Below are 55,044 nucleotides of genomic sequence, written 5' to 3' on the forward strand. Positions count from 1 at the left end.
TTTTTATTTCCCCCGTAAAGTCCCCCGCAAAGACGAACACCCCCCGCGAAGGCCGTAAACGGCGCCGCCGGCCTCATCCAGAAGCCACTTCACCGTTGTAGCCGCACTGAGCTCGGCGTGGAGTCGTCGTGGTGCGCAGGACAGGCTGGGTGCCTGTCCTCATGACGGGGGAGGCCGCGGATCCGACATTCGGTTCCATGGAACATGAGCAGATCTTCGGGGCACCGTCCTCAGACGGACGCGACGGCACCCGAGCCGATCACCGAATCTCGCCGTCCAAGATGGATGGCTTCGCCGTCGCCTCTCTCGTGCTGGGGCTGTGCGGTCTCCTGTGGTTTCCGGGATTACTGATCGCCAGGTACGTCGACGAGCGCGTCGTCGATCTCATCAGGCCGGTCGTGAGGCTCATGTCGCAGCTCCTGTTCTGCGCGGTGCCTTTGGGACTGAGCCTGCTGGGAATCAGCACAGGACACGTCGCCCGGCACAGGCTCAGGTGGGCGGAGGGACGAGGCAATGCGATAGCCGTCGCCGGCCTGTGGGCGGGCTACCTGGCCCTTGTCTGCCTTGTGCTGTTGGTCGCGGGGAGCCTCTGGCTGGCCAGCCAGTTCAGCTGACCAGTAGGGCCGGCACAACAAGCCACACGAACGGCCCTCGACCATGTCCGGCAGCCGCGGCCTAATCGCACGCCTGTCATCTGCGCGTCGACGCATCCGCGAGGCGCTCGTCAAGCAGCAGTGCGGCGACGGTCTCCGGGGCTTCGTGCATTGCGTCGTGGCCGGTTGGGACGTCGTGGACCTGCCAACCGGGATCGGCTTGGAGTCGGGTGCGGAGCTCAGCGAACGGCGTCCGATCTTCCCATCCCGAGCAGTAGATGAACTCCCGACGGGGGACCTGGGCGAGCGCGCCGGTGAGCCGGATCGTTTGCAGGAACGAGGCGAGAGGATGGGGACGGCGGCGGGGATCGCCGCCGTCCGGCGGGCGGACGGCGTATCCGGTGGCCGCAGCGCCGGCAGCGAACACTTCCCGGAAATGCTCGTTCGTTGACGACCAGCACGACTCGCCATCGCGCGGGACGTAGGCGTCGAGATGAACCAGTCGTGAGATCCGGCCGTCAGCGCGGTCGGCGGCGGCGGCGATCACCATCCCGGCGTAGCTGTGGCCGACCAGGGTCGCGCTGGTGATGTGGTTGCGATCGAGGTGCCGCAATACGTCGCCGGCGTGTGTGTCGAGGTTGGCGGTCGCGACCGCCGCGTTGTCGTCGTCTGGCCCCAGACCGGTCAGAGTCAGGGCGTGAACGGTGTGACCGGCACGCTCCAGCAGCGGAACCACCGCCTCAAACGACCAGGAGCCCTTCCAAGCGCCGGGCACGAGGACGAACGTCGCCATGTGTTTCTCCTTCTCTCAAGCCGCGGCATCGAGGCACGCTGCCTCGATGACATGTGGTTCGGTCGGGCGCTGTGCGCGACCGAAACCACCGCATGGAGGTAGTGTCGCCAAATCAAGGTGTGGCTTACTACCGATAAGATGCCAACTGATGCCTGTTCGCCGCCAACCTCCCGAGATCGCCGGTGTGACGTCACACATGTGGCCGTCTGGCGGGCGCCACCTCTGGCCATCCGGCGAAGCAAGCGCGGTGCAGTCCCACGAACGGGGACATCTGGTATACGCAGCCAGCGGTGTCCTGGCAGTTCACACCGAGCGCGGCACGTCGATCGTTCCCGCCAACCGGGTCGCCTGGACCCCGGCCGGGTTCACGCACTCCCACCGCTCCCACGGCGACACCGATATGCGGATCGTCTTTCTCGCGCCATCCCTCGCTCGGCTGATACCGGACCATCCCGCCGTGTTCCTGGCCTCCGACCTCGCCCGCGAGGTACTGCTCGCCCTGACCGGCCCCCGCAACTACGACGACGCAGCGCCCGGCTACAGCCGCTCCGCGCGCGCTCGCCTCCTTCGAGTGCTCGTCGATGAACTCCGCGAAGCACCCGAACAGCCACTGCATCTGCCGGAGCCACGGGACGACCGGCTGCAAGCCATCGCCCGGATGCTGTACGAGACGCCTGCGGACAACTCCTCGCTGGCCGAACTCGGGAAGACGATCGGCGCCAGCACCCGCACCCTCAGCCGACTGTTCCGCAACGAACTCGGCATGACCTTCTATGAGTGGCGCACCCAGCTGCGCGTCCACCACGCGCTCGTGCTCCTCGCCGACGGCCACGACACCACCCAGACCGCCTACGCCTGCGGATGGGCCAACCCCAGCGGCTTCATCGCGGCGTTCACCAACATCATCGGAACGACCCCGGGCCGCTACCGAACCAGTCGCCAGACCACCGCCCTCGCGTCTCAACTCTCGACGGTGGCCAAGTCCTCGGGGTGATTCGCACTCGGACTACGAGCCGATGGGACAGGAGACGACCCCCGTGTGCCTCGCGATTCGCTCAAGGCCTCACAAAAGCATTACGCCGAACCCGATGGCCGGGTTCGGCGTAATGCGTGTGCCTGGAAGGAACGGCGTCAGCTGGACACCAAGCGGTAGCCCACCCCACGGACCGTCTGAATCATCTTGTCGTCGTCGTCACCGAGCCTGGCGCGCAGCCGCTTGACGTGGACGGCGATCGTGTTGGTGGACATCGCGTCCGCGGAATGCCACACGTGTCGCATTATCTGCTCGCGCGTGACGGTCCGGTCGGCGTTGCGCATCAGGTAGTGAAGCAGTTCGAACTCTCGCAAAGGCAGGTGGACGATGTGCCCCGCCACCTTCACCTGGTAAGCCGTGACGTCCAGTTCGACGTCGCCGATCGTGAGCACGATCCGGTGGTCGCCCTGGCGCCGGAACGCCGCCTGGACGAGCGGAAGCAGTTCGTGGACTCGGTAGGGACGCGCCACGCAAGCCGTCGCCCCGGCCGCGAGAGCCTGCAGGGCCTGCTCGGTATCGCTCCCGAAATCGATACCGAGCAGGACCGGCACGGCCCGTGCGAGCCGTACGGCCCGGACGAAGTCGACCGGGCCCACGACGGGCAGGGAAGAGCTGATCAACACGGCGTCAGGCTGGAGCGCGCCCGCCTGAAGCAGAGCCTGCGCGCCGTCCATGACGCCGGTGACGTCGATCCCCTCGGGTTCCAGGGCCGCCGCCAGTTGCTGGATGAGGCCCGCATCCGGATCGGCCACCAAAAGCATGGGTGCCGACCGAGTGTCCCCCTCCACTACGGGTGCCGCCACCCGAGTCCTCCAATGCGGTTCAGCCGAAGCGTCCGGTGATGTAGTCCTCGGTCGCCTTCTGCGTCGGATTCGTGAAGATCTTGGAGGTTTCGTCCATTTCGACGAGCTTGCCTGGCTGCCCCTGGGCCGCAAGGTTGAAGAATGCGGTCCGGTCGCTGACGCGAGCCGCCTGCTGCATGTTGTGCGTCACGATGACGATCGTGAACTCCTGCTTGAGCTCGGAGATCAGATCCTCGATCGCGAGGGTCGAGATGGGGTCCAGCGCCGAGCAGGGCTCGTCCATGAGCAGGACCTGCGGCTGTACGGCGATCGCCCGCGCGATGCACAGACGCTGCTGCTGTCCGCCGGACAGGCCCGCACCGGGCTTGTTCAGCCGGCTCTTGACCTCGTTCCACAGGTTGGCACCCTTGAGAGAGGTCTCGACGATGCCGTCCAACTGGGACTTGGAGAAACGGCCGTTCAGCTTCAGGCCCGCGGCCACGTTGTCGAAGATGGACATCGTGGGGAACGGGTTGGGCCGCTGGAACACCATGCCGATGGTCCGCCGCACCGACACGGGGTCGACGCTCGCACCGTAGAGATCCTGGTCCTCAAGCCGGACCTTTCCCTCGACGCGGGCGCCGGGGATGACCTCGTGCATGCGGTTCAGGGTCCGCAGGAACGTCGACTTGCCGCAACCGGAGGGGCCGATGAACGCCGTGACGGAACGCGGCTCGATGGTCATCGAGATGCCTTCGATCGCCTTGTGCGACCCGTAGTAGGCATCGAGATCGGAGACCTCGATCTGCTTTGCCATCTCTTATCCCCTCTTAGCAGGCGAACGCCACCACGAGATGAGGCGCGCGACCAGGTTGAGCAGCATGACAATCAGGATCAGGGTGAGCGCCCCGGTCCAGGCGCGGTCGATGGCGATGTCCTGGGGGAGGCTCGACTGACCGAAGACGTACAGCGGAAGGCCCATCTGGGGCCCGTTGAACGGGTCTTCGTTGATGGAGTCGGTGAAGAACACCGTGAGCAGCAGCGGCGCGGTCTCGCCCGCGACACGGGCGACGGCCAGCATCACGCCGGTGACGATTCCGGTGAAAGCCGTCGGCAGCACGACCTTGACGATCGTGCGCCATTTGGGCACACCGAGCGCGTAGGACGCCTCGCGCAGCTCGTTCGGAACGAGCCGCAGCATCTCCTCCGTCGATCTGACCACCACAGGCATCATCAGGATCGACAACGACAGCGCGCCGGCGAAGCCCGAGAACGGCATGCCCAGAACGAGGATCCAGAACGCCAGGACGAACAGGCCGGCGACGATGGACGGGACACCGGTCATGATGTCCACGAAGAAGCTGATGAATCGCGACAGCCTGCGGCCGTTGCCGTACTCCACCAGGTAGACCGCGGTGAGCAGGCCGATCGGCACCGCGATCAGCGAGGCGAGCAGGACCTGCTCGAGCGTTCCGATGATCGCGTGGTAGGCGCCGCCGCCGGCGTCCCGAGCACCGATGTTGCGCATCGAGTGCGTGAGGAACTCCACGTCGAAGCGCTTGAGGCCGTTCTTGACGACGAGCCACAAGACCGAGACGAGCGGAACGATGGCGACGGCGAACGCCAGGTAGACCAGGACCCGGACGGCCTGGTCCTTGGCCCGCCTCCCGACGGAAAGGGGCTGGATTCCGGTTTGCACGGTCACGCGGCGGCCCTCGCGTATTCCTTACGGCGGGCGATGATGAGACGGGCGGCGGTGTTCACCACAAGGGTGATGACGAACAGCACCAGGCCGGAGGCGATGAGCGCGCCGCGGCCGATCGGAGTGGCCTCGCCGAAGCCGTTGGCGATGTTGGCGGCGATGCTGTTGCCGTTCGGGCTGAGGATGCGGAACGAGATGGTGAAGGTCGCCGGGAAGATCAGGGCGACGGCGATCGTCTCGCCCATGGCCCGCCCGAGCCCGAGCAGCGCGGCGGTGATGACGCCGGGGCGTCCGAACGGCAGGACCGCCATCCGGATCATCTCCCAGCGAGTGGCGCCGAGAGCGAGGGCGGCCTCTTCCTGGAGCTTCGGCGCCTGCAGGAACACTTCACGCGAGATCGCGGCGATGATCGGAAGGATCATGATCGCGAGCACGAGCGACGCGGTCAGCATGCTCTTGCCCACCACCGAGTCTCCGCCGAACAGCGGGATCCACGCGAGGTAGTCGTTCAGGAACTTGGAGGGGCCGAGCATGAAGGGGACGAGGAAGGTGACGCCCCACAGGCCGTAGACGACGCTGGGGACGGCGGCCAGAAGGTCCACCACGTAGCCGAGGATCGACGCCAGGCGACGGGGCGCGTAGTGGGAGATGAACAGGGCGACGCCCACGGCCACCGGAGTGGAGATGATGAGCGCGAGGAACGAGCTGACGACGGTGCCGAAGGCCAGTGCGCCGATTCCGAAGACAGGCTTGGTGGCGTTCGGGTTCCAGGTCAGTTCGGTCAGGAAGTGCGACGTGTTCGCCTGAAGGGCAGGGATCGCCTTCACGACGAGGAAGACCGCGATCGCCGCCATGATCGCCAGCAGGATGACACCTGAGCCGACCGATAGGAAGCGGAACGGGCCGTCGCCGCGGCTGCGCCGGAAGGCGGACCGGCTAACAGCCGGCCCGCCTTCGGTCTTGGGAAGAGACGTGGCCATCAGGGCTAGGAGATCGCCTCGACGGCGGTCCGGACCTTGCTGATGAGGCTGGCCGGCAGCGGGGCGTAGCCCAGGCCGGTCAGGGACTGCTGGCCGGCGTCGCTGGCCGTGTAGGTCAGGAACGACTTGACCAGCGGGAGGTCGGTGGCCGACAGGCCCTTCTCGCAGGTGATCTCGTAGGTCACCAGGACGATCGGGTAGGCGCCCGCGGCGCTGGTGGCGTAGTCGATCTTGAGCTTGAGGTCGTTGCCGGTGCCCGCGACCTGGGCGGCCTCGACGGTCTTGCCCGCGCTCTCCGGGGTGAGCTCGACGAACTCGCCGGAGCCGTTGGCGACCTTGGCCTTCTGGAGGCTCGAGTTCTCAGCGAAGGAGAGCTCGACGTAGCTGATCGCGCCCTCGGTGCTCTTCACCGAAGCGGCGATCTGGTCCGAGCCCTTGGCGCCCTGGCCCTTGGCCTCGGCCGGCCATGCCTTGCCCGGCTCGTACGGCCAGTCGGCGGTCGCCTTGAGGAACTTGGTGAAGTTGTCGCTCGTGCCCGACTCGTCCGAGCGGTGGAACGCCTGGATGGCGGTCGAGGGCAGCGTGGCGTTGGGGTTGTCGGCCTTGATGGCCGGGTCGTCCCACTTGGTGATCTTGCTGTTGAAGATGCCGCCGATGGTCTTCGGCGACAGCTGCAGGCCGTCCACACCGGGGACGTTGTAGACGACGGCGACGGGGCCGATCACCATGGGCAGGTTGATCGCCTTGCCGGTCTTGCAGCGGGCGTCGGCCTGCGCCGGCTCGCCCTTCTCGTCGTTCAGCGCCGAGTCGGAGCCGGCGAACGCGACGGTGCCCTGGATGAAGGACTGAACACCCGCGCCGGAGCCGGCCGGGTTGTAGTTGACGCTCACACCGGTGTTGGCCGACTGGAAGCCCTTCTTCCACTCGTCCATCGCGTTGGCCTGAGCCGAGGAGCCTGCGGCGTTGATCGTGCCAGAGAGGCTGCTGCTGCCACCCGCCGATGAGGCGGTGGTGGGGGCGCCAGTGTCGCCGCTGTTATCGTCGGTGCCGCACGCGGCGAGCGAAAACACGCCGATAATGGCGGCCGCGGCAAGCCGGCCTGCATACTTCACGGTGATTCCTCCCGCTTGAATTCTCATCGTTGAGGACAGTAGAGATCCAAGGTGACCGGATCCCTTGGTAAAGGTGAACGAGTAGTGAACGCGCCGGGTCTCTTGTGGTGATCGATGGAAATAACGAGCAGGTCACGATGGGTATGCGAGACCATTGGTTCATGAAGCGCATATGTCTGGTATGCATGGGAAACATCTGCCGGTCACCGATGGCCGAGATCGTTCTGAGACGCACGCTCGAGGAGAGGGGCCTTGACGTGCTCGTCGACAGCGCGGGCACCGGCGGCTGGCACGCGGGTGAGCCCATGGACGAGCGCGCCCTCGCGACGCTCGCCGAGCACGGATACGACGGCGAGGCCCATCGTGCACGTCAGTTCGACCGGGCCTGGTTCGCCGAACGCGACCTGGTCCTCGTGATGGACGCGGAGAACCTCCGGGCCGTGCGGCGGATCGCCCCGCCCGGAGCCGACGTGCGGCTGTTCCGCTCGTTCGACCCCGCCGCGCCCGAGGGGGCCGAGGTGCCCGATCCCTACTACGGCGGGCAGGAGGGCTTCACCGACGTGCTCGTCATGGTCGAGGCCGCGTCCGAGGGGCTGGCGAAGTACCTTGAAGATCACTAGGGATCTCGGTACGAGTCACGCCTGGACCCTCCACGAAGGCGTCGTGGACGACGGACGGCGGGTCTTCGTCAAGAGGGGCGCCGACTTCACCGCTGAGGCCGCCGGGCTCCGCTGGCTCGCCGAACCGGAGGCCGTGGCCGTCCCGGAGGTGGTCGAGGCGGACCGCGACACCCTCGTGCTGGAGTGGATCGATACGGCCCAGGCGACGGCGGAGGCGGCCGAACGGTTCGGCCGCGAACTGGCCGCTCTCCACGCAGCGGGAGCGGAGGCCTTCGGTGCCCCGTGGCCCGGGTCCATCGCCGAGTTGCCCATGGACAACGGGCCGGCTTCCGACTGGCCCTCCTTCTACACCTCCCAGCGGGTCCTCCCGTTCGTACGGCAGGCCCGCGACGCCGGGCGGCTGTCGGCGGCGGACGTCGACCTGGTCGAGGAGGCGTGCGACCGCGTGACGGAGGTGTCCGGCCCGGCCGAGCCGCCCGCCCGCATCCACGGCGACCTCTGGAACGGGAATCTGCTGTGGTCCGCCCCACCGGACACGGACGGAGCGGGCCCCGGGCGTGTCGCGCTGGTCGACCCGGCGGCTCACGGGGGCCACAGGGAGACCGACCTCGCCATGCTCGCGCTTTTCGGCGCTCCGCACCTCGCCGTGATTCTGGGCGCCTACCGGGAGGCCGCCCCGCCGGCGGACGGCTGGCGGGAACGGGTGCCGCTGCACCAGCTTCACCCGCTCGCCGTCCACGTCTGCCTGTACGGCGACGCCTACCGGGGGAGCCTGCTCACGGCCGCCTCCGAGGTCCTCGCCATGTGACGCCCGGAGATGCTCGTAGATGCCCGGAGATGCTCAGAGATGTTCAGGGGCGCGAGAGGCGTTTGAGCACCTCGCCGTGCAGCAGTCCGTTCGTGCAGACCATGCTGCCGGTGTCGAGGGGCATGGTGCCGTCGAGGGCGGTGCAGGTGCCGCCCGCCTCCTCGACGATGACGGTGAGCGCGGCCATGTCCCAGGGGGAGAGCTCGGGCTCGGCGGAGATGTCCACCGAGCCTTCCGCGACCATCATGTGCGACCAGAAGTCGCCGTAGCCGCGGCTGCGCCAGACCTGCCGGGTGAGGTCGAGGAAACCGTCGAGCCGGTCGTCCTTCTCCCATTCCTCCAGGTCGGAGAAGGCGAAGGAAGCGTCACCGAGGCGGCCGACCTCCGACACGCGGCAGCGGGACGCCTTGGTCAGGCTGCGCCCGGTCCACGAGCCGCCGTCCTTGGCGGCCCACCAGCGCCGGCCGAGGGCCGGGGCCGAGACGACGCCGACGACGACCTTGCCCTCTTCCATCAGCGCGATGAGGGTGGCCCACACGGGGACGCCGCGTACGTAGTTCTTCGTGCCGTCGATGGGGTCGATGACCCACGAGCGCATGCCGTATCCGGTCCGGCCGAACTCCTCGCCCACGACCGCGTCGCGTGGCCTGGCCCGCCGCAGCGTGCCGCGGATGGCCTCCTCGACGGCCCTGTCGGCGTCGCTGACCGGGGTGAGGTCGGGCTTGGTGTCGACCTTCAGGTCCACGGCCTTGAAGCGGCGCATTGTGATGTCATCGGCGGCGTCCGCCATCACATGCGCGAGTCGCAGGTCGTCGCTGTATCCCATCACAGGCCCCAAGTTATCGTGCCGGAGGCCGCTTACATCAGGCCCGGATCGCTCCAAAACATACCCATCGGTAACATCCGATCATGGACATCGCCGCATTCCTCCTCGACAGCGTCCCGTTCGCGCGCCTGCTCGGCATCACCTTCGACTCGGTCGGAACCGGCACCGCCGTGGCGCGCCTGCCCGACCGTGAGGATCTGCACAACCACGTGGGCGGCCCGCACGCCGGCGCCCTGTTCTCACTCGCGGAGTCGGCGTCGGGGGCCGCCATGTTGTCGGCGTTCGGCGACCAGCTCTCCCGGGCCGTGCCGCTGGCCACGGTGGCCGCGGTCCGCTATCTCAAGCTGGCCAAGGGCGAGGTGACGGCGTCGGCGGCCCTGCGGGCCGACCGCGGCGAGGTCGTCGCCCTGCTCGACGCGGGAGAGCGTCCGGAGTTCGACGTGACGGTCGACATCCATGACGCGGCGGGGACCCTCGTATCCGAGGTGACCGTCTCCTGGACGCTCCGCCCCAACCGCTGATCAGTCGTCGTCGGACCCCTCGCGGCTGGCCAGCAGACGCCTGAGCGACTCCAGCCGCGCGGGGTCGCAGTGGCCGTCCGCGACGAATCGGTCCAGCGCGCAGTCGTCCCCGAGGTGGGTGCACCCCTTCGGGCAGTCGACCGCGGCCTCGTTCAGATCGGGGAAGGCGGCCAGCACGGTCTCCACGGAGACATGGGCGAGACCGAAGCTGCGGACCCCGGGCGTGTCGATGATCCAGCCGCCCTCGGGCAGCTCCAGAGCGACCGCCGACGTGGAGGTGTGCCGTCCCCGGCCGGTCACCGCGTTGACGTGGGACACCGCGCGCCGTGCCTGCGGCACCAATGCGTTGACCAGCGTCGACTTCCCCACTCCCGAGTGCCCGACGAGCACGCTGATCCGGTCGGTCACCCGCTCGCGCAGCTCGCCGAGCGGGCTGCCCTTCTCGACCACCACGTACGGCACGCCGAGCGGCTCGTATTGGGAGACCAGCTGGTCGGGCGGGGCGAGGTCGGACTTGGTGAGGCACAACAGCGGATCGATGTCCGCGTCGAAGGCGGCGACGAGCATCCGGTCGATCATCCGGGGGCGCGGCGGCGGGTCGGCCAGGGCCGTGACGATGACGAGCTGGTCGGCGTTGGCGACGATCGGCCGCTCGATGTCGTCGGTGTCGTCGGCGCTGCGCCGCAACATCGAGTCGCGCTCCTCCACGCGCACGATCCGTGCCAGCGTGTCGGGCTGGCCCGTCACGTCGCCCACGATCGCGACGCGGTCACCGACGACGATGCCCTTGCGGCCGAGCTCCCTGGCCTTCATCGCGACGACGAGGGTCCGTTCCGCCTTGCCCGCGCGGCGAGCCGCCCCCTTCGCGGGACGCGCGGCCCGTGCGTCGCCGTTGATCCGGGGGATGCCGGGCCCGACGAGGCAGGTGTAGCGGCCGCGGTCGACGGCCACGACGAACCCTTCGACGGCCGCGTCGTGGGCAGGGCGGACCCGCGTCCGGGGCCGGGAGCCCTTGCCCGGTCTCACCCTGACGTCGTCCTCGTCGTACTGCCGTTTTCTCAGTGCCCGCGCCCCGATCGTCTCGCGCACCCGTGAGCACCGCTCACGGGGCCGCTCATCGGACGAGGCCCTCTCATCGCGGGCCGCCCAGCATGGCGGCCCACATGTCCGGGAACTCCGGGAGGGTCTTCGCCGTGGTCGCGATGTTCTCCACCTGGACGCCGGGCACGGCCAGCCCGATCACGGCGCCGGCCGTCGCCATGCGGTGGTCGTCGTAGGAGTGGAAGACCCCGCCGGACAGCGGCCTGGGGTGGATCTCCAGCCCGTCGTCGGTCTCGCGGGCGTCGCCCCCGAGGCGGTTGATCTCCGTGGCGAGCGCGGTGATGCGGTCGGTCTCGTGGCCGCGGATGTGGGCCACGCCGCTGATGCGGGACGGTCCGTCGGCGAGGGCGGCCAGCGCGGCGATGGTCGGCGTCAGCTCGCTCACCTCGTGCAGGTCGGCCTCGATGCCCCGCACCTGTCCGGAGCCCGTCAGCTGGAGGCCCTCGGGGACCCTGGTCACCGTCGCGCCCATCCGCTCGAGCAGGTGGCGGAGCTGGTCGCCGCCCTGCGTGGTCTTCTCCGGCCAGCCGGGGACGACGACCGTGCCGCCGGTGACGAGCGCCCCGGCGAGGAACGGCGCCGCGTTGGACAGGTCGGGTTCGACGTCGACGTCCCGCGCCCTGATCGGGCCGGGTTCCACCCGCCACACGTCGGCTCCGGAGTCGTCGACCTCCACACCGGCCTGCCGGAGCATGTGGACGGTCATCTCGATGTGGGGCATCGACGGGACCGGGGGCCCGCTGTGCCGTACGGTCACGCCCTGGTCGAAGCGGGCGCCCGCCAGGAGCAGGCCCGACACCATCTGGGAGGAGACCGAGGCGTCGAGGACCACCTCCCCGCCGGAGATGGGCCCGCGGACGGTGAACGGCAGGGCGTCATTGTCGACGGACGCGCCCAGCGCGCGGAGGGCCCCCAGGATCGGGCCCATGGGCCGCTTGCGGGCGGCCGGGTCGCCGTCGAAGAGCACCGGGCCGTCGGCGAGCGCGGCCACCGCGGGCACGAACCGCATGACCGTCCCGGCCAGGCCGACGTCGATCGAAACGCCGCCCCTGATCGGCCTCGGGGTGATCGCCCAGTCCACACTGGAGGCGCTCTCCTCGGAGGACGTCATCTCCGCACCCAGCGACCGCAGGGCGGCCACCATCAGATCGGCGTCGCGGCTGCGCAGGGCCAGCCGTACGCGACTGGGGGCGTCGGCCAGCGCGGCGAGCAGCAGCGCACGGTTGGTCACCGACTTGGATCCGGGCAGGCGGACGGTCGCGCGGACCGGATCGGTCGCGACCGGGGCCGCCCAGAGCGCCTCAGGGCCCTTGGATGCGGAGTGCGGTGTGGCCATGCCAGAAGCCTATCGTCGTGCCCCCCTGAGCCCGTACGGCGCGCGCGTGCGGGAGAAATGGCAATCTGGAGGGCATGTGCGGGAGATACGCGTCGGCGCGCAAGAAGCATGACCTTCTCGAGGAGTTCGAGGTCGAGCTCGACGGCGCCCCCGACCAGGAGCTCGGGCCCGACTACAACGTGGCTCCCACCAAGGAGGTCTACGCGGTCATGAGCCGCGTCCCCAGGGTCGAGGGCGAGAAGACGTCGGGCCGGCCGGTGCGGCAGTTGCGCGTCGTCCGCTGGGGACTGGTCCCGAGCTGGGCGAAGGATCCGTCGATCGGCTCGCGGATGATCAACGCGCGGATCGAGACCGTGGGAGAGAAGCCCGCGTTCCGCAAGGCTTTCGCGTCGAGGCGGTGCCTCCTGCCCGCGGACGGCTATTTCGAGTGGATGCCGACGGAGGACAAGAAGAAGCAGCCCTATTTCATCCATCCCGCGGACGGCGGCGTGCTCGCGATGGCGGGGCTGTACGAGTTCTGGAAGGACCCCGGGCGGGCGGACGACGATCCGCTGAAATGGCTGTGCACGTGCACGGTGATCACCACGTCGGCCGAGGACGAGCTGGGCCGCATTCACGACCGCATGCCGATGATGGTCGAGCGTGATCGCTGGGCGGAATGGCTCGACCCCCGGCTGGCGGACCCCGCGAAACTGCTGGTCCCCGCCAGTCCCGACAGGCTCGAGGCGTATCCGGTCTCCACCGATGTGAACAACGTGCGCAACAACGGCCCGGCATTGGTCCAGCCGGCGGAGCCGATCGGCAAGGAATCGGGAAACGACGATGATGCCGGCGCGCTTTTCTAGAAATCCATTGGTGTAAGTCGGACGCCGAACGGGCATCCGGTAACGAAAGCGGTTCACCACGCCGTAATAAATGCCGACCTGTCGGGAGACCGGGGCTCCTCGGCGGGTGTTCCCCACGCTCCCGGAGGTGCGGATTCGTGGATGTCGCGACCGCGCGTATGCGCTTGGAAGTCATGCTCGAAGAGCTCGATCGTTCGATCAGGGTGTTGAAGGGCGACCCGGTCGCCGTGCCGGAACGATCGGCCGCCGACGCGGGGGCCGATCTCACCGACGCCGACCATACGCGAGCCATGCTGGACGTCGCGTCGCGGCAGCGCAAGGAGGTCCAGGACGCCCTGGTCCGGCTCGACCAGGGCGGTTACGGGCGGTGCGTGGACTGCGCCGCCCCCGTCCCCGAGGGCAGGCTGGAGGCACGGCCTGAGGCGGCCCGCTGCGTCCAGTGCCAGTCGAAGCGGGAGCGCCGCCGCTAGCTCGGAGCCGGGCCTGCCGGGAGCGGCTTGCGCGCGCTGGCCACCAGGTGGATGCCGACGGTGTCGTCGTCGTCCGGCCGGCTCGCGAGTTCGGTGCGGACCAGCCACGCGAGCGACCGGCCTCCCGAGCCGAGGACGCGGTCGACCATGGAGGGGGACAGGACCGTCCTCGGGCGGATCCACTCCACCTCGAGGCCGGCCCCGGTGATCAGTTCGCGGACCTGCGCGCTGGTGAAGCATCGAGTGATGCTTCCGTCGGGCCAGGGGATGAGCATGACCTCGCCGGTCTGGCACAGATGGGCCCAGTAGTTCTGCTCGGCGAGGATCGCCATGCCCAGCACGAGCGAGTCGACGCACAGCAGGACGCGGCCGCCGGGCTTCAGCACGCGGGCCATGTCGTCGAGCACCGACTCGGCCATGAGGTCGACCGACAACACGCGCTCCTCGGCGATCACCGCGTCGACGCACCCGTCGGGGAGGAATGAGAGGTCGTCGGCGCGGACCTTCTTGGTGAGGTCGGAGGCGTCTCTCAGCCACGGTTCGACCGGTCTGCGGAAGTCCATCACCTCGATGACCCGGTGGCCGGCGCGGGCGGCCTGGGCCGGCCACCGGCCCCGGCCTCCGGAGAGGTCGACCAGCAGCGACGGTTCGCCGGGCAGCCACTGACGCAGCTGCTCGGCGACGACCGCGTGGTAAAAGGTCCAATACGGCCCGAGCGTGCCCGAGCCATTGAGTTCGTTGGCCGGAATAGGCAGCACGAGCAGCTCCTGGACGTCGAATTTCCGGGCTACCAGCCGGTACGTATGTATTTCCCCTTGCGGAGGCGTTCATCACCTCAAACCGCACCGGGAACAGACTCTACGCCCGACCTGTTACAGGTGGGCATGAACACGTTGGTGCTGCCGGAAGCCCCCGGCAGGGGCGCCGCTACCAGGCCGGTATTCTCGGCTGGGTACGGTGTTCTGAAGGGGGTGGGTCCGGTCTCCAAGACAGCTGAGGAGACTCTGGGGCAGCGCAGTGAGCGGTTCGAGCGCGACGTCATGCCGTATCTCGACCAGCTCTACTCCGCCGCGCTCCGGATGACTCGCAACCCAGCGGATGCGGAAGACCTCCTGCAGGAGACCTTCGCCAAGGCTTTCGCCTCCTTCCACCAGTTCCAAGAGGGCACGAACCTCAAGGCCTGGCTCTACCGCATCCTGACCAACACCTTCATCAACAGCTATCGCAAGAAGCAGCGCGAGCCCAAGCAGTCCGGCACCGAGGAGATCGAGGACTGGCAGCTCGCCCGGGCCGAGTCGCACACGTCCAGCGGTCTGAAGTCCGCCGAGATCGAGGCGCTCGAGCACCTGCCCGACAGCGACGTGAAGGACGCACTGGCGGCTCTTCCCGAGGAGTTCCGCATCGCGGTCTATCTGGCCGACGTCGAGGGCTTCCCGTACAAGGAGATCGCCGACATCATGGGCACGCCGATCGGCACCGTGATGTCCCGCCTGCATCGTGGCCGCCGCCAGCTGCGGACGCTGCTGCAGGACTACGCACGTGACCGCGGGCTCGCGCGGTCAGACTCCCGCAGCGGGGGCGACGACGACTCTGTTGGCCAGGAGGGGCGATGAGCTGCGGGAACCACCACGAGACCCCGTGTACTGACGTTCTCGACCGGCTCTACAGCTACCTCGACGGCGAGCTGGACGAGCACGGTTGCGCCGACATCAGGCAGCACCTCGACGAGTGCCACTCGTGCCTCGACGAGTACGGCCTGGAGAAGGTGGTCAAGCAGCTCGTCGCCAAGCACTGCGGCTGCGACCCCGTGCCCGACGACCTGCGGGCGAAGGTCATGGGCCGGATCGAACAGGTGCGCGCCCAGCTCGCCGATTAGGATCTCCCCCCGGAGCTTCGGGAGGGCGGCGGCATGCGGGTACTGGTCACGGGCGGAGCCGGTTTCATCGGGTCCAATCTGGTCGATCGGCTGGTGCGGGACGGGCACGAGGTGACGGTGCTGGACGATCTGTCGTCCGGAGGCAACCGGAACCCCGAGGCGCGGCTGCATGTGATGGACGTGCGCGACCCCGCCATCGGCCCGGTGATCGAGGGCCTGCGGCCGGAGGTGGTCTGCCATCTGGCCGCGCAGATCAGCGTCAGGAGGAGCGTCGCCGATCCCGCCCTCGACGCCCGGCTGAACGTCGAGGGCACGGTCAACGTGCTCGAGGCGGCTCGGCGCGCGGGCGCGCGCAAGGTCGTCTACGCCTCCTCGGTGGCCGTGTACGGGCGGCCCCGGGTCATCCCCGTCCCGGCGGACGCCGCCACCGATCCGCGTTCGCCGTACGCCGCGTCGAAACTCAGCGGCGAGATCTACCTGTCCGCCTACCTCGGGCTGCACGGCCTGGAGTACACCACGTTGGTGCTGTCCAACGTGTACGGCCCGCGCCAGTCGCCGGAAGGCGAGGCGGGCGTCGTCTCGATCTTCACGGACGCCCTGTTGTCGGGCAGGCGCACGGTCGTGTACGGCGACGGCTCCCAGACGCGCGACTACGTCTTCGTCGACGACGTGGTGGACGGCTTCGCCCGTGCGTGCGGGCCTGAGGGGAACGGCCGCCGGTTCAATCTCGGGACGGGCGTGCAGACGACCGACCGGCGGCTGCACACGCTCGTCGCCGCCGCGGCCGGTGCCCCCGACGAGCCGGCGTTCGAGCCGCCCCGGCTGGGCGATCTCCCCGCCATGGCCGTCGACCCGGCCCCCGCCTTCGAGGGACTCGGATGGCGGCCGGCGCACGATCTCGCCGCCGGGCTGAAGGCAACCGTCGCCTGGGCCACGAGTGCGTGAGCTATGTGGGTCGATTCCCGCGCGATAAATCGGGATAATTCAACACAGCGTGATGGCTTGATTACGTTTTGGCCGCGAAGCCCCGACATCCCCGATCTCCGGTGTCGCGTTCTGTAGCCTGAGTGGCGAATCGATGTGGAGGCGGCACCATGCTTGGGAAGACCATCGTCCGGCTATTGGCGGCAATGACGCTGCTGACCCCAGTGGTCGTGCTCGTCGGCACTATCGGCACCGTCGCGGGGACCCCGGGGATCTCCTGGACGTAGTTCCTGCCTGTGGATCCACTTCCTGCTCGTCTGATCCATAGGCTTCTCTCACCCGAGGTGGCGTCATGCGGGAACTACCGTGGCCTGCCAGGATCTATTTCGTCGCGATCATCGGGGCCGCGGTCTACCTGCTCGCGCACTGCATCCTCGCGCCAGAGTGGACGGCGGACATCCACTGGCCGACGCTCCTCGTGCTCGGGCTGCTGTTCCTGGTCTGCGAGTCCGTTCCGACGTTGCTCAACGTGCCGCAGGCCGCCGTTTCCGTCAGTTACTCCGCCGCCCTGGCGGCCGTGGTCCTCGTCGGGGCCGAGGGCGCGGCGCTCGTCGGCCTGATGGCCGTCCTGAGCGTGCGTCCCGGCCTCGCCGTCGTCAAGCGCCTGTTCAACGGCGCGCAATTCGTGATCTGCGGATACGCGGCCGGCCGGGCGTTCGAGCTCGCGGGCGGCGTGCCGGGCCTGCCGAAGATCACCGACTTCCCGGGCATCCTCGTCCCGTACGGCGCGGCCACCGCGGCCTTCGTCGCGATCAACGTCGCGCTGACCGCGATGATCCTGCTGCTGGTGGGGGGACTGGGCAGGCACCAGGTCGCGTTGCGCGGCATGATCCAGTTCCTCGGGTCCTACGTGGGATACGCCACCTTCGGCCTGCTGATCGCCGGGCTGTGGGCCACGGTGGAGTCGATCTCGACGGTGCTCGTCCTGCTGCCCCTGTTCGTCGCCCGCTGGGCGCTCGGCCACTACCACGCCGAACAGCGCTCCTATGACGCGACGATCGCGGCCCTGTGCCAGGCGGTGGAGACCAAGGACTACTACACCCGGGGCCACTGCACCCGTGTCTCGGCCGCCTCCGGCATGATCGCCGAGGAGATCGGGATGGGGGCCGAGCGCCTCCAGGCCATCCGCTACGCCGGGATGTTGCACGACGTGGGCAAGCTGGGCGTGCCGACGAAGGTCCTGCAGAAGGACGGAGACCTCACGGAGGAGGAGTACGCCGCCATCCAGCTGCATCCCATGCGCGGCCTGGAGATCGTGCGCGGGATCGACTTCCTGGACGAGGCGTTCGCCGGAATCATGCACCACCACGAGCGGGTCGACGGGAAGGGCTATCCGATGGGCCTGGCCGGGCCGGAGATCCCGGAGTTCGCCCGGATCATCGCGGTGGCGGACGCGTTCGACTCGATGACCTCCGACCGGGCCTACCGCAAGGCGAAGCCGATCGACGTCGCCGTGGGCGAGCTGCTCAAGAACGCGGGAACGCAGTTCGACCCGATCATGGTCAGCACGTTCATCAAGGCGTTGAGCAGGGACGGCTGGAATCCGCCGCAGACCGCGCCGGCCCCGTCCGACGACGTGGTCGAGACGACCGCCAAGGATCACGACGACCCGACGATGCCCATCCAGGTGGTGTCGGAGCGGTGAGCGAGCGGCGGATGGCGGCCACCCGGTCGCCGGGGCTCGACTCCGGCCAGCTCCTGCTCATCTGCGCGGCCGGCATGCTGACCGTCGCGGGTATCTCCCACACGGCCGCGACCGGCCTGGTCGACTCGCAGGTGGCGATCGGGTTCGGCGTGCTGATCGCCGCGGGGGAGCTCGCCCGGCTGACCATGCCGGGGAACCGGGAGGTGGCGCCGGTCTCGACGGCCGCGTCCCTCGGATACGCGCTCCTCCTCGACGTCGGCGGCCGCGAGGCGACCCAGTCGGCGTTGCAGGTCGTCGCGGTGATGTCGGTCGGCATGATCGCCGGCGCCCTGCCGCACATCGCCGTCGGCCGCCCTCCGCGTCTGGACGCGATGGCCAGGCGGCTGCTCGCCGGTTCCCTGCTGGCCTTCGCCTACCGCCCGGTCGCGCATCCGCTCTACGAGGTGGCCGCGGCGGGTGACTGGTGGCCTGCCCTCGGGGTGATGGCGCTGCTCATCGCCGTGATGCTCACGGCCGACGTGGTGATCGCCGCGATGCTCCGCTCCGAGCAGGTCAGGACCGCGTTCGGCGTGGCCGTACGGGACGAGATCAGGATGGCGGCGCCGCTGGGCGCCGCGGTGGCCGCCTCCGGCATGCTCCTCGCGCTCGCCTCCCACAGCATGGACCTGACCGCGCTGCCGGCCTTCGCGGCGCCGCTGCTGGTCACGCAGGTGGCCTTCCGCAAGTACGCCGGGATCAGGGCCACCTATCTGCAGACCGTCCGGGCGCTGAGCCGGGTCACCGAGGTGGGCGGCTACGTCGAACCCGGCCACTCCCGCCGGGTCAGCCAGCTGTCCATCGCCATCGGCAGGGAGCTCGGCATGTCCGAGCCGCAACTGCTCGAGCTGGAGTACGCCGCCCTCATGCACGACATCGGCCAGCTCTCGCTGCGCGATCCGATTCCGGGCGGGGCCACCGTGCTGACCGACCCCGCGCAGGCCCGGCGCATCGCGGAGCTGGGCGCCGAGGTGATCAGGAAGACCGGCGTGCTCCACGGCGTCGCCGAGATCGTCCGGAGGCAGTGCGACCCGGTCGCCGAGTCGCCGCCCGCGGCCAGCCGGATCATCAAGGCGGCCAACGCGTACGACGACCTGGTGGGCGCGTCGACGGACAGGGACCGCGCGGCCGCCGCGCTGGAGCGGCTCCGTCTCGACGGCGGGACGGAGTACGATCCGATGGTCGTGGAGGCGATGGCCCGGGTGGTCGACCGGCTCACGATGACGCGCTTGTAGCAGACATATCACCGAAACGGGTTTTACGGGGTGCGCAGGCCGCGCTTTTTGTGGCGACCCTACAGATTCGCCTGTCGGGTTCAGTTGGAAACGATCGGCGGTCGACCTCGGGAATCGCCATAAGGTGGGCTGCGTGTTCGACTCAGTCCTCGTCGCCAATCGTGGCGAAATCGCGCGGCGGATCATCCGTACGGTGCAGCGGATGGGGCTGCGCGCGATCGCGGTCCACTCCGAGGCGGATGCCGACCTGCCCTTCGTCACCGAGGCGGACGACGCCGTCCTGCTCGGACCGGCCGCTCCCGCCCAGAGCTATCTCGACGTGGACAAGGTCATCGCCGCCGCCCGCGCCACCGGCGCACAGGCGGTCCACCCGGGCTACGGCTTCCTGGCCGAGAACGCGTCCTTCGCCCGTGCGGTGACCGAGGCGGGGCTCGTCTGGATCGGGCCGGCACCCGAGGCCATCGAGCGGATGGGCGACAAGATCAACGCCCGGAACATGATGGAGTCGGCCGGAGTCCCGGTCGCCGCCGGAACCCGTGAGCCGGTGGGGGCGCTCACGGAGGCCGTGCGGGCGGCCGAGCGGATCGGCTACCCGGTCATGGTGAAGACCGCGGGCGGCGGCGGTGGGATCGGCATGGGCGTCGCGCACGACGAGGAGTCGCTCGGCAAGGCCTTCGAGCAGGCGTCCCGTGCGGCCGCCAGGTTCGGCGGGGCGCAGGACGGCGAGAGCCCGGCGATCCTGCTGGAGCGCTACATCGAGCGCGCACGGCACGTGGAGATCCAGATCCTCGGCCTCGCCGACGGCACCGTGGTCGCGCTCGGGGAGCGGGACTGCTCGGTCCAGCGCCGCCACCAGAAGGTGGTCGAGGAGAGCCCGTCACCCGGCATCACCGGCGATCTGCGCGAGCGCATGCTGGCCGCGGCGGTGCGTGCGGGTGAGACGGTCGGCTACCGCGGCGCGGGCACCGTGGAGTGCCTGGTGGACGCCGACGCGCAGGACTTCGTGTTCCTGGAGATGAACACCCGCCTGCAGGTCGAGCACCCGGTCACCGAATCGGTCACCGGCCTCGATCTGGTCGAGCATCAGATCCGGATCGCCGCGGGCGAGGTCTACGCCCTGGAGTCGAGTCCGGGCGGCCACGCGATCGAGTTCCGCGTGTACGCGGAGGACCCCAAGCGCTTCCTCCCCGGGCCGGGGAAGATCGACATGTGGGAGGAACCCTCAGGTGAGGGCGTGCGGGTCGACTCCGGGTACGTGGCGGGCAACGTCGTCACCCCGTTCTATGATCCGCTGATGGCCAAGCTCTGCGTCCACGGCGCGACCCGCGAGGAGGCCCTGGCCCGGGCCCGTACGGCCATAGCCGCCTTCAAGGTGGAGGGGCCCAAGAACAATCTGCCATTCTGTGCCGAACTGCTGGACGACCCCGAGTTCGTGAGCGGGGACTACGACACCGGGCTGGTTTCCCGGATGAGGAAAGCCCGATAGTTGATCGCGATGGAGGGGAGTTCCAGTGGCCGAGGTGCGCGCCGAGATGGTGGCGAACGTCTGGAAGATCGTCGTCGCCGAGGGTGACACGGTCGAGGAGGGTGACACGCTCGTCATCCTGGAGTCGATGAAGATGGAGATCCCGGTCCTCGCCGAGGACTCCGGGGTCGTGGCCCAGTTGAAGGTCGCCGAGGGCGACGTCATCCAGGAGGGCCACCTGATCGCCGTCATCGAGTGACGGCGCGGGTCACAGGCGCGACAGGAACCTTTCGCGGTCCACGATCACACGCTCGATGGTGCCGGTGCCCACGAGGACGCCCCTCTTGTCGACGGCCATGATCGAGAAGACCAGCCTCCTGCCGTCCACCTCGGTCAGCTCGGCCGCGATCTCCACGTGCATCCCGACCGGGCTCGGTGCGATGTGCTCCAGATGGACCTTCGTGCCGACCGAGGTCTGGCCGGGCGCGAGATAGTGCTGGACCGCCTTCACCGTGGCGCCCTCGGCGAACGAGAGCAGCCGCGGCGTGCCCAGGACCGGCACGTCACCGCTGCCCACCCGGATCGCGGTGTCCTCCCGCTCCACCATGATGAGGACCTCGGAGCGCAGGCCAGGAGCCAGTGTCATACGTGCCAGCCTATTCGGGGCCGATTAAGGTGATGACCGTGGACCCCTTCTGCGATCACTGCGGCCGGCCGGCCGCCGAGGGTGATCACGCCGCATGTCTTGCCGCCCGGGCGATGGAGCCGCCGCGCTACTGCCCGCGGTGCCGTCGTCGCATGGTGGTGCAGGTCACTCCACGGAGCTGGTCGGCACGCTGCTCCGAGCACGGCAGTGCGGCGGGGTGAGCCGCCGCACCGCCTCGGCGAGCCCACGGCCCTGACAGGGGGCCGGGGCTCGCGCGTTCACACCCCGGTGGTGTTCCGGGGGTAGGCGACCTCCGGGTCGGTGGCGATGTTCACCAGGTACGGCACGCCGGAGTCGAACGCACGCTGCAGCGCGGGCGCGATCTCCGTCGGGGACGTCACCAGTTCGCCGGCGCCGCCGAGGGCGGTGACCACCTGGTCGTATCGGGTCTGCGGCTGAAGCTCGGCCGCCACGTCATAGCCGTACAACATCTGCATGGGGTGCTTCTCCAGGCCCCACATGCCGTTGTTGCCGCAGATCATGACGACGGGCAGCTTGTGCCGTACCAGGGTGTCGACGTCCATGAGCGAGAACCCGGCCGCGCCGTCCCCGAGGAGCAGGACGACCTGCGAGGAGGGCCGCGCGACGCGGGCCGCGATGGAGTACCCGAGCCCGGTCCCGAGGCAGCCGTACGGACCCGGGTCGAGCCAGTTGCCGGGCTTGCGGGGCTCGACGTACTTGCCCGCGTAGGACACGAAGTCGCCGCCGTCGCCGATCACCACGGCGTCGTCGGCCAGCAGCCGGCCGAGCTCGCCGTAGATGCGCATGGGGTGGATCGGGTCGGAGTCCGACTCCATGAGGGGCAGGTCCGCCGCGATCGCGGCAGCGGCCGTCTCGGCCAGCTTGGTCAGCCACGGGGCAAAGGCCCTGGGGTTCACACCGGCCGTCCCGCACGCCTTGGAGAGGCTCCAGAAGAGCACCGACAGGTCGCCCGCCGCCGACCCGGACAGACCGGTGTGCGTGGCGATCTGGGAGGGCGCGTCGCCGATGTGGACGACCTTGGCGAGCGGCGCACCGTTCTTGCCGCCGAACCAGCCGTAGCCGAGGCGGAAGTCGAGCGGGGCGCCGACGACGATCACAAGGTCCGCCTGCCCGAAGGCGGTTCCGCGCGCCCGCGTGACGAGCAACTCGTGGCCGGCGGGCAGGATGCCCCGGCCCTGGCCGTTCGGGATGACGGGGAGGCGGAACTCCTCGGCGAAGTCGCGCGCGGCCTCCTCCGCCCGTTCCATCCACACGTCCGAGCCCAGCACGAGCACCGGGCGCTCGGCCTCGGCGATCAGCCGTGCGATCTGGGCGAGGGCCTCCTCGTCCGGTTCGAGCGGCGACGGGCTCAGCGTCTGCGTGGCGTGCTCGGCCGAGGGTGAGAAAAGGTCGTCCATGTAGAAGTCCAGGAAGACCGGCCCGCGGTGGGGGGCGACGGCTGTGCGGAAGGCCATCTCGACGTCCTGCCCGATGGAGTCCGCGCCGGACCCGGTGAAGGCGAGCTTGGTGATGGGTTCCAGCAGCGGCGGATGGTCCATCTCCTGCAGCGCGCCCGATCCCCACCGGGACCGCGGAGCCCGGCCGCCGAGCACGACCACGGGAGACCCGTTGAAGTGGGCCGTGGCCACTCCGGAGACGCCGTTGGTGATGCCCGGGCCGGCGGTGAGCACCGCCAGGCCCGGCTTTCTCGTCAGGCGCGCGGTCGCCTCGGCGGCGAAGACCGCACTCTGCTCATGGCGGACGTCGAGAATGCGCATGTCTTCGTGCACGGCCCCGTCATAGAGGGGGAAGACATGCCCGCCGGACAACGTGAACATCGTCTCGACGCCGTAGGCCTGAGAAACGGCGACCGCGATGTCGCCGGCGTGCTTGGGGGACTCCATGCGGTGAACCTACCAGTCAGTCACTTAGCCGGTTTGGGCTCTTGGTCTGGCAGAACTTCCCCGAATCGACGCGTTGACACCCCGTCCTCTACAAGGTGTCGGACAGCGCCCTGATCGGCATCTTCAGGTCGGCCAGCAGCCCGAGGTCCTGCTCGGGTGAGCGCCCGAGCGTGGTCAGATAGTTCCCCACGATGATCGCGTTGATGCCACCGAGCATGCCGTCGCGCGTGCCGAGGTCGCCGAGCGTGAGCTCGCGTCCTCCCGCGTAGCGCAGGATCGTGCGCGGCAGCGCGAGGCGGAACGTCGCGATCGTCTTGAGCGCCTCGGCGCCCTCCACGAGCGGGTAGTCGGAGAACGGCGTGCCGGGACGCGGGTTGAGGAAGTTGAGCGGCACCTCGTCGGGCGCCAGTTCGCCGAGCTGTGCGGCGAACTCGGCCCGCTGCTCCAGGGTCTCGCCCATGCCGACGATGCCGCCGCAGCACAGCTCCATGCCGGCCTCGCGCACCATCAGGCAGGTGTCCCAGCGTTCCTCCCAGGAGTGGGTCGTCACCACGTGGGAGAAGTGGGAGCGCGCGGTCTCCAGGTTGTGGTTGTAGCGGTGGACTCCCATCTCGGCGAGCTCGTCGACCTGGGCCTGGGTGAGCATGCCCAGAGAGCAGGCGACGTTGATGTCCACGGCCTCGCGGATGGCCTTCACGCCTTCGCGCACCTGGTCCATGAGCCGCCGGTCCGGGCCGCGCACGGCCGCGACGATGCAGAACTCCGTCGCTCCGGTCCGCGCGGTCTCGACCGCCGCCTGGACCAGCGAGGGGATGTCCAGCCAGGCGGCCCTGACGGGGGAGGAGAACTGGCCCGACTGCGAGCAGAAGTGGCAGTCCTCGGGGCAGCCGCCGGTCTTGAGGGAGATGATCCCCTCGACCTCGACCTCCGGGCCGCACCACTTCATCCGCACCTCATGGGCCAGGGCGAGCAACTCGGGCAGGCGCTCGTCGGGCAACGTCAGGCATGCCAGAGCCTGTGCCGCGTCGAGTCCCTTGCCCTGCTCCAGCACCTGGGCACGGGCGATTTCCACGATGTCGGTTTCCAACAGGCTCCGTTCCGCTTCAGGCGACTGCGGGGTTTCGGTCACAACGAAAGCTTAAAGGTCGAGCGGAATCCGGAGGGATCGAACACACCCCCAAGGGTGGAGGCGAGGCAGGAGCGGGCCACACGGGCGAAGTCCTCCCTGGTCAGCGCACCGGAACCCTCCGGCAGCGCGCCGGCGAGAGGGCGTGCGGTGAGCATCTCCAAGTCGGCGACGTTACACCGCTCGGCCAGGCCGGGATCGGCGGGCCACGAGCCGATCACCACTCCGGCCAGTTCGAGGCCGCGGCCCGCCATGGCCTCCAGCGTGAGCGCGGTGTGGTTGAGCGTGCCCAGCGCGGCCCGCGCCACCACCACGACCGGCGCGCGGAGCTCCCTGGCCAGGTCCGCCAGAGTCCCGCCGTCCTCGTCGAAGCGGACGAGCAGGCCCCCGGCGCCTTCCACGATCACGAGCCGGTGCGACTCGGCGAGCTCACGGACGCGCGAGGCGGCCGCGGACGGCGACATCGGCGGCAGGCCCGCCACCCGTGCCGCGGCCGCGGGGGAGAGCGGGTCGGGGAACCGGGCGAACTCGAACGTCGTGGTGACCCCCGACAGCCGGATCACCTCGTCGAGGTCGCCCGGCTCACCCGCGACCACACCGGTCTGCGCGGGCTTCACGACCGCGACGGCTGCGCCTCTTTCCCGGGCGAGCGCGGCGATGGCGGCCGTCACCACCGTCTTGCCGACTCCTGTGTCCGTGCCGGTGACAACGAGAATGCTCATCACCGCAGCGTAGGACCTACGGCCTCCTGAGGCGCGTCACGAACTTGTAGCGGTCGCCGCGATAGAGCGACTGGGCGAACTCGACCGGGTTCCCGTCGGCGTCGAAGGCGTGCCGGGTCAGCATGAGCATGGGCAGGCCGACGTCCACGCCGAGGATCTGCGCGTCGTACGGCGTGGCCAGCACGGTCTCGATGACCTCCTCCGCGTCGGTGAGCCGCACGTTGTAGGCGGTGTGCAGCGTCTCGTAGAGCGAGGAGTGGCCTTCGAGCTCGCGCCTGAGGCGGGGGAAACGCCGCGCCGACAAGTGGGTGGTGTCGATCGACATCGGCTCGCCGTTGGCCAGGCGCAGGCGGTGGACCCGCAACACGCGGCCGCCCGGGTTGATCGCGAGCCGCCGTCCCAGGGCCTCGTCGGCCGTGACGTAGCTGATGTCGAGGATCTTGGTGTCGGGCTCGAGGCCGACCGTCCGCAGATCGCCGGTGTACGACGTGAGCTGGAGGACCTGGGCGACCTTGGGCTGGGCCACGAACGTGCCCTTGCCCTGGATCCGCAGCAGCCGGCCCTCGACCACGAGCTCGGAAAGAGCCTGGCGGACCGTCGTCCTCGACGTCTCGAAACGTACGGCGAGGGTCCGCTCCGGAGGCAGGGCGCTGCCCGGAGGCAGGCTCTTGGTGAGCTCCAGCAGGTTCCGCTTGACGTCGTAGTACTTGGGAACTCTGGGAGAGTCGTCGCTGTGCTCCGTCACGTGTCCACCTTCAGCTCGGCCACAGCGGTGAGCGCGCCCCTGACCGCCGCGAGATCATCGGACCTCAGATCGGCCCGGGCGGTCAACCTGAGGCTGGACCGGCCACGGGGCACTGATGGTGGACGGAAGCATCCCACGCGTATGCCGCGTTCCGCACACAGGTTCGCCGCCGCCAGCGCGAGTTGCGGCGGGCCGAGCACCACGGGCACCACGGCCGCCGCCGGTTCGCTGGTCTCCAGACCCGCCTCACGGGCCATGCCGGCAAGGGCGCGGGCTCTCGAAAGGGCCTGTCGGGGCAGGTCGGGTGACTCTTCCAGGATGTCGAGCGCGGCCAGCGCCGCCCCCACGCAGCCAGGGGCGAGACCGGTGTCGAAGATGAACGAGCGGCCCGTGTCGACGAGCGTCTCGATCACCTCGGGGGCCCCCAGCACGGCGCCTCCCTGGGATCCCAGTGACTTGGAGAGCGTGACGGTTCTCACAATATGAGAATCCCCCGAAAGGCCCGCTTCGTGAACCGCCCCCCTGCCCCGATCGCCGACGACGCCCAGCGCGTGTGCCTCGTCCACGATGAGCAGCGCGCCGTGCCGTACGGCCACCGCGTGCAGCCGGCGGAGCGGCGCGAGGTCGCCGTCGACGGAGAAGACGGCGTCGGTCACGACGATCGCGTGCTCCTCGGAGCGCTCGGCCAGGACCTTGGCGACGGCGTCGACGTCGCCGTGCGGGGTCACGGCCACCCGCGACCGGGACAGGCGGCAGGCGTCGACGATCGAGGCGTGGTTGCCGGAGTCGGAGACCACCAGGCCGCCTCGTGCCAGCGCGGCGACCGCTCCCAGGTTGGCGAGATAGCCGGAGGAGAACACGAGGGCGCGGTCGGCTCCGGTGAACGCCGCCAGCCGCTCCTCCAGATCGGCATGGAGCCGGGTGGTTCCCGTCACCAGTCGCGAGCCGGTCGAGCCCGTTCCCCACTCGCGGGTCGCCCGGACGGCCGCCTCCACCAGGCGCTCGTCCCTGGACAGGCCCAGATAGTCGTTGGAGGCCAGGTCAAGTAGGCCGTCATGGTCGGGGGTCCGCGGGCGCAGGACCCGCCGGAGGCCTGCCGACTCCCGCTCGGCGGAGGCTGTGCGCAATCTGTCGAGCGGTCGCGTCATGGAGTGCATACTGCCAGGTGACAGAGGTCGATTCGCTTTCGGGCGGCATCACGTCGCATCATGCACACGTGCCGACTCTCAGTGACCTGGTGTGCCGTCACACCACGCTCGAACCAGCCGACCTCGACTGGATCCACTCACTGGTCTCCGACTGGCAGTTGCTCGCCGACCTGTCCTTCGCCGACCTGATCTTGTGGATCCCGCACAAGGACGGCTCCGGCTGGGTGGCGGTGGCGCAGATGCGGCCGACCACGGGGCCCACCGTCTACCACGACGACGTCGTGGGGGCGATCTCCGGCAAGGGGGAGCGGCCGCTGATCGACATCGCATGGTCCGAGCACCGGATCTGCCGTGAGGGCGATCCCGACTGGTCCAGCGGCGTACCGGTCCGGGAGGAGACCATCCCGGTACGGCGGGGCCGCGGCGGCCATTTCATCGGCGTCATCCAGCGCTCCACGAACCTGTCGTCGGCCCGCACGCCGTCCCGGCTGGAGCTGACGTACCTGCAGAGCGCCTCCGACCTCGCCCAGATGGTGGCGGAGGGCCGGTTCCCCTTCACGGAGGAGGAGCCCATCCTGGTCCGCTCGCCCCGCGTGGGCGACGGCCTGCTGCGCCTCGACCGTGCGGGGCGGGTGACCTACGCCTCCCCGAACGCGTTGTCGGCCTATCGTCGCCTCGGCCTGCACGCCGACCTCGTCGGCGCCGACCTCGGGAAGACCACCGCCGACCTGTGCTACTCGGATGAGCCGATCAACGAGGACCTGATGCTCGTGGCCAGCGGCAAGGAGCCCAGGGAGACCGAGGTGGAACACGGCGGCACGGTGGTCCAGTTGCGGGCGATCCCACTGATCGTCGGCGGGGGACGGATCGGCGCCCTCGTGCTCATCCGCGACGTGACCGAGTTGCGCCGCCGGGAGCGGGAGTTGCTGACCAAGGACGCCACGATCCGCGAGATCCATCACCGGGTCAAGAACAACCTGCAGACGGTCGCGGCGTTGTTGCGGCTCCAGGCACGCCGGCTCAACAACCCCGAGGGTCAGGAGGCCCTCAACGAGGCGGTCAGACGGGTCGGCTCGATCGCGATCGTCCACGAGATCCTCGCGCAGATGCCCGAGGAGATGGTGGAGTTCGACGACATCGCGGACCGGGTCATCACCATGACGGCGGAGGTGTCACTGGCCCACGTGCTGCCCCAGCGAACCGGGAGCTTCGGCGTGCTGCCCGCCGCTGTGGCCACCCCGATCGCGATGGTCCTCACGGAGTTGTTGCAGAATGCCGTTGAGCACGGTTTTTCGCACAAGTCAGGAAATGTGCAGGTGATCGTGCGTCGGGATCCCGACCGGCTGGAGGTGGTGGTGGCGGACGACGGTAAGGGCCTGCCGCCGGATTTCGACCTCGAGGCGACCGGCAGCCTGGGGCTGCAGATCGTGCGCACGCTGGTCGTCGGCGAGCTGTCCGGCCGCCTGGCCGTCGAGCGAAGGAAAGGCGGGGGAACCGAGGTCATCCTCAGCATCCCGGTGCAGCCCGAAATCAGGAGTGAGGCTGGAAATCCTCGGTGATCAGGTGGTCGTCAGACGCCGGCTCGGGCACGAGCGCGAGCGGTACGGCGCTTCAGGGCGCGTCGCTCGTCCTCACTGAGCCCGCCCCAGACGCCCGCGTCCTGGCCGGACTCCAGAGCCCACTTGAGGCATGACTCGGTGACCGTGCACTGCCGGCACACCTGCTTGGCCTCTTCGATCTGCATCAGCGCGGGACCCGTGTTCCCGATGGGGAAGAACAGCTCCGGATCCACGTCACGGCAGGCAGCGCGGTGGCGCCAGTCCATGCGTTCCACTCCTTCGTCAAGTAGAGCCTCGTGGCTCCACTGGCCGTCGAAACTTTGTGAACACTTTCACTAGCTAATGCGTAGACTTGCCCGGCGCTGCGGTTCGGGCCGGGCTTGTCCACATGATCGTCGGAGTCCTTCAGGAAGCTGTGGCTTCCGTAAAGGTCCTACGTTCCGACGTCGTACTTCAGCTTTTCAGCCGCGCCTAGACCACACAAGAGGTTTGGGACAAGGTTTTGCCCGGCATGGCTGTCGGATACGTCACACTATGACTACTTGTAACGAGCTAGGCCAAGACTTGTAATGCGTCCGGGATAGACCTGAATTCCACCCATTCGTGTTCTCCCAGGTAGTCGCCGTCAAGCTGGAAGGCGACGGGGCGGGTCGCCACCAATGTGAACTCCTGTTCGTCATGAACTTGAACAAGGTGTTTACCCCTCGGTAATCCCGAGTGCTCTCCGATGATCTGCCGGACGAAGGCGAGGAACGAGGGCAGGCTCAGCTTCCGCAGCCCGAGCACATCGAGCCCCGTCTCGAAGCCCGCCCACGGCGTCGGGGTGATCGGACGAGACCCGGCGTAGGTCCAGGGCGAGACGTTGGACACGATCGCCATGAAGAGCCCCGGGGTCTCAGGCCGGCGCGGCCGTACGAGCCGCAGAGCGGGGTGGCGGCGGTCGGTCACGAAGAAGTGCCGCACCGCGGTGTTCACGTAGAGAGTCGGCCGTGCCCGGTAGCCCGCGCTGCGCAGGCCCTCCACCGCTCTGACGACCTCCGCGTCGTACCCCAGCCCGGCACAGAAGGTGAAATATCGTGAATTGCGGTGATCGGCCGTCGCCGTAGGTCCAGGGTCCTGGCCCGCGGCCTCGTCGTGCCAGATCGCCTGGCCGAGCCCGATGGTCCTGCTGCGCCCGTCACGGAGCGCCTCGAGCACGGCGCCGGTCGCCTCGACCGGGTCGTTGGGCAGCCCGAGCGCCCGCGCGAAGACGTTGGCGCTGCCGCCGGGGATCACGATGAGATTGGGCCGCCGGCTCGCGTCCTCGCCTGGCTGCCCCTCGAGCAGTCCGTTGACGGTCTCGTTGATCGTGCCGTCGCCGCCGAGGACGGCGACCGCGTCGAATCCCTTGGCGTGCGCCGTCCCCGCGAGCCCCGCCGCGTGGCCCCGGTAGGCGGTCTCCTCGACGGAAAGATCCACGGCTGCTCCGAGCGCCCGGATCAGCACGTCCCGGGTGCGCTGGTTCGTGGAGGTCGCCTTCGGGTTGATGACGAGAAGAGCCCGCATGCCTGAAGGTTAGACGACGCTTTGCCGCTGCCGCCGGGGACTTCCCGCACGTACGTGACGATGCCGCCCCGACCGGGCCGAAGGGCCGGACAGGTAGGGTTGGGCACTGTGATCAGCCAAACCGCCGGTCGTCCCGCGACCCTCGCCGTCGCGGCGGCCGTACTGACCGCCGAGGGCGTGTTCGCCCTGGTCCTCGGAGGCTATGTCGCCGTCGAGACCCTGGTCGGTCGGCCCGCTGATCTGGCCAGTGCCCTGGTCGTCGCGGCGTTCGGCGTGTTGCTCGGTCTCGCCCTGCTCTGGGTGGCCTGGGGCGTGTGGCAGGCGCTGCGCTGGAGCAGGGGACCGGGCGTGGTCACTCAGATCTTCATCGTGCCGGTGGCGATCTCTCTGATCGGCGCCGGCCAGTACGTCTACGGTGTGCCGCTCGTCGCCTTGGCGGCGGTCGCGTTGGTCGCACTGCTGGCCCCGCCGTCCACGCACGCACTGATGGGCGAGGACGGCTCCCCGGAGGATTCCCCGGGGCCGCGGGGTTGATCCCGCGGCCCTCAGTCTTCGGCGGTCAGGCCCTCGCGCAGCTGGGCCAGGGTCCTGGCCAGCAGGCGGGAGACGTGCATCTGCGAGATGCCCAGCTCGGTGGCGATCTGCGACTGGGTCATGTTCCCGAAGAAGCGCAGCAACAGGATGCGCTTCTCCCGCGGAGGCAGACGCTCCAGCAGCGGCTTCAGCGACTCGCGATACTCGACGCCCTCAAGGGACTCGTCGACGATGCCCAGCGAGTCCGACACGGCGGGCGCGTCGTCGTCACCCGAGTCGGGGGCGTCGAGAGAGACCGTCGAGTAGGCGTTCGCCGACTCCAGGCCCTCCAGCACCTCTTCCTCGGTCATCTGCAGATGCGCGGCGAGCTCGGCGACCGTCGGCGCGCGGCTCTCCCGCTGCGACAGCTCGCTTATCGCCTTCGTCAGCGACAGCTTGAGCTCCTGCAGACGGCGCGGCACCCGGACGGCCCAGCCCTTGTCCCGGAAGTGACGCTTGATCTCGCCGACGATGGTCGGCGTCGCGTAGGTGGAGAACTCGACGCCACGGCCCAGGTCGAACCGGTCGATCGACTTGATGAGTCCGATCGTGGCGACCTGTGTGAGGTCGTCGAGCCACTCGCCGCGGTTGCGGAAGCGCCGAGCGAGGTACTCCACCAGCGGAAGGTGCAGCTCGACGAGCTCGTCGCGGATGCGCTGCCGCCGCGGGTCGTCTGCCGGCAACTCCGACAGCTCACCGAAGAGCGTGCGAGCCCGCACGCGGTCGGGAACCGCCGAGTCGCCAGAGGCCATGGCACGGGTCCTTTCGGTCACGCCGGCCTCGCCGCGCCTCGCCGCTTGCGCAGCACGATCGCCATGTGATCGGGATGATCGGAGATGGCGTCCACATCATCGGCCAGGGCGGTGAGCACCATCCAGGCGAAGTCGTCTCGCTTGGGGCTGCTGACGCCGACCGTGCTGACCTCCACGCGGATCGTCATCTCCTGTCCCGTGAGCTCGAACTCGGCCCGGAGATCGGTGCCGGGCACCGCATGCCGAAGGAGCATGGCGCATGCCTCGTCGACCGCGATGCGTAGATCCTCGATCTGGTCCAGGGTGAAGTCGAGCCGCGCCGCGAGCCCGGCCGTGGCCGTGCGCAGCACAGACAGATAGGCGCTCACGGCGGGCAGTCGGACGCTCACAGCGTCCCGGATCCCGGTCACATCCACCGCAGGCGTCTCGGTTTCCTCGGTCACGTTCCTCCTCGCCCATTCGAGCCGGCGCAGTGCCGTTGTCTGCAACTTACCGCCACTCACTCCATGTTGCTTCGCTCGGACGCGCCGATTGTGGTGATCTTGGGGGTAACTCCTCGTAAATTCCCTGAGGTTTCTCTGCTCGTGACCGGCACCTCACCTGGGCCCGAAAACGATCAGGCCCCGCGCGGTCCGGAGACCGTGCGGGGCCTGGTGATCGCCTTGACTCAGGCGGCCGCCTTCGTCTCCCAGAAGATCTTGGCGATTTCGTCGATCTTCGCGAGAAGCTCGTCGCCCTGGGCGGGGTCGACCGTGCCCTTGCCACCGGCCGCGCCGGCGAGCTTGGTCGCGTCCCAGAACAACTGGTGGAGCTGCGGGTACTGCTCCAGGTGCGGGGGCTTGAAGTAGTCGGTCCACAGCACCCACAGGTGATGCTTCACCAGTTCGGCGCGCTGTTCCTTGATGATGAGGGCGCGGGTCCTGAAGACCGGGTCGTCGCTGTCGGCGTACTTCTTCATGATCGCCTTGACGGACTCGGCCTCAATGCGGGCCTGGGCCGGGTCGTAGACCCCGCACGGCAGGTCGCAGTGGGCGGACGCCTCGTGCTTCGGCCGCAGCAATCGTGCGAGCATCTGAATCCTTCCTTAGGAATGCAGCACTGTCCAAGCCCGACCTTACTCGTACCCGAAACCATTAGTCCGTGGAGGGGGATGTGATCACAGCTGTCCGTGTAACTGGGGACTCGATGCTCCCCGCGCTGCGCCCCGGAGACTGGCTGCTGGTACGGCGAGGCGCCGCGATCAGGGCGGGAGACGTCGTGGTCGCCAGGCGGCCGCACGGCCTGATCGTCAAGCGGGCGTTCCGGCTCACGGAGGAAGGCTGGTGGGTGGAGAGCGACAACCAGCAGGCTCCGGGGAGGCAGGACAGCTGGAACTTCGGAGCCGTCCCCACCGGTGAGATCCTGGGCCGGGTCGTCGCGCGCTACTGGCCCTGGCCGTTCCGCTTGTTCTGGCGGGCGCGGTAGGCGGCGACGTTGGCCCGGCTCGCGCACCGCTCCGAGCAGTAGCGCCTGGACCGGTTCGAGGAGGTGTCCAGGTAGGCGTTGCGGCACGGCGTGGCCTGGCAGATGCCGAGCCGGTCGGCGCCGAGGCCGGTGACGACGCTCGCGAGGCCCATGACCGACCCGACGGCGAGGGCGTCGGCGACCCGGCCGCCCTCGGTCAGGTGCATGTGCCAGGCCTGCCCGTCGTGGCCGGAGATCTGCGGATGCACGGGATGGCGGACGAGAAGGCCGTTGAGCCGCTCGACCACGTCGGCCTCGTCACCCGTGGACGCGGACTCGAACACATCGGTGAGCTCTTCCCGCAGTTCGCGGAGGGCATCGAGGTCCCGCCGGTTGACGCGGGCGGCCGACTCGGTCCGGCCGGTCTCCTCCAGGAGGGCGCGCAGCGTGTCGAGGCTGCTCAGATCCTCGGCTCTGTTGACCAGGAGGACGGCCAGTTCTGCATATGACGTCAGGTCCACTGGGACGACCTAGGGATGTAAGGGACGACTCCGTCCTTCGAGTATTACACGAGAGAGGTTCGGGCGGAACTCCCCAGGTCACGGATGATCCGTTCCAGGTGCGGATCCGTCGGCTCCCACGTGTGTGGCACAATCGGAAAACGGGTGACCCCCGTACCCCCTCAAGAGACGACCGTCAACGACGACGGCCTCCGGCGGCTACCGAAGCCTGGGCTTTCGTTCTCTTGCGGCGTCTAGAAGGAACTCGTCCTTTCGACACTGGGGTCGCTGTGACCGTCTCACCTGATTCCTTGACATCGCTGGATCTGGATCCGGCCTTCGCGCTCCATCGCGGGGGCAAGCTGGAGGTCCGCTCCACCGTTCCGGTCCGTGACGCGGACGACCTGTCGCTCGCCTACACGCCGGGTGTCGCCCGCGTCTGCTCGGCCATCGCCGACAACCCCGAACTCGTCAACGACTACACCTGGGTCTCCAACGTCGTCGCCGTGGTCTCGGACGGCACCGCCGTCCTCGGCCTGGGCGACATCGGTCCCTCGGCCGCCATGCCCGTCATGGAGGGCAAGGCGCTGCTGTTCAAGCAGTTCGCGGGCGTCGACGCCGTCCCGATCTGCCTCGACTGCACCGACGTCGACGCCCTGGTCGAGACCGTGACCAGGCTCGCGCCGTCGTTCGGCGGCATCAACCTCGAGGACATCAGCGCGCCGCGGTGCTTCGAGGTGGAGGACCGGCTGCGCGAGGCGCTCGACGTCCCCGTCTTCCACGACGACCAGCACGGCACCGCGATCGTCGTCCTGGCCGCCCTGCGGAACGCGGCCCGCCTCACCGGGCGGTCGCTCGGCGATCTCCGGGCCGTGGTGGCGGGCGCCGGCGCCTCGGGCGTCGCCGTGACCCGGATCCTGCTCAACGCCGGCATCGGCGACATCGCGGTCTCCGACTCCAAGGGCATCGTGCACTCCGGGCGCGAGAGCCTGCACTCCGTCAAGGAGGCGCTGGCCCGCGACACCAACAAGCTGGGCCTGACCGGCTCGACCGAGCAGGCTCTCGCGGGAGCCGACGTGTTCATCGGCCTGTCCGGCTCGACGGTCTCCGAGGCCGCCGTGGCGGCGATGGCGCCGGACGCGATCGTCTTCGCGCTGTCCAACCCGACGCCCGAGATCGAGCCGTCGGTGGCGGCCCGTCACGCCAGGGTCGTGGCCACCGGCCGTTCGGACTTCCCCAACCAGATCAACAACGTGCTCGCCTTCCCCGGCGTCTTCCGCGGCGCGCTCGACGTGCGGGCCGGCACGATCACGGAGAACATGAAGGTGGCGGCCGCGACCGCGCTCGCCGACGTGGTCGGGGACGACGTCTCGGAGGAGTACGTCATCCCCTCCCCGTTCGACGCCCGGGTCGCTCCCGCCGTGACCGCCGCGGTCTCCGCCCAAGCCCGCCGCGACGGCGTCGCCCGCAAATAGCCCCTCACCCCTTTCCCCGTGATCATGCACACCTTCGTGCATGTGCCGTACGACCTGTGCATCCTCTCGGCGTGATCATGCACACCTTCGGGTGTATGCCATGCGACCTGTGGAGATCCCGTTCGTGATCATGCGCGGGTTCGTGCGCATGCGGTCGGACCTGCGAAGCCTCGAGTCGTGATCATGCATTCCCGTACGCATGATTCCGAGTCGAGGCTTTTCGTCTGGATGGCCCGTGGAAACTTGGGAATCCCTTGGGGGTTTCACGCTACGTGCTATAAAGAGAGCTCTCCGTTACCTATCGGCTATGCCTGTCCTGGGTGAGGAGAGCGATGCGACGCGAACCCAACCGGCTGCTCCAGCAGCACCTGGCCGAAGCGGGCCTGTCCCGCAAGGGGCTGGCGAGCCGGCTCAACGATCTCGGCTCCGCCCGTGGGCTGACCGGGATGAGATATGACCATGGTTCGGTGCTGCGCTGGGCGGGTGGCCAGCGCCCGCGCGATCCGGTTCCCGGCCTGCTGGCGGAGATCTTTTCGCTGCGGCTCGGGAGGCCGGTGTCCATGGAGGACATCGGCATGCCACGCGGAGCAGTCCCTCTCGACCTCGGACAGGAGTTCCCCCATTCGTGGGAGGAGGGTGTGGCAGGCGTGACAGCACTGTGGAAGGCCGACGTCGAGCGGCGCAGGTTCCTGCTCGATTCCACCTTCGCTCTGGGAGCGGGCTCCGCCGGGATCGCCCGCTGGCTGACGGTCCCGGCGCAGGACCGACTCTCCGCGAACGGCCCGCGCAGGGTGGGCGTCTCCGACGTGACCGCGATTCACGAGGTCACGCGTTCGTTCAGTGAGCTGGACAACCGGTTCGGCGGCGGCAGCATTCGCGGACCGGTCGTGAAATATCTCGATACGGCGGTCGCGCCTCTCCTGCAGAACGGCTCGTACGGCGAGGCCACCGGGCGGGCGCTCGCCACCGCGGCGGCCGAGCTCACCCGGCTCGCCGGCTGGATGGCCTACGACCTCGAGCAGCACGGCCTGGCCCAGCGTTATCTGATCCAGGCGCTCGGGCTGGCCCGCGGCGCGGGCGACCACGGTCTCGGCGGGGAGATACTCGCCGGCATGAGCCACCAGGCCCTCTACATCGGGCAGCCCCGTCACGGCCTCGACCTCGCGCGGGCGGCCACGATGGCGGCCACCCGGTCAGGGATCTTCTCCCTGCTGGCCGAGGCCCACGTGCAGGAGGCGCACGCGTTCGCCCAACTCGGCGACGGTCCGTCGTGCGCCGCCTCGCTGCACGAGGCGGAGAAGGCCTTCGACCGGCGCTCGCCGCAGGACGAGCCCCGATGGATCGCCTACTTCGACGAGGCCTATCTCGCGGCCAAGTCGGCCCACTGCCTCCGCGACCTCGGTGACGGGGCGGCGGCCGTACGGCATGCGCGGCGGTCGCTGCGGATGGACGGCCGGTTCGTGCGGGGCCGGATGTTCAACCTCTCGCTCCTGGCGTCCGCGCTCGTGCAGCAGGGCGACCTGGAGGAGGCGTGCATGGCGGCCGGCGCCGCGTTCGACCTCGCCAGGAGTCTCCAGTCCGTACGGACCAGGTCGTACGTCGACGACTTACGCAAGCGGCTCGAGCCGTACGCCGGAGAGCCGCAAGTGGCGGACCTGCTGGGCCGCAACGGCGTCCCCGTGTGACGACCCGGGCTCCGGACGGGCATCCGGGAGGCCCGCTTTCGCCTGGTAGGGGAGTTAACGAGTTGCCAGATTTACCCAAGCAGGCGGAGTGGAGGCTTGAGCGGGAGCAGTCCGCCGGAGAGGCTGACGGCCATCCGACACTCGGGGGACCGACATGAAGCCACTCCTTGTTCTGCTGGCCGGCACGGCCATCGCCGCCGGCCCCACGGCCGCCTTCGCCGGGACGTTGCCGCCACCGCCGCAACCGTCCGGCGTGACGGCGACCACTCCGGTCGCCAAGGTCAATCCGGCCGATCAGGTTGCTCCGGGGACTCAAGCCGCTTCGGGTGCTCGGCCGCTCCCGGGCGTCGCTCCGGCGCCTCCGGTCGCCCCCGCGGCTCAGGCGCCTCCGGGCGTGGCCGCAACCGCTCCGGCGGCTGTGACCAATCGGGTCACGAAGATCCGTCCCATCGCGACTCGCACGCGGGCGCTGATCCTGACCTACGCCGCCGGGGAGACGGCCAAGCCGGAGCGCTACTCGGTTCTGAACTGCCCGGCGACATTCGGGACCCTGCGTGAGCGAGACGAGGCGTGCGTCGTCGTGAACCGGGTCAACGGCGACCTGACCCAGCTCAAGCCGAGCCAGAACACCTTCTGCCCCATGATGTTCAGCCCGGTCACGGTGACGGCCAACGGGATCTGGGACGGTCGCTACGTCGACTTCAAGCACACCTTCGGCAACGCCTGCGAGATGCACTCGGCCACCGGCACCATCTTCGACATCTGATCGCGCCGGCCACGGTGGGCCGTGATCCGGCAGCGCGGGCAGAGTAATGTTCGGGCATGTTCGCCGTGACCGCTACACAGACAGACCCGGACAACCCTCTCAAGGGACTGACGCTGGGTGACCGGCCCGAGCCGACGGTCCCCGAGGGCTGGACGACGATCACCGTCAAGGCCACCGCGCTGAACCACCATGACCTGTGGACGCTCAAGGGGGTGGGCATCAGCCAGGATCGCCTGCCCATCATCCTCGGATGCGACGCCGCGGGCGTGGACGAGAACGGCGACGAGGTCATCGTTCATTCGGTGATCGGCACCCCGATCAACGGGGACGAGACCCTCGACCCGCGGCGCTCGCTCCTGTCGGAGACCTACGACGGAACGTTCGCGGAGAAGGTGACCGTTCCCGCGGGCAACGTGGTGCCCAAGCCCGCCGCGATCACGTTCGAGGAGGCGGCCTGCCTGCCCACCGCCTGGCTGACGGCCTATCGCATGCTCTTCGACAAGGCGGCCCTCCAGCCCGGCTCGACGGTCCTCGTCCAGGGAGCGGGAGGCGGCGTGGCCACCGCCCTCATCGCGCTCGGGCGGGCCGGAGGGTTCCGGATGTGGGCGACGAGCCGTTCGGAGGAGAAGCGGGCCAGGGCCCTCGAACTCGGCGCGGACCGGGTCTTCGAGACCGGAGCCCGCCTGCCCGAGCGGGTCGACGCCGTCATGGAGACCGTGGGCGAGGCGACCTGGGCGCACTCGCTGAGCTCGCTTCGTCCCGGCGGCAAGATCGTCATCAGCGGAGCGACGAGCGGCATGGTGGCCCCCACGCAGTTGGCCCAGGTGTTCTTCCTGCAGAAGTCGATCATCGGTTCCACGATGGGGACTCGGGATCAACTTGCCAGGCTCGCCGTCTTCCTGGAGCAGACCGGACTGCGGCCGGTGATCGACCGCGTGCTCCCGCTGGCCCAGGCCGAGGACGGGTTCGCCGCGATGCACCGCGGCGACATCTTCGGAAAGATCGTCTTCACCGTGTGACCCGCGCCCGGCGTGCTCGCTACTCGCGTCCGCTGGTGGCGAGCGCGTCCGGGCTCCGGCCGCCTGGTTCGCGGGGATCAGGGTGGTTCTCCGGCGGCGCCTCACGCCGCGGCGGAGGTGGTTGCCGGAGAAACGGGTCGCGCCAGCCGTACGGACTCATCGTCGCCCCTTTCCGCGAGCAGAGTGATCAGGGGCGGAGGACGTCGCGGATGCGGGCCGCCGCCTCGTCGAGGATGACCTGGCACTCCGCCACGGTTTCGTCGGTGAGCACGCCCTCGCCGGCCTCCTGGCGGACCCGCCCGATGAAGTCGGCCAGCGCGCGCCCCAGTTCGGCGTCGTGGGCGAGCCCGCCCTGCCTGGCGAAGGACCGGCCGGTGATCGACCAGGCCTCCTCCCAGGTGCGGCGCCACTCACGCTGCCAGCGATCGGCCTCGTTGCGCCACTGCTGGCGCTGGTGGCGCCACTCGTCCTTGTGCTGGCGCCATTCGTCCCTCGCCTGCTGACGCTGGCGCCTCCACTCTTCCTTCTGCTCGCGCCAGGCGTCGCGGGACTCGTGCGAGTGCGGGCCCCGGGATTCGCCCGCGGAGTCGTGGTTGATGTCCCTGGCCATCTGGGTGAGCTCCTGGCGGAGGGAGCGCACGGTCTGCCGTACGTCCTCCTTGACCTCACGCGCGATGTCCTGGACGGATGCGGTGATCTCCCGCTCCAGCTCGGCGAGCTCGTCCATCCGCTCGTTGAGCTCGTTTCTGCCTCGATCGGTCAGGGTGAAGACCTTCTTGCCCTCCACGACCTCGTGGGTGACCAGGCCTTCCTCCTCCAGCCTCGCCAGGCGCGGGTAGATCGTGCCGGGCGAGGGGGAGTAGACGCCGAGGAAGCGGTCCTGCAGAAGCCGGATCACCTCGTAGCCGTGCCGTGGACTCTCCTCAAGGAGCTTCAGCAGGTACAGCCGGAGCCGTCCGTGGCCGAACACCGGGCTCATGCTCTCTCCTCGTTCGCTGCGCCGCCGGACTGCCTGCTCAGCAGGGTGACGTCGCCGGACACCGTGTTGGCCGACACACGGGCCATGCCGCCGCCGAGCCGTCCGGTGAGCGACCTCACTCCCGGGCGCTTCTGGTTGTCGAGGTCGGGGAAGGCCGACTCGACCCTGCCGGAACTCGAGCGCATGGACACGTCGCTGTCCACCGTCTGCTGGAGCCGTACGACCACGGAGCCGGACACGCTGTTCAGCGTGACATCGCCGGTGGGGGTGAGCTCCAGATCGGTGGTGATCCGGCCGGAGACGGTGTTGGCGCGCAGACGGTGCGGCACCCCTGCGGCGACGGTCAGGTCACCGGAGATGCTGCTGAAGGACAGATTGCCCGCGAGGCCGCGGCTCTCCACCGATCCGGAGACCGTCTCGGCGTGAACGTCGCCGCTCACGCCGTCGAGGACGATTTCGCCGGAGACGCTCTTGACGTTCGTCCGCCCCTCGAAGCCGGCCACCACGGCGGACGCGGAGATCACGCCGACCTGCACCGGGCAGTCCTTCGGCACGGTGAGCGTGAGCGTCGTGTTCCGCGAGCCGGGACGGAGCCAGCCGAGGATTCCGTCCCAGGTCAGGTCCTTGTAGGTGACGACGAGCCGGCCGTCGTCCTCGTGGGTGACCAGCAGGGGTGGCGTGCCGATGTCCGTCACCTCGAGACTGGGCGGCCCGTCACTGGCGAGCACTGCCAGCCGTCCGGCCACGATGCGGACGCTCAGTTGGCTGACAGGGGCGAACGTGAGCTGTTCGGGCTTCTCGATCGTCCAATGGGGCATTGCACGGCCCTTCCAACGCGAGGTCGCCGATCTCCGGGGGACCGGCAGCAGTGCTGTCTATAAACACGATATGTCGCGTTGCTGGAAAGTCAAGATGTATCGCGTTTCCGCCGCCCGCTCAGTCGTCCTCGTCGAGCCGGGCCAGCCAGGTGGCCAGTCGTTCGACGGGGATCTCGAACTCCGGGTTGAGGTCGACGAACTCGCGCAGCCGCTCGGCCAGCCAGCTCACGCTGACCTCCTCGTCGCCGCGCCGGTCGACGAGTTCCTCGATGCCCCTGTCCGTGAAGTACATGGTGTTGCTCCAATTACGGGGAAGTCCCCCACAGTGAAACCGTGGGGGACTTCCGTGTGCGTACGCCTTCGGACTAGCCGAAGATGCCGTCGATCAGGTCGCTCAGCTCGCTGTCGTGCTTGGAGTGCGAGCCGGTGGCCGGTGAGGAGTTGGGTGTACGGGAGACCCGGCGCAGGGTGTGCCCCCCGAGCAGGTCGGGCCGCTCGGTCGTCTTGAGCGCGAGGTACGGCCACGGGCCCATGTTGACCGGCTCGTCCTGAGCCCAGATGACCTCGATGTCGCTGCCGTAGCGAGCCAGTTCGGCCTTGAGCGGGTTCTCCGGGAACGGGTAGATCCGCTCCAGGCGGACCAGCGCCACGTCGTTCCGGCCGGCCTTGGTCCGGGCGGACAGCAGGTCGTAGTAGATCCTGCCCGAGGAGATCACGACCTTGCGGACGGCCGACGGGTCGACCGCGCTGTCGCCGAAGACCGGCTGGAAGGAGCCGGACGTGAAGTCCGCCGCCGCCGACGCGGCGGCCTTGAGGCGCAGCAGCGACTTGGGCGTGAACACGATCAGCGGCTTGCGGCGGTTGGACAGGACCTGCCAGCGCAGCAGGTGGAAGTAGTTCGCCGGCGTGGTCGGCTGGGCCACCGTCATGTTGTCCAGCGCGCACAGCTGCAGGAACCGCTCGATGCGGGCCGAGGAGTGGTCCGGGCCCTGGCCCTCGTAGCCGTGCGGCAGCAGAAGCACGACCGACGAGCGCTGGCCCCACTTCTGCTCACCCGACGAGATGAACTCGTCGATGATGGACTGGGCGCCGTTGGCGAAGTCGCCGAACTGGGCCTCCCAGGCCACCAGGGCGTCCGGCCTGACCACGCTGTAGCCGTACTCGAAGCCCATCGCCGCGAACTCGCTGAGCAGCGAGTCGTAGACGTAGAACTTCGTGGTGCCGTGGTTGAAGGCCTTGAGCGGAGTGTGCTCCTCGCCGGTCACCCGGTCGACGATCACCGCGTGCCGCTGGCCGAACGTGCCGCGACGCGAGTCCTGGCCGACCAGCCGCACCGGGTGCCCGTCGATGAGCAGCGCGCCGAAGGCCAGAGCCTCGCCCGTCGCCCAGTCGATGGTGTTGTCGGCCACCATGGCGCCGCGACGCTGCAGCACCGGCGCGAGGCGCGGGTGGACGGTGAAGCCCTCGGGCAGGCTGAGCTGGGTCTCGATGACCCGCTTGACCGTCTCCTCCGAGATCGCCGTCGCGGTGTCCTCATGCGACCACGGGATCAGCTCGTCGGGCTGCGGCGCGACGACCGAGCCCGGCTCGAGCGGTCGCTTGGTGGCCTCGCGGGTCTCGGTGAAGGCCCGCTCCAGCTGCTCCTGGTAGTCGCGGAGGGCCTGCTCGGCCTCCTCGACCGTGATGTCGCCCCGGCCGATGAGCGCCTCGGTGTAGAGCTTGCGCGTGGACCTCTTCGCGTCGATGAGGTCGTACATCAGAGGCTGGGTGAACGCCGGGTTGTCGGTCTCGTTGTGCCCGCGGCGGCGGTAGCAGACGAGGTCGATGACGACGTCCTTGAGGAACGACTTGCGGTATTCGTAGGCGAGCCTGCCGACGCGGACGACGGCCTCGGGGTCGTCGCCGTTCACGTGGAAGATCGGCGCCTGGATCATCCGGGCGACGTCCGTGGCGTAGACCGAGGAGCGGGAGCTCGCCGGGCTCGTCGTGAAGCCGACCTGGTTGTTGACCACGATGTGGATGGTGCCGCCGGTGCGGTAGCCGCGCAGCTGGGACAGGTGCAGGGTCTCGGCGACCACGCCCTGGCCCGCGAAGGCGGCGTCACCGTGGACGAGGACGGGGAGGACGGTGAAGCCCTCCTCGCCGCGCTCCAGCAGGTCCTGCTTGGCCCGGACCACGCCCTCGGTGACGGGGTCGACGGCCTCCAGGTGCGACGGGTTCGCCACGACGGATGTGCTGATCTTGGAGCCGTCGGGGGCCACGAAGTCGCCGCCCGCGCCCAGGTGGTACTTCACGTCGCCCGAGCCGTGCGCGCTGCGCGGGTCGATGTTGCCCTCGAACTCGCCGAACACCTGGCCGTAGGACTTGCCCACGATGTTGGCCAGCACGTTGAGCCGGCCGCGGTGGGACATCCCGATGACGACCTCGTCGAGCTGCTCGCGGGCGGCCTCGCTGATCACCGAGTCGAGCAGCGGGATCAGGGACTCGCCGCCCTCCAGGGAGAAGCGCTTCTGGCCGACGTACTTGGTCTGCAGGAAGGTCTCGAAGGCCTCGGCCGTGTTGAGCCGGCGCAGGATGTTGAGCTGCTCCTCGCGGTCGGACTTGGCGTGCGGCTTCTCCACCCGCGCCTGGATCCAGGCCCGCTCCTCGGGGTTCTGGATGTGCATGTACTCGATGCCGACCGTCCGGCAGTACGTGTCACGCAGGACGCCGAGGATGTCGCGCAGCTTCATCAGCGGGCGGCCGCCGAAACCACCGGTCGCGAACTCGCGCTCGAGGTCCCACAAGGTCAGGCCATGGGACTTGATGTCGAGGTCGGGGTGCTTGCGCTGGTGGTAGTCCAGCGGGTCGGTGTCGGCCATGAGGTGGCCGCGGACCCGGTAGGCGTGGATGAGCTCCAGCACGCGGGCGGACTTGGCCACGTCGTCGTCGTGGGTGGCCGAGATGTCGGGGACCCAGCGAACCGGCTCGTAGGGGATGCGCAGCGACTCGAAGATCTCGTCGTAGAAACCGTCGGCGCCGAGCAGGAGCTGGTGGATCCGCCGCAGGAAGTCACCCGACTGGGCGCCCTGGATGATCCGGTGGTCGTAGGTGGAGGTCAGCGTCATGACCTTGCTGATGGCCAGGCGCGAGAGCGTCTCCGCGGAGGCGCCCTGGTATTCAGCCGGGTATTCCATCGCCCCGACGCCGATGATCGTGCCCTGGCCGGGCATCAGACGCGGCACCGAATGCACCGTTCCGATGGTGCCGGGGTTGGTCAGCGAGATCGTGGTGCCCTGGAAGTCGTCCACGCCGAGCTTCCCGGCACGGGCCTTGCGGACGATGTCCTCATAGGCCACCCAGAACTGGCGGAAGTCCAGCGTCTCCGCAGCCTTGATCGACGGCACGAGGAGCTGGCGGGTGCCGTCGCTCTTCTGTACGTCGATGGCGAGGCCCAGGCCGACGTGCTCGGGCTTGACCAGGATCGGCTTGCCGTCCACCTCCGTGTAGGAGTGGTTCATCTCGGGCATCGCCTGCAGCGCCCGGACGATCGCGTAGCCGATCAGGTGGGTGAAGGAGATCTTGCCGCCGCGGCCGCGGGACAGGTGGTTGTTGATGACGATCCGGTTGTCGACCAGCAGCTTCGCGGGAACCGCGCGCACGCTCGTCGCCGTCGGCACCGCCAGCGAAGCCTCCATGTTGAGGGCCGTGCGGGCCGCCGCGCCTCGGATCTTCTCCTCGGTAGCGCCCGCCGGAGCGGGTGCGGCGATCTTCGGCTTCTCGGCCGGAGCGGCCTTGGCCTGCGCCGGAGCCGGCGCGGCCGGTGCTGCCTGGGGCGCCGGGGTCGGGGTCGCCGCTGGAGGTGCCGGGGCGGTCGCGGCGGCGGCCGCCCCGTTCGCGGCGGGAGCCGGGGAAGGCGCGGCGGCAGCCGTTGGAGAGGCCTTTCCCGTCCCGTTGTAGTCAGCGAAGAAGTGCCACCAGGCCTTGTCCACAGACTCGGGATCCTCGAGGTACTTCTGGTATAGCTCGTCGACAAGCCATTCGTTTTGTCCGAAGCTTGCCAGTGGGTTTGTCCGCGACGACTCAGACGACACGGCGGAAACCGCCTTCTTCCGCAGATGGGCGTTGTTGTTTTAGAACCGGTCCAAGGCTACTCGCCCTGGGCAGTGTGGTGCGCCCGTCGGGGCCCAGGTCCTGGCCCATCGTCCCAGGATCGATCAAAGAGGTCAGGCGCGAGTAGTCCGTCTGGGTGGTGAGGCCGCGCTTACTGAATGGTCATGTCTCGGCCGTGACGCGCGTTTTCGGCCGAAATGATTACATTCCGGTGATCCGGCCCGCCCGATCGTGATGTTTCGCGCAGGCCGGTTCCGCCGGGCCTTCGGTGGGAGGATTCGGGTGGCGGAGGTTCAGCCGATCAGCCGGCTTTCGATCCGGACCTCTGGGGTGATCGCGGCGAGCAGTCCGGAAAGCTCGTCTCCCGCCGCGGCCAGTTCGTCCGACGAGAGCGGCTCGAGCCGTTCGAGCAGGAACAGGGCGTCCACGGTCTCCTCGGTGATCCGGGTGCGGACGCATTGCCGCCAGTTCCACCTCCGGCAGGTGACGCCCGTGTCGTCACGCCAGACCACCTCGCCGATCTCGGGGTCGCCGAGTGCCTCCTCGGACGGCTCGTCGCCGGCGGCGCGGATGAGGCGGGCGGCCCCGTCGTAGCGGCGCAGATCCTCCCCGCCGATCGGCAGGCCGTGCCGTACGGACACGGTGTTGTAGGCGTCGACGACCAGGTTGATCTCCGGGAGCGGCATCCGGCGGACGAGGGCGTCGACCGACGGCCGGGTCCGCTGGGGCTTGGCGCCGAAGGCGCGATAGGCCGCGCGCCACGCCTCGACCTTCTCGTGGTCGGTCGGCACGGCCTGGGCGGCCGCAGCCGCCAGCCACTCGCGCGACCTGTCGTCCGTCGGCCCGTTACTCAGGCCGTAGGCGCAGATGGCGAGCACGGTGAAGTCGGGACGCAGGCGTCGTACCGCCTCGTCTATCTGGATTTCCTCGATCACGCGGTCCAGCCTACGGCCGGGCGCCGGGTCGCCATTATTGCAAATGAAAGTTTGCAAAGAGGTCTTTGCGAAGTTAGGCTCACGGACATGAGTGATGAGGTCTTCCATGTGAGCGATCCGCGGACGCTCAAGGCGGTGGCTCATCCCCTCCGGGTGCGCCTGCTGGGAGCGCTGCGGTTCGACGGGCCCGCGACGGCCACCGAGCTGGGGGCCCGATTCGGGGAGAGCTCGGGATCGACGAGCTATCACCTGAGGCAGCTCGCCCGGTACGGCTTCGTCGTGGAGGACGCGGAGCAGCGGGATCGCCGCGAGCGGCGATGGCGGGCCGTCCATCGGATGACGTCGTGGAGCAACGCCGAGATGGCGGCGACCCCCGAGGGTCGTGAGGCGTCGGCCTTCTTGAGCCGGCGCCAGGTCGAGGTGCTGACGGACGCCGCGGAGACGTTCGAGCGGGATCGGGACTCCTGGGGTCCGGAGTGGATCGAGGTCGCCGGGATGTCCGACGACGTCGTACGGCTGTCGCCGGCGTCGGTGGCCTCGTTGTCCGAGCGGATGTGGGCCATGCTCCGGGAGGCGGCGGACCGGGACAAGGACGCTCCCGACGCCCGTCCCGTGTCGGTCTTCCTCGCCGCCCACCCCCGCCCCTGACCGCCCCCTTTCCCCGTGATCATGCACGGGTTCGTGGATGGGGCCGCTGAGCTGGCCCTTGACCGCGCGTGATCATGCACAGGTTCGGCGGGATGTGCTGTGAGCTGGGCGAAAGCCGTACGTGATCATGCGCACATTCGGCAAAACCATGCGTGACCTGCGCCGACATCCTCCGTGATCATGCAATCCGGTCCGGGGCCCGGACTAAGTGCATGATCACAAACCGAGAAACCGCAGACCAGGGGTCGTGCCGCCGAAGGTGTGCATGATCACGCAACGTGAAGCCGCTGCTCAGCCGGGTCATCGCCGAACATGTGCATGATCACGGCGGGAGCCGTGGCAGGTGAGAGGCCATGATCAAGAAAGTGAGCATGATCACGCCGGAGGGGATGCGGGGGCGATATGCGCTGGTGGAGTTCCTCACCTGGCTGCCGACGGGGTTGATGATCGCGCCGATGGTCCTGCTCATGTCGGTACGTGGGCTCGACGTCGCGCAGATCGGCCTGGTCACCGCCGCCTACTCGATCACCGTCGTCGCCCTGGAACTCCCCACGGGCGGGCTGGCGGACGTCATCGGTCGGCGGACTGTCCTCGCCGCCTCGGCCGTCTTCAGCGTGGCGGGGCTCACCATGACGGCGCTGGCGGGTTCGGCCTGGATGTTCCTGATCGCCTCGCTGCTCAAGGGCGTCGCGAGGGCGTTGTCCAGTGGCCCGGCCCAGGCCTGGTACGTCGACAGGCTCCACGCGCTGGAGGGCCCGGCGGCCGACCTCAAGCCCGGTCTCGCGGCGGGCGGAGCCGCCGGTTCCGTCGCCCTCGCCATCGGGACGCTGACCGGCGGCGTGCTTCCGCTGCTGGTCAGCGGCGAGTCGCTCGCCGTGCCCGTATGGGCGGGGGGAGGCGCCGCCCTGATCCTCCTGTTCACGGTCCTCCTGGTGATGCGGGAACCGGCCAGGCAGGTACGGCCGCGCCTGGCCGACGTCTTACGCGACGTGCCGGTGACCATCGGGGGAGGTTTCCGGCTCGCCGTACGCGACCGGGGCCTCGGGCGGCTGCTGCTCGTCGCCGTGGCCGCGGGCGTGATGCTCAACTCCATCGAACTGCTGACGCCCGGGCGCCTGGCCGCGCTCACCGGCCGCCCCGAGACGGCCGGCACGATCTACGCCATCGTGGCCGCCGCCGGGTTCGCGGCGAACGCCGTGGGCAGCGCCATCGCTCCGGCGGTCGCCAGGGCCGTCGGGGGATCGATGCGGGCCGTCATGCTGGCCACCGTCTTCACGGCGGCGTCCGTGGGCGCTCTCGCGGCGTCCGTGGCGCTGGACGGCGTGGCGGGGATGGTCGCCGCCGGAGCCGCCTATGTCGTGCTGTTCACCGGTCTGGCCGTCAGCTCGCTGTTCAGGAACGAGCTCATCCATCAGCGGATCGTCTCGACCCAACGGGCGACCGTGATGTCGGTTGACTCGCTCCAGCTTCAGTTCGGCGGAACGGTCTCGTCGCTCGTGCTGGTCCCGCTCTCGGCGCAGGTGGGGGCGGGTGGGGTCTGGGCCGTGACCGCCGTGATCGCGCTGTCCGCGACTCTCCTCTATGTACGGCTCCCCGCCGCGCGGGCCGAAGTCCCGGTGCCCGTACGGGAACCCCAGTAGAACGTTGTTCGGGTGACAGTGCAGAATCGGGGGGTGCGAAAGGGGTGCGGCCGATGAGCAAGCCGACCGTGACGGCGGCCAACGAGGAACAACGCGCGGCATGGCTCGCCCGGGTCCTCCCGGAGGTCGAGTGCGTGCGGCCGGGATTGTGGTCGATCCCGGTCCCGATTCCGATCAATCCACTGCGGTACGTCCTGGTGTACGCGCTGGAGATCCCGGACGGCGTCGTGATCATCGATGCCGGATGGAACACCGACGAGGCCTACGACGCCCTCGTGGCCGGACTGCGGACGGCCGGCTATGAGATCACCGATGTCAAGGCGGTGCTGGTCACTCACATCCATCCCGATCATTACGGCCTGGCCGGGCGTATCCGGGAGGTCTCCGGGGCCTGGATCGGCCTGCATCCGGAAGACGCCCGGCTGGTCCGCGAGCGCTACGACGACTCGGCGATCCAGGAGTTGGTCGTCCGGGAGCGGAGCCTGCTGCTCCGATGCGGCGTGCCGGAGATGACGGCCCAGGAACTGGCCGGGGCCTCCATGATGCTGCGCAGTTTCGTGACGATGGCCGTGCCGGATCGCCTGATCGAGGACGGCGACCGGCTGGATCTGCCCGGATGGGACCTTCGCGCCATCTGGACCCCGGGGCACTCGCCCGGCCATCTCTGCTTCGTGGAGCCCGATCGCCGGCTGCTGTTCTCCGGCGACCACGTGCTGGCCAAGATCACTCCGATGGTGGCGGTGCATCCCCAGTCGACGGCGAACCCGCTCGCCGACTATCTCGACGCCCTCAGGAACGTCGGGAAGCTCGACGTGGACGAGGTGCTGCCGGCTCATGAGTTCCGGTTCCTCGAACTGGGCGAGCGGGTGGACTACGTGATCAGTCACCACGAGGAGCGGCTGGCGGAGGTCGAGCGCGTCGTCGCCGAGACGGGCGGCAGCACGTGCTGGGATCTCGCGACCCGGCTGACCTGGTCGAGGCCGTGGGAGACCATCCCGCCCCACATGCGGCGTGGCGCCAACAACGAGACGCTGGCCCATCTCGTCTGGCTGGAGGCGCGCGGCCAGGTCTCACGGGTGCCGGGTGAGCCGGACCTGTGGCTGCCCGCATAGGATTCCCCGCAAATCAAGTAGGAAATGTTGACTATGTGCGCCGATGCGTTTAGCGTCAGCGGCATGAGTCAGGACACGTTCTTGGCCCGGCCCGTTCGCGGGGACGCCGGCCGCGTAGTCGGCGGCCGGTGTCGATCTCGGTGAGAAACCCGCGATCGGACCGGCTCCGGGTCCCACTGGAGCGTCGCTCTTCCACGTGGAGGACCACTTGTCCAGGAAACTGCACCTCAACGCCTTCCTGATGGGTGTGGGGCACCATGAGGCGGCTTGGCGCCACCCCCGCACCGACCCCCTGCGACTCACCGACGTCCGGCACTTCCAGAACCTCGCCCAGATCGCCGAGCGCGGCCGGCTCGACTCGGTGTTCTTCGCCGACGGCCTCGCGTTGCAGGGCGATGTCCGGCACAACGCACTCGGCGGGCTGGAGCCGCTGACGCTGTTGTCGGCGCTCGCCGCCGTGACCGACCACGTCGGCCTGATCGCGACGGTCTCGACGACGTACAACGAGCCCTTCCACGTCGCCCGGAGGTTCGCCTCGCTGGACCACATCAGCGGCGGCAGGGCGGGATGGAACATCGTGACCTCGGCGGGCGAGGCCGAGGCGCACAACTTCGGCATCGAACGGCCTGCCCACCGGGACCGCTACGAGCGGGCCGCCGAGTTCCTCGAGGTCGCCACCAGGCTCTGGGACAGCTGGGAGGACGACGCGGTGGTCGGAGACCGGGACGCGGGCATTTACGCCGACATCGCCAAGATCCATCAGGTCGACCACGCGGGCGCGCACTTCCGGGTGAAGGGCCCGCTCAACATCCAGCGCCCGCCGCAGGGCCGTCCGCTGCTGGTCCAGGCGGGCTCGTCCGACGACGGCAGGGACTTCGCCGCCCGTCACGCCGAGGCCGTCTTCACCGCGCAGCAGACGCTGGAGGAGGGGCAGGAGTTCTACGCCGACATCAAGGCCCGGGCGGCCCGGTACGGCAGGCCGCCGGAGAACGTGGTCATCCTCCCCGGCATCTCGCCCATCCTCGGCGGGACCGAGCGGGAGGCGCTCCGGCTGGAGAAGGAGCTGGAGGACCTCATCATCCCGGCGTACGGCGTGGCCCAGCTGTCCAACATCCTCGGCGTCGACCTGTCGGGACACCCGCTGGACGAGCCGCTGCCACACGTGCCGGTCGAGACCGAAGGCCAGCAGAGCCGCCTCAAGCTCGTGACCGACCTGGCGCGGCGGGAGGGCCTCAGCCTCCGCGAGCTCATCGCCAGGCTCGCGGGCGGCCGCGGGCACCGGGTGCTCGCCGGGACCCCCGAGCAGATCGCCGACCAGATCCAGGAGTGGTTCGAGAACGGCGCGGCGGACGGTTTCAACATCATGCCGCCCGTCCTCCCGTCCGGCCTCGAGGACTTCGTCGACCACGTGGTGCCGGAACTACAGGCCCGAGGGCTGTTCAGGCACGAGTACGAGGGCCGGACGCTGAGGGAGAACTACGGCCTGCCCCGGCCCGCGAGCAGGTACGCCTCGGGCCCCGCCGGTGAGATCGCAGGCGGGAACGCCCCTGAGAACGCGGACGGCACTGTGGCGGTCGCCTCGTGACCGCGAACCGGTCGGGCCTCACGACGGCCCTCGCACGACGGAGGAGGACGCGATGAGCATCGTGACGCTGGTGGGGAACCCACGGGAAGGATCCCGGACACTCGCCATCGCGGTACGCGCCGCCGAGGCGGTGGCGAAACGACTGCGACAGGCCCCTGGCAACGAAGGCGCCGCAAGCCCATCGGCGGGGACGCGCCCCGGTCCTGACGGCTTCGCGGCACTGAATGACGTGGTGGACCTGGCCGCTCTCGCACCGCACCTCCTGGCCCGCGAGCCCGGGCCGGGCGTCGAGTCGGCGCTGAAGCTGGTCCTGGACGCCGAGGTCCTCGTGGTCGCCAGCCCCACCTACAAGGGGACCTACACGGGACTGCTCAAGGTGTTCCTCGACAGGCTTCCCCACCAGGCACTGGCGGGGAAGGCGGCGTTGCCGCTGCTGGTCATGGGTGATCCCAAGCACTCGCTCGCGGTGGAGGTTCACCTGAGGCCCGTGCTGGTCGAGCTGGGCGCCTTCGTGCCTACTCCCGGGCTGGTGGTGCTGGAGTCGGTGGTCCCGCGTGATTTCGGGCCGGATTCCGGGGCTGTCGCCGTACCGGAACTCGACGATCTGCTGGACGGCTGGGCCGGTCAGGTGGCTCCGCGACTGTCGTTCCGCCAGGAGGTTTCAGCATGACTGACGGAATCAGCGCGATGGACGGACTCCTTGTGACGGATGAGGGCACGCGACCGGTTCGGAGGTCCCGGCGATGACCGCCATGCACGACTCGGCCCCGGACGCTCCCGTCCCGGTGCCGCTCCGGCTCGTGTCGTCCGGGAACCTCGTGTCGTCTGAGAACCCTGTGCCCTCCCAGAACCGCGTGTCGTCCGAGAACCCTGTGCCCTCCCAGAACCTCGTGTCGTCTGAGAACCGCGTGTCGTCCGGCGATGTCGACCGTCCGGGGAACGGATCGTCCGCCGAGCAGGCCGTACCGGTCGGCGGCGACGAGTTCCGCCGGGCGCTCGCCGTGCACGCCGCCGGAGTGGTGGTGGTCACGGCGCGGCCTGAGGACGTGCCGGTGGGATTGACGGCCACCTCGTTCTCGTCGGTCAGCCTTGAGCCGCCGCTGGTGTCGTTCTACGTCGCGCAGTCGTCGACGACCTGGCCGTCGTTGCGGCTGGCCGATCATTTCGCGGTGAACGTACTCGCCGGCGACCAGGCGGACATCGCGGCCAGATTCGCGAAGAAGGACATCGACCGCTTCGCCCATCCGACCAGATGGGGCGACGGCCCGCAGGGCGTGCCGTTGCTGCACGACGTGTCGGCGCACCTGATCTGCCGCCCCCACCACACGGTCGAGGTCGGCGATCATGTCCTCGTGGTCGGCCTGGTGACCTCGACCAGCGTGAGCTCGGCGGGGCGTCCCCTGATCTACCACAAGGGCAGGTTCGGGCGGTTCCTGCCGTACTGATCCGGAGGGTGGGCCGTTCCGAGGGGGGACGGCCCACCCGACCCTTCATGCGAGGCGGACGGTGCCGCGTCCCGTCGCGAGCGGCAGGTCGAGGATCGTCCGGATGCCCGCCGGCGCCGCGCACACGGCCGCGATCGAGTTGACCGCGTGGGCGGCGGCGCCCGCCAGCCCGTGCGCCACCTCGTCGATGGTGATCGCCATGGTGGGCCGGCCCTCGATGTGGATGGCGAATCCGGGAGCGGGCCACCGCGGCACCTTCTCCGCGTCGGCCTTGTAGACGCATTCGACGGTCATGAACGGCATGTTCTTCACCAGGCCGGAGAAGACCCACCGGGACGCGCAGACCGTGCCCGGCCGCACCACGCCCGCGGCGATCTCGAACTCCTCCGTGGCCAGTTCGAACTCGTCGCTCTCCTCGATCTCGTCGAGCACGACGCCGAGTGTGGACGCCACCAGCTGGACGCTCTCGGTGAACAGCGACCGCTGGTAGGCCCGGAAGGGGCGCACCGCTTCCGCGTAGTCCTTGGGCGCGCGGGAGAAGCCGATCAGGTCGGTGACGATCTGCCGGGACGGATGGCCGCGGTAGTCCGAGGACTCGCGCACGTAGATGTGGTCGAGCCGGTCGGACAGCCCGGTCAGCGCGAGCGGCAGCAGGTCGCTCATGAAGCCGGGGTTGATGCCCGTCCCGTGCAGTGAGGTCCCGCCGCGGGCGCACGCGGCCTCCAGCCGCTCGACCACGCCGGGGCCGTACGCCTGGGGGTAGACGAATCCGGTGGTGGTGATGACGTTCTTGCCCGACGACAACAGCGCGCAGATCGTCTCGAGGTCGGTCGCGGGGTCACCGCCGAAGTACGACGCGGGAAGCGGCATGTGGAGGACGCAGTCGGCCTGCGTGGCCATCACCTGGTCGACGTCGTCGGTGCAGACGACACCCGCCGTGCCCAGGCCCACCAGTTCTCCCGCGTCGAGCCCGACCTTGTCGGGGTCGTAGACGAGAGCTCCCGCCAGCTCGAACTCCGGACGATTGATCACATTCCGCAGCGCGTATCCCCCGACTGCGCCGGTGGCCCACTGGACCACGCGCAGGGGTGGAGTTAAGGGCATGCGTGGCCTCCAGCCAGGTCAGCTCTGGGCGGGGGCCGTGCTGGGAGGGGTGTCGTCGTTGACCCACGCCCGTCCGGGGGACCAGAACTATAGCAGAAATTCACATGATTGATCACGATGCGCGGTGTTCTGTTGCCGACTGCTACCGCTTTCAGGCCGGAGAGCTATTGTTCAGGCAACTAGAACCTTGTTCTCCTCCGAAAGGTGGGCGTCATGCCGGATCTCAGGTTCGACGGACAGGTAGCGGTCGTGACGGGGGCAGGGCACGGGCTCGGCCGTTCGCACGCGCTCCTGCTCGCGGAGCGGGGGGCCAAGGTCGTCGTCAACGACCTCGGCGGCGCGCTCGACGGCACCGGCCCGTCCTCCGGTCCTGCCGCCGACGTGGCCGAATTGATCGTCAAGAACGGCGGCGAGGCCATCGCCAGCGGGGACAACGTCGCCACCCCCGAGGGTGCCCAGGCGATCGTCCAGGCCGCGATCGACACCTTCGGCCGGGTGGACATCGTGGTCAACAACGCCGGGATCCTTCGGGACAAGTCGCTGGGCAAGATGAGCGTCGAGGAGTTCGACGCGGTGCTGGCCGTCCATGTGCGCGGCTCGTTCCTGGTCACCCGCGCGGCGTTCCCGCACATGAAGGAGCAGGCGTACGGGAGGGTCGTCAACACGTCCTCGCCCGCCGGCCTGTTCGGCAACTTCGGCCAGGTCAACTACTCGACCGCGAAGATGGGCCTGGTGGGCCTCACCAAGTCCGTCGCCATCGAGGGCGCGCGCGCCAACATCAAGGCCAACGCGATCGCGCCGATCGCCTGGACCCGGATGACCGAGGCGCTGTTCCCGGCCGAACTCGAGGACAAGCTCACCCCGGAGCGGATCAGCCCGCTGGTCGCATTTCTCGCGCACGAGAGTTGTGAGACGACCGGTGAGGTGTTCTCCGTGGGCGGCGGTCGGGTCGCGCGCGTGTTCGTCGCCGAGGGCCCGGGTTGGCGTACGGACGACCTCACGATCGAGGCGATCCGCGACAACTGGGACGCCGTGATGACGGAGGAGCCCCACCTTCAGCCCACCACGCTGGGGCGGCAGGCCACCGCGTCCATGCAGGCCATGCTGTAGGCCACGTCCTCGATACCGCGGCGGGCGCCGGGCATGTCGAGGCGCCTGCCGCGGCCCACGCGCATGATCACGCTCGGGGTTCGCGCAGGTCGTACGGCATGCCCGCGAATCTGTGCATGATCACGCTCGAGGTTTGCGCAGGTCGTACGGCGTGGCGCCGAACCTGTGCATGATCACGGCCAGGATTTGTGCAGGATCACGTGGAGATGGGGCCGGGGTGGCGGGGGGATGGTTCGCGGCCGGGCGGCTGGCGGAGCCTCTGCTCCGGGACCGGGGTGATGGGCGTCGTGCGCGAGACCGGCTCGCGGCCGAGCGTGAACGCCTCCCCGTGGTGGTGCAGGGTCAGCGAATGCCCGTGCACCAGCGTGTAGGTCGTCGTGGTCGCGGTGATGTCGACGCATACCAGGCGGCCCCGGTAACGCATACGGAAACAGAGCCGGGTGATGCCGTCGGGCAGCCGGGGGGAGAAGCACATCCGGCCTGAACACGCGCGCATGCCGCCGAAGCCGGCGACCAGAGCCGTCCACGCGCCGGCCAGCGAGGCCATGTGGACGCCGTCCCTGGTGTTCTTCTCCAGGTCGTGCAGGTCCATCAGCGCGGCCTCGCCGAGGTAGTCGTAGGCGAGCTCCAGCTGGCCCACCTCGGCCGCCATCACCGACTGCGTGCAGGCCGACAACGAGGAGTCCCTGACCGTCAGGCGTTCGTAGTAGGCGAAGTCACGGGCCTTCTCCTCCGGCGTGAACGCGTCGCCGCGCAGGTGGAGCGCGAGCACGAGATCGGCCTGCTTGACCACCTGCTTGCGGTAGAGGTCGAAGTAGGGGAAGTTCAGCAGCAGCGGATACTGCTCCGGCTTGGTGGTCTCGAAGTCCCAGATCGCATGGCGGGTGAACCCCTCGCTCTGGGGGTGGACGCCGAGCCGCTCGTCGTACGGGATGAACATCGCGGCCGCGGCGTCCCGCCAGATCGCGATCTCCTCCAGCCCGACGCCGAGCTCCTGGGCGCGGTCGCCGTGGCGGACGGCGGCGTCGGCGGCGGCGCGCAGGTTCATCTGGGCCATGAGGTTCGTGTAGACGTTGTTGTCGGCCACCGCGCTGTACTCGTCGGGCCCGGTGACGCCGTCGATGCGGTAGTGGCCCTCGACGTCGTGGTGGCCGAGGCTGCACCACAGCCGGGCGGTGGCGACG

58 protein-coding genes (1 of these 58 only partly in view) are annotated in these 55,044 nt (G+C 69.2%); 29 read left to right on the forward strand and 29 right to left on the reverse strand.

Annotated features, from left to right (window positions below; all coding sequences use genetic code 11):
- Nucleotides 1-197: 197 nt before the first annotated feature.
- The gene (locus Psi02_RS37260) at nt 198-614 is read left to right on the forward strand and encodes a hypothetical protein (protein ID WP_203980641.1); all 417 of its coding nucleotides are present in this window, start codon (nt 198-200) and stop codon (nt 612-614) included.
- Nucleotides 615-690: 76 nt separating this feature from the next.
- Here Psi02_RS37260 and Psi02_RS37265 read toward each other — a convergent pair whose 3' ends face one another.
- Complete coding sequence (locus tag Psi02_RS37265; RefSeq protein ID WP_203980642.1) at nt 691-1,386, reverse strand: alpha/beta fold hydrolase; 696 nt, start codon at nt 1,384-1,386, stop codon at nt 691-693.
- Nucleotides 1,387-1,633: 247 nt separating this feature from the next.
- Here Psi02_RS37265 and Psi02_RS37270 point away from each other — a divergent pair, with 247 nt between their 5' ends.
- Nucleotides 1,634-2,380: an AraC family transcriptional regulator gene (locus tag Psi02_RS37270; RefSeq protein WP_203980643.1), complete on the forward strand. Its 747-nt coding sequence runs from the start codon at nt 1,634-1,636 to the stop codon at nt 2,378-2,380.
- Nucleotides 2,381-2,517: 137 nt separating this feature from the next.
- Here the strand turns inward: Psi02_RS37270 and Psi02_RS37275 are convergent, their stop codons facing one another.
- From Psi02_RS37275 to pstS, 5 genes are all read right to left on the reverse strand, one after another.
- Nucleotides 2,518-3,180 carry a response regulator transcription factor gene (locus Psi02_RS37275; RefSeq protein ID WP_203980684.1) on the reverse strand — a complete coding sequence of 221 codons (663 nt, stop codon included), beginning with the start codon at nt 3,178-3,180 and terminating at the stop codon, nt 2,518-2,520.
- Nucleotides 3,181-3,241: 61 nt separating this feature from the next.
- Complete coding sequence (gene pstB / locus Psi02_RS37280; protein ID WP_203980644.1) at nt 3,242-4,018, reverse strand: phosphate ABC transporter ATP-binding protein PstB; 777 nt, start codon at nt 4,016-4,018, stop codon at nt 3,242-3,244.
- A 3-nt stretch (nt 4,019-4,021) separates the two neighbouring features.
- On the reverse strand, nt 4,022-4,900 hold the full coding sequence (gene pstA, locus Psi02_RS37285) for a phosphate ABC transporter permease PstA (RefSeq protein WP_203980685.1): 879 nt from the start codon (nt 4,898-4,900) through the stop codon (nt 4,022-4,024).
- 2 nt (nt 4,901-4,902) lie between these two features.
- Nucleotides 4,903-5,883, reverse strand: a complete 981-nt coding sequence (gene pstC / locus Psi02_RS37290; RefSeq protein WP_203958363.1) for a phosphate ABC transporter permease subunit PstC — start codon at nt 5,881-5,883, stop codon at nt 4,903-4,905.
- 5 nt (nt 5,884-5,888) lie between these two features.
- The gene (gene pstS, locus Psi02_RS37295; protein WP_203980645.1) at nt 5,889-6,995 is read right to left on the reverse strand and encodes a phosphate ABC transporter substrate-binding protein PstS; all 1,107 of its coding nucleotides are present in this window, start codon (nt 6,993-6,995) and stop codon (nt 5,889-5,891) included.
- 161 nt (nt 6,996-7,156) lie between these two features.
- On the opposite strand from pstS, the gene Psi02_RS37300 reads away from it, so the two are divergent.
- Together Psi02_RS37300 and Psi02_RS37305 are read left to right on the forward strand one after the other, a co-directional pair.
- Complete coding sequence (locus tag Psi02_RS37300) at nt 7,157-7,615, forward strand: low molecular weight protein-tyrosine-phosphatase (RefSeq protein ID WP_239095487.1); 459 nt, start codon at nt 7,157-7,159, stop codon at nt 7,613-7,615.
- On the forward strand, nt 7,602-8,423 hold the full coding sequence (locus Psi02_RS37305; protein WP_203980647.1) for a fructosamine kinase family protein: 822 nt from the start codon (nt 7,602-7,604) through the stop codon (nt 8,421-8,423). The genes Psi02_RS37300 and Psi02_RS37305 overlap by 14 nt, the downstream gene beginning before the upstream one ends.
- A gap of 43 nt (nt 8,424-8,466) precedes the next feature.
- Here the strand turns inward: Psi02_RS37305 and hisN are convergent, their stop codons facing one another.
- Nucleotides 8,467-9,249 carry a histidinol-phosphatase gene (gene hisN, locus Psi02_RS37310; protein ID WP_373317752.1) on the reverse strand — a complete coding sequence of 261 codons (783 nt, stop codon included), beginning with the start codon at nt 9,247-9,249 and terminating at the stop codon, nt 8,467-8,469.
- 83 nt (nt 9,250-9,332) lie between these two features.
- On the opposite strand from hisN, the gene Psi02_RS37315 reads away from it, so the two are divergent.
- Nucleotides 9,333-9,770 carry a DUF4442 domain-containing protein gene (locus Psi02_RS37315; protein WP_203980649.1) on the forward strand — a complete coding sequence of 146 codons (438 nt, stop codon included), beginning with the start codon at nt 9,333-9,335 and terminating at the stop codon, nt 9,768-9,770.
- Here the strand turns inward: Psi02_RS37315 and rsgA are convergent, their stop codons facing one another.
- Entirely contained in the window at nt 9,771-10,832 is a 1,062-nt protein-coding gene (rsgA, locus tag Psi02_RS37320; RefSeq protein ID WP_203980686.1) for a ribosome small subunit-dependent GTPase A, read from the reverse strand.
- Between the two features lie 70 nt (nt 10,833-10,902).
- Nucleotides 10,903-12,207, reverse strand: coding sequence for a 3-phosphoshikimate 1-carboxyvinyltransferase (gene aroA / locus Psi02_RS37325; protein ID WP_203980650.1), 1,305 nt, complete (start codon nt 12,205-12,207; stop codon nt 10,903-10,905).
- Between the two features lie 74 nt (nt 12,208-12,281).
- Here aroA and Psi02_RS37330 point away from each other — a divergent pair, with 74 nt between their 5' ends.
- Together Psi02_RS37330 and Psi02_RS37335 are read left to right on the forward strand one after the other, a co-directional pair.
- Nucleotides 12,282-13,052, forward strand: coding sequence for an SOS response-associated peptidase (locus tag Psi02_RS37330; protein WP_203980651.1), 771 nt, complete (start codon nt 12,282-12,284; stop codon nt 13,050-13,052).
- Nucleotides 13,053-13,189: 137 nt separating this feature from the next.
- Nucleotides 13,190-13,522, forward strand: coding sequence for a TraR/DksA family transcriptional regulator (locus Psi02_RS37335; protein ID WP_203980652.1), 333 nt, complete (start codon nt 13,190-13,192; stop codon nt 13,520-13,522).
- Here Psi02_RS37335 and Psi02_RS37340 read toward each other — a convergent pair.
- The gene (locus tag Psi02_RS37340; protein ID WP_203980653.1) at nt 13,519-14,280 is read right to left on the reverse strand and encodes a class I SAM-dependent methyltransferase; all 762 of its coding nucleotides are present in this window, start codon (nt 14,278-14,280) and stop codon (nt 13,519-13,521) included. The two genes, Psi02_RS37335 and Psi02_RS37340, sit on opposite strands and share 4 nt — an antisense overlap.
- Before the next feature lie 126 nt (nt 14,281-14,406).
- On the opposite strand from Psi02_RS37340, the gene Psi02_RS37345 reads away from it, so the two are divergent.
- The 7 genes from Psi02_RS37345 to Psi02_RS37375 all read left to right on the forward strand — a co-directional run bounded on the left by Psi02_RS37345 (nt 14,407) and on the right by Psi02_RS37375 (nt 21,022).
- Nucleotides 14,407-15,135: a sigma-70 family RNA polymerase sigma factor gene (locus Psi02_RS37345; RefSeq protein ID WP_373317751.1), complete on the forward strand. Its 729-nt coding sequence runs from the start codon at nt 14,407-14,409 to the stop codon at nt 15,133-15,135.
- Nucleotides 15,132-15,398 (forward strand): mycothiol system anti-sigma-R factor, encoded by a 267-nt coding sequence (rsrA, locus tag Psi02_RS37350; RefSeq protein ID WP_203980655.1) that lies wholly within the window; start codon nt 15,132-15,134, stop codon nt 15,396-15,398. Before Psi02_RS37345 ends, rsrA begins: the two co-directional genes overlap by 4 nt.
- A gap of 33 nt (nt 15,399-15,431) precedes the next feature.
- Nucleotides 15,432-16,343: an NAD-dependent epimerase/dehydratase family protein gene (locus Psi02_RS37355; RefSeq protein ID WP_203980656.1), complete on the forward strand. Its 912-nt coding sequence runs from the start codon at nt 15,432-15,434 to the stop codon at nt 16,341-16,343.
- Nucleotides 16,344-16,674: 331 nt separating this feature from the next.
- The gene (locus tag Psi02_RS37360; RefSeq protein WP_203980657.1) at nt 16,675-18,027 is read left to right on the forward strand and encodes an HD-GYP domain-containing protein; all 1,353 of its coding nucleotides are present in this window, start codon (nt 16,675-16,677) and stop codon (nt 18,025-18,027) included.
- Between the two features lie 11 nt (nt 18,028-18,038).
- The gene (locus Psi02_RS37365; RefSeq protein ID WP_203980687.1) at nt 18,039-19,298 is read left to right on the forward strand and encodes an HD-GYP domain-containing protein; all 1,260 of its coding nucleotides are present in this window, start codon (nt 18,039-18,041) and stop codon (nt 19,296-19,298) included.
- Nucleotides 19,299-19,431: 133 nt separating this feature from the next.
- A complete protein-coding gene (locus tag Psi02_RS37370; protein ID WP_203980658.1) occupies nt 19,432-20,784 on the forward strand; it encodes an acetyl-CoA carboxylase biotin carboxylase subunit in 1,353 nt (450 codons plus the stop codon).
- Between the two features lie 25 nt (nt 20,785-20,809).
- Nucleotides 20,810-21,022: a biotin/lipoyl-binding carrier protein gene (locus Psi02_RS37375; protein ID WP_203958349.1), complete on the forward strand. Its 213-nt coding sequence runs from the start codon at nt 20,810-20,812 to the stop codon at nt 21,020-21,022.
- Nucleotides 21,023-21,031: 9 nt separating this feature from the next.
- Here Psi02_RS37375 and Psi02_RS37380 read toward each other — a convergent pair whose 3' ends face one another.
- A complete protein-coding gene (locus Psi02_RS37380; protein ID WP_239095488.1) occupies nt 21,032-21,409 on the reverse strand; it encodes a thioesterase family protein in 378 nt (125 codons plus the stop codon).
- Nucleotides 21,410-21,441: 32 nt separating this feature from the next.
- Here Psi02_RS37380 and bsaP point away from each other — a divergent pair, with 32 nt between their 5' ends.
- Entirely contained in the window at nt 21,442-21,630 is a 189-nt protein-coding gene (gene bsaP / locus Psi02_RS41335) for a biotin synthase auxiliary protein BsaP (protein WP_444544199.1), read from the forward strand.
- 57 nt (nt 21,631-21,687) lie between these two features.
- Here the strand turns inward: bsaP and Psi02_RS37385 are convergent, their stop codons facing one another.
- The 5 genes from Psi02_RS37385 to Psi02_RS37405 all read right to left on the reverse strand — a co-directional run bounded on the left by Psi02_RS37385 (nt 21,688) and on the right by Psi02_RS37405 (nt 27,075).
- Nucleotides 21,688-23,334 (reverse strand): acetolactate synthase, encoded by a 1,647-nt coding sequence (locus Psi02_RS37385; RefSeq protein ID WP_203980659.1) that lies wholly within the window; start codon nt 23,332-23,334, stop codon nt 21,688-21,690.
- A gap of 88 nt (nt 23,335-23,422) precedes the next feature.
- Nucleotides 23,423-24,463 carry a biotin synthase BioB gene (gene bioB / locus Psi02_RS37390; RefSeq protein WP_239095489.1) on the reverse strand — a complete coding sequence of 347 codons (1,041 nt, stop codon included), beginning with the start codon at nt 24,461-24,463 and terminating at the stop codon, nt 23,423-23,425.
- On the reverse strand, nt 24,460-25,182 hold the full coding sequence (bioD, locus tag Psi02_RS37395) for a dethiobiotin synthase (RefSeq protein ID WP_203980660.1): 723 nt from the start codon (nt 25,180-25,182) through the stop codon (nt 24,460-24,462). The genes bioB and bioD overlap by 4 nt, the downstream gene beginning before the upstream one ends.
- A gap of 16 nt (nt 25,183-25,198) precedes the next feature.
- Nucleotides 25,199-25,927: a GntR family transcriptional regulator gene (locus tag Psi02_RS37400; protein ID WP_203958345.1), complete on the reverse strand. Its 729-nt coding sequence runs from the start codon at nt 25,925-25,927 to the stop codon at nt 25,199-25,201.
- On the reverse strand, nt 25,924-27,075 hold the full coding sequence (locus Psi02_RS37405) for an 8-amino-7-oxononanoate synthase (protein WP_203980661.1): 1,152 nt from the start codon (nt 27,073-27,075) through the stop codon (nt 25,924-25,926). Before Psi02_RS37405 ends, Psi02_RS37400 begins: the two co-directional genes overlap by 4 nt.
- Nucleotides 27,076-27,143: 68 nt before the next feature.
- On the opposite strand from Psi02_RS37405, the gene Psi02_RS37410 reads away from it, so the two are divergent.
- Complete coding sequence (locus Psi02_RS37410; RefSeq protein ID WP_203980662.1) at nt 27,144-28,634, forward strand: PAS domain-containing sensor histidine kinase; 1,491 nt, start codon at nt 27,144-27,146, stop codon at nt 28,632-28,634.
- An 11-nt stretch (nt 28,635-28,645) separates the two neighbouring features.
- Here the strand turns inward: Psi02_RS37410 and Psi02_RS37415 are convergent, their stop codons facing one another.
- Together Psi02_RS37415 and Psi02_RS37420 are read right to left on the reverse strand one after the other, a co-directional pair.
- Nucleotides 28,646-28,900, reverse strand: coding sequence for a WhiB family transcriptional regulator (locus Psi02_RS37415; RefSeq protein WP_203980663.1), 255 nt, complete (start codon nt 28,898-28,900; stop codon nt 28,646-28,648).
- Nucleotides 28,901-29,186: 286 nt separating this feature from the next.
- Entirely contained in the window at nt 29,187-30,179 is a 993-nt protein-coding gene (locus Psi02_RS37420) for a diacylglycerol/lipid kinase family protein (RefSeq protein WP_203980664.1), read from the reverse strand.
- A gap of 108 nt (nt 30,180-30,287) precedes the next feature.
- Here Psi02_RS37420 and Psi02_RS37425 point away from each other — a divergent pair, with 108 nt between their 5' ends.
- A complete protein-coding gene (locus Psi02_RS37425) occupies nt 30,288-30,713 on the forward strand; it encodes a hypothetical protein (protein ID WP_239095490.1) in 426 nt (141 codons plus the stop codon).
- 11 nt (nt 30,714-30,724) lie between these two features.
- Here the strand turns inward: Psi02_RS37425 and Psi02_RS37430 are convergent, their stop codons facing one another.
- The 3 genes from Psi02_RS37430 to sodN all read right to left on the reverse strand — a co-directional run bounded on the left by Psi02_RS37430 (nt 30,725) and on the right by sodN (nt 32,576).
- Complete coding sequence (locus Psi02_RS37430) at nt 30,725-31,504, reverse strand: RNA polymerase sigma factor SigF (RefSeq protein WP_203949026.1); 780 nt, start codon at nt 31,502-31,504, stop codon at nt 30,725-30,727.
- A gap of 17 nt (nt 31,505-31,521) precedes the next feature.
- Nucleotides 31,522-31,947, reverse strand: a complete 426-nt coding sequence (locus tag Psi02_RS37435; RefSeq protein ID WP_203980665.1) for an ATP-binding protein — start codon at nt 31,945-31,947, stop codon at nt 31,522-31,524.
- Between the two features lie 224 nt (nt 31,948-32,171).
- Entirely contained in the window at nt 32,172-32,576 is a 405-nt protein-coding gene (gene sodN / locus Psi02_RS37440; protein WP_203958340.1) for a superoxide dismutase, Ni, read from the reverse strand.
- A gap of 80 nt (nt 32,577-32,656) precedes the next feature.
- On the opposite strand from sodN, the gene Psi02_RS37445 reads away from it, so the two are divergent.
- Nucleotides 32,657-32,968 carry a S24 family peptidase gene (locus Psi02_RS37445; RefSeq protein WP_203980666.1) on the forward strand — a complete coding sequence of 104 codons (312 nt, stop codon included), beginning with the start codon at nt 32,657-32,659 and terminating at the stop codon, nt 32,966-32,968.
- Here the strand turns inward: Psi02_RS37445 and Psi02_RS37450 are convergent.
- Nucleotides 32,926-33,468, reverse strand: a complete 543-nt coding sequence (locus tag Psi02_RS37450; protein ID WP_203980667.1) for a CGNR zinc finger domain-containing protein — start codon at nt 33,466-33,468, stop codon at nt 32,926-32,928. The genes Psi02_RS37445 and Psi02_RS37450 overlap by 43 nt on opposite strands.
- Nucleotides 33,469-33,758: 290 nt before the next feature.
- On the opposite strand from Psi02_RS37450, the gene Psi02_RS37455 reads away from it, so the two are divergent.
- The 4 genes from Psi02_RS37455 (at nt 33,759) to Psi02_RS37470 (ending at nt 38,392) form a co-directional block, all read left to right on the forward strand.
- Complete coding sequence (locus Psi02_RS37455) at nt 33,759-34,922, forward strand: NAD(P)-dependent malic enzyme (protein WP_239095491.1); 1,164 nt, start codon at nt 33,759-33,761, stop codon at nt 34,920-34,922.
- A gap of 332 nt (nt 34,923-35,254) precedes the next feature.
- Nucleotides 35,255-36,607 carry an NsdA family TPR-like regulatory protein gene (locus Psi02_RS37460; protein WP_203980669.1) on the forward strand — a complete coding sequence of 451 codons (1,353 nt, stop codon included), beginning with the start codon at nt 35,255-35,257 and terminating at the stop codon, nt 36,605-36,607.
- 154 nt (nt 36,608-36,761) lie between these two features.
- On the forward strand, nt 36,762-37,373 hold the full coding sequence (locus Psi02_RS37465; protein WP_203980670.1) for an SSI family serine proteinase inhibitor: 612 nt from the start codon (nt 36,762-36,764) through the stop codon (nt 37,371-37,373).
- Nucleotides 37,374-37,429: 56 nt separating this feature from the next.
- Nucleotides 37,430-38,392 (forward strand): zinc-binding dehydrogenase, encoded by a 963-nt coding sequence (locus Psi02_RS37470; RefSeq protein WP_203980671.1) that lies wholly within the window; start codon nt 37,430-37,432, stop codon nt 38,390-38,392.
- 187 nt (nt 38,393-38,579) lie between these two features.
- Here the strand turns inward: Psi02_RS37470 and Psi02_RS37475 are convergent, their stop codons facing one another.
- From Psi02_RS37475 to Psi02_RS37495, 5 genes are all read right to left on the reverse strand, one after another.
- The gene (locus Psi02_RS37475) at nt 38,580-39,371 is read right to left on the reverse strand and encodes a PadR family transcriptional regulator (RefSeq protein WP_203980672.1); all 792 of its coding nucleotides are present in this window, start codon (nt 39,369-39,371) and stop codon (nt 38,580-38,582) included.
- Nucleotides 39,368-40,189, reverse strand: coding sequence for a DUF4097 family beta strand repeat-containing protein (locus Psi02_RS37480; protein WP_203980673.1), 822 nt, complete (start codon nt 40,187-40,189; stop codon nt 39,368-39,370). Before Psi02_RS37480 ends, Psi02_RS37475 begins: the two co-directional genes overlap by 4 nt.
- Nucleotides 40,190-40,307: 118 nt before the next feature.
- On the reverse strand, nt 40,308-40,481 hold the full coding sequence (locus Psi02_RS37485) for a DUF6104 family protein (protein WP_203887975.1): 174 nt from the start codon (nt 40,479-40,481) through the stop codon (nt 40,308-40,310).
- A gap of 73 nt (nt 40,482-40,554) precedes the next feature.
- Complete coding sequence (locus Psi02_RS37490) at nt 40,555-44,262, reverse strand: multifunctional oxoglutarate decarboxylase/oxoglutarate dehydrogenase thiamine pyrophosphate-binding subunit/dihydrolipoyllysine-residue succinyltransferase subunit (RefSeq protein WP_203980674.1); 3,708 nt, start codon at nt 44,260-44,262, stop codon at nt 40,555-40,557.
- A gap of 312 nt (nt 44,263-44,574) precedes the next feature.
- Nucleotides 44,575-45,216, reverse strand: coding sequence for a B3/B4 domain-containing protein (locus Psi02_RS37495; RefSeq protein WP_239095492.1), 642 nt, complete (start codon nt 45,214-45,216; stop codon nt 44,575-44,577).
- A gap of 87 nt (nt 45,217-45,303) precedes the next feature.
- Between Psi02_RS37495 and Psi02_RS37500 the strand changes: the two genes are divergently transcribed.
- The 6 genes from Psi02_RS37500 (at nt 45,304) to Psi02_RS41025 (ending at nt 51,646) form a co-directional block, all read left to right on the forward strand.
- A complete protein-coding gene (locus Psi02_RS37500) occupies nt 45,304-45,864 on the forward strand; it encodes an ArsR/SmtB family transcription factor (RefSeq protein ID WP_203980676.1) in 561 nt (186 codons plus the stop codon).
- Nucleotides 45,865-46,217: 353 nt separating this feature from the next.
- A complete protein-coding gene (locus Psi02_RS37505) occupies nt 46,218-47,504 on the forward strand; it encodes an MFS transporter (RefSeq protein ID WP_203980677.1) in 1,287 nt (428 codons plus the stop codon).
- Between the two features lie 53 nt (nt 47,505-47,557).
- Nucleotides 47,558-48,616, forward strand: a complete 1,059-nt coding sequence (locus Psi02_RS37510; RefSeq protein ID WP_203980678.1) for an MBL fold metallo-hydrolase — start codon at nt 47,558-47,560, stop codon at nt 48,614-48,616.
- 208 nt (nt 48,617-48,824) lie between these two features.
- Entirely contained in the window at nt 48,825-50,201 is a 1,377-nt protein-coding gene (locus tag Psi02_RS37515) for an LLM class flavin-dependent oxidoreductase (protein WP_275415338.1), read from the forward strand.
- A 52-nt stretch (nt 50,202-50,253) separates the two neighbouring features.
- Nucleotides 50,254-50,871, forward strand: a complete 618-nt coding sequence (locus Psi02_RS37520) for an NADPH-dependent FMN reductase (protein WP_203980679.1) — start codon at nt 50,254-50,256, stop codon at nt 50,869-50,871.
- A 73-nt stretch (nt 50,872-50,944) separates the two neighbouring features.
- Nucleotides 50,945-51,646 (forward strand): flavin reductase family protein, encoded by a 702-nt coding sequence (locus tag Psi02_RS41025; protein WP_308442304.1) that lies wholly within the window; start codon nt 50,945-50,947, stop codon nt 51,644-51,646.
- Between the two features lie 45 nt (nt 51,647-51,691).
- Here Psi02_RS41025 and Psi02_RS37530 read toward each other — a convergent pair whose 3' ends face one another.
- Nucleotides 51,692-52,750, reverse strand: coding sequence for an NAD(P)H-dependent amine dehydrogenase family protein (locus Psi02_RS37530; RefSeq protein WP_203980680.1), 1,059 nt, complete (start codon nt 52,748-52,750; stop codon nt 51,692-51,694).
- Between the two features lie 213 nt (nt 52,751-52,963).
- On the opposite strand from Psi02_RS37530, the gene Psi02_RS37535 reads away from it, so the two are divergent.
- The gene (locus tag Psi02_RS37535) at nt 52,964-53,860 is read left to right on the forward strand and encodes an SDR family oxidoreductase (RefSeq protein ID WP_203980681.1); all 897 of its coding nucleotides are present in this window, start codon (nt 52,964-52,966) and stop codon (nt 53,858-53,860) included.
- 196 nt (nt 53,861-54,056) lie between these two features.
- Here Psi02_RS37535 and Psi02_RS37540 read toward each other — a convergent pair whose 3' ends face one another.
- On the reverse strand, nt 54,057-55,044 hold the 3' end of the coding sequence (locus Psi02_RS37540; RefSeq protein WP_203980682.1) for a glycoside hydrolase family 65 protein. It continues 1,379 nt past the right edge of the window; only the last 988 of its 2,367 coding nucleotides appear in the window; its start codon lies beyond the right edge, outside the window — the gene reads right to left on this strand; the stop codon is at nt 54,057-54,059.

It is taken from the genome of Planotetraspora silvatica (assembly GCF_016863315.1).
Taxonomy (GTDB): Bacteria; Actinomycetota; Actinomycetes; order Streptosporangiales; family Streptosporangiaceae; genus Planotetraspora; species Planotetraspora silvatica.

Bases quoted from the DNA above. Each gene is read 5' to 3' on its own strand.
- Psi02_RS37260 (WP_203980641.1), top strand. From the start codon at position 198: ATGGAACATGAGCAGATCTTCGGGGCACCGTCCTCAGACGGACGCGAC.
- Psi02_RS37265 (WP_203980642.1), bottom strand. From the start codon at position 1,386: ATGGCGACGTTCGTCCTCGTGCCCGGCGCTTGGAAGGGCTCCTGGTCG.
- Psi02_RS37275 (WP_203980684.1), bottom strand. From the start codon at position 3,180: ATGCTTTTGGTGGCCGATCCGGATGCGGGCCTCATCCAGCAACTGGCG.
- pstB (WP_203980644.1), bottom strand. From the start codon at position 4,018: ATGGCAAAGCAGATCGAGGTCTCCGATCTCGATGCCTACTACGGGTCG.
- pstC (WP_203958363.1), bottom strand. From the start codon at position 5,883: ATGGCCACGTCTCTTCCCAAGACCGAAGGCGGGCCGGCTGTTAGCCGG.
- Psi02_RS37300 (WP_239095487.1), top strand. From the start codon at position 7,157: ATGAAGCGCATATGTCTGGTATGCATGGGAAACATCTGCCGGTCACCG.
- hisN (WP_373317752.1), bottom strand. From the start codon at position 9,249: ATGGGATACAGCGACGACCTGCGACTCGCGCATGTGATGGCGGACGCC.
- Psi02_RS37315 (WP_203980649.1), top strand. From the start codon at position 9,333: ATGGACATCGCCGCATTCCTCCTCGACAGCGTCCCGTTCGCGCGCCTG.
- aroA (WP_203980650.1), bottom strand. From the start codon at position 12,207: ATGGCCACACCGCACTCCGCATCCAAGGGCCCTGAGGCGCTCTGGGCG.
- Psi02_RS37330 (WP_203980651.1), top strand. From the start codon at position 12,282: ATGTGCGGGAGATACGCGTCGGCGCGCAAGAAGCATGACCTTCTCGAG.
- Psi02_RS37345 (WP_373317751.1), top strand. From the start codon at position 14,407: ATGAACACGTTGGTGCTGCCGGAAGCCCCCGGCAGGGGCGCCGCTACC.
- rsrA (WP_203980655.1), top strand. From the start codon at position 15,132: ATGAGCTGCGGGAACCACCACGAGACCCCGTGTACTGACGTTCTCGAC.
- Psi02_RS37355 (WP_203980656.1), top strand. From the start codon at position 15,432: ATGCGGGTACTGGTCACGGGCGGAGCCGGTTTCATCGGGTCCAATCTG.
- Psi02_RS37360 (WP_203980657.1), top strand. From the start codon at position 16,675: ATGCGGGAACTACCGTGGCCTGCCAGGATCTATTTCGTCGCGATCATC.
- Psi02_RS37365 (WP_203980687.1), top strand. From the start codon at position 18,039: ATGGCGGCCACCCGGTCGCCGGGGCTCGACTCCGGCCAGCTCCTGCTC.
- Psi02_RS37380 (WP_239095488.1), bottom strand. From the start codon at position 21,409: ATGACACTGGCTCCTGGCCTGCGCTCCGAGGTCCTCATCATGGTGGAG.
- bsaP (WP_444544199.1), top strand. From the start codon at position 21,442: ATGACCGTGGACCCCTTCTGCGATCACTGCGGCCGGCCGGCCGCCGAG.
- Psi02_RS37385 (WP_203980659.1), bottom strand. From the start codon at position 23,334: ATGGAGTCCCCCAAGCACGCCGGCGACATCGCGGTCGCCGTTTCTCAG.
- bioD (WP_203980660.1), bottom strand. From the start codon at position 25,182: ATGAGCATTCTCGTTGTCACCGGCACGGACACAGGAGTCGGCAAGACG.
- Psi02_RS37405 (WP_203980661.1), bottom strand. From the start codon at position 27,075: ATGACGCGACCGCTCGACAGATTGCGCACAGCCTCCGCCGAGCGGGAG.
- Psi02_RS37415 (WP_203980663.1), bottom strand. From the start codon at position 28,900: ATGGACTGGCGCCACCGCGCTGCCTGCCGTGACGTGGATCCGGAGCTG.
- Psi02_RS37420 (WP_203980664.1), bottom strand. From the start codon at position 30,179: ATGCGGGCTCTTCTCGTCATCAACCCGAAGGCGACCTCCACGAACCAG.
- Psi02_RS37430 (WP_203949026.1), bottom strand. From the start codon at position 31,504: ATGGCCTCTGGCGACTCGGCGGTTCCCGACCGCGTGCGGGCTCGCACG.
- sodN (WP_203958340.1), bottom strand. From the start codon at position 32,576: ATGCTCGCACGATTGCTGCGGCCGAAGCACGAGGCGTCCGCCCACTGC.
- Psi02_RS37460 (WP_203980669.1), top strand. From the start codon at position 35,255: ATGCGACGCGAACCCAACCGGCTGCTCCAGCAGCACCTGGCCGAAGCG.
- Psi02_RS37465 (WP_203980670.1), top strand. From the start codon at position 36,762: ATGAAGCCACTCCTTGTTCTGCTGGCCGGCACGGCCATCGCCGCCGGC.
- Psi02_RS37470 (WP_203980671.1), top strand. From the start codon at position 37,430: ATGTTCGCCGTGACCGCTACACAGACAGACCCGGACAACCCTCTCAAG.
- Psi02_RS37475 (WP_203980672.1), bottom strand. From the start codon at position 39,371: ATGAGCCCGGTGTTCGGCCACGGACGGCTCCGGCTGTACCTGCTGAAG.
- Psi02_RS37480 (WP_203980673.1), bottom strand. From the start codon at position 40,189: ATGCCCCATTGGACGATCGAGAAGCCCGAACAGCTCACGTTCGCCCCT.
- Psi02_RS37485 (WP_203887975.1), bottom strand. From the start codon at position 40,481: ATGTACTTCACGGACAGGGGCATCGAGGAACTCGTCGACCGGCGCGGC.
- Psi02_RS37500 (WP_203980676.1), top strand. From the start codon at position 45,304: ATGAGTGATGAGGTCTTCCATGTGAGCGATCCGCGGACGCTCAAGGCG.
- Psi02_RS37505 (WP_203980677.1), top strand. From the start codon at position 46,218: ATGATCAAGAAAGTGAGCATGATCACGCCGGAGGGGATGCGGGGGCGA.
- Psi02_RS37510 (WP_203980678.1), top strand. From the start codon at position 47,558: ATGAGCAAGCCGACCGTGACGGCGGCCAACGAGGAACAACGCGCGGCA.
- Psi02_RS37520 (WP_203980679.1), top strand. From the start codon at position 50,254: ATGAGCATCGTGACGCTGGTGGGGAACCCACGGGAAGGATCCCGGACA.
- Psi02_RS41025 (WP_308442304.1), top strand. From the start codon at position 50,945: ATGACCGCCATGCACGACTCGGCCCCGGACGCTCCCGTCCCGGTGCCG.
- Psi02_RS37530 (WP_203980680.1), bottom strand. From the start codon at position 52,750: ATGCCCTTAACTCCACCCCTGCGCGTGGTCCAGTGGGCCACCGGCGCA.
- Psi02_RS37535 (WP_203980681.1), top strand. From the start codon at position 52,964: ATGCCGGATCTCAGGTTCGACGGACAGGTAGCGGTCGTGACGGGGGCA.